General features: G+C 37.2%; 48 protein-coding genes (1 of these 48 running past the window's edge). 24 read left to right on the forward strand and 24 right to left on the reverse strand.

Translation table 11 applies throughout. The features are described from left to right. Positions 1-46: 46 nt before the first annotated feature. The 5 genes from CH354_RS16090 to CH354_RS16110 all read right to left on the reverse strand — a co-directional run bounded on the left by CH354_RS16090 (position 47) and on the right by CH354_RS16110 (position 5224). Complete coding sequence (locus tag CH354_RS16090; protein WP_100728280.1) at positions 47-1468, reverse strand: TPM domain-containing protein; 1422 nt, start codon at positions 1466-1468, stop codon at positions 47-49. Positions 1469-1810: 342 nt separating this feature from the next. Beyond that, a complete protein-coding gene (locus CH354_RS16095) occupies positions 1811-2614 on the reverse strand; it encodes a carboxypeptidase regulatory-like domain-containing protein (protein ID WP_100727410.1) in 804 nt (267 codons plus the stop codon). A gap of 28 nt (positions 2615-2642) precedes the next feature. Then, the gene (locus CH354_RS16100) at positions 2643-3470 is read right to left on the reverse strand and encodes a hypothetical protein (protein ID WP_100727391.1); all 828 of its coding nucleotides are present in this window, start codon (positions 3468-3470) and stop codon (positions 2643-2645) included. Positions 3471-3561: 91 nt separating this feature from the next. Then, entirely contained in the window at positions 3562-4386 is an 825-nt protein-coding gene (locus CH354_RS16105; protein WP_100727390.1) for an Ig-like domain-containing domain, read from the reverse strand. Positions 4387-4402: 16 nt separating this feature from the next. Beyond that, positions 4403-5224: an LA_0442/LA_0875 N-terminal domain-containing protein gene (locus CH354_RS16110; RefSeq protein WP_100727389.1), complete on the reverse strand. Its 822-nt coding sequence runs from the start codon at positions 5222-5224 to the stop codon at positions 4403-4405. A gap of 230 nt (positions 5225-5454) precedes the next feature. Here CH354_RS16110 and eat point away from each other — a divergent pair, with 230 nt between their 5' ends. After that, complete coding sequence (gene eat, locus CH354_RS16115; RefSeq protein WP_100727388.1) at positions 5455-6762, forward strand: ethanolamine permease; 1308 nt, start codon at positions 5455-5457, stop codon at positions 6760-6762. On the opposite strand, the gene CH354_RS16120 is transcribed toward eat, so the two are convergent. Genes CH354_RS16120 through CH354_RS16135 form a run of 4 tightly spaced genes read right to left on the reverse strand, consistent with a single transcriptional unit; the run spans position 6755 to position 12317 of the window. Next, entirely contained in the window at positions 6755-8830 is a 2076-nt protein-coding gene (locus CH354_RS16120; RefSeq protein ID WP_100727387.1) for an adenylate/guanylate cyclase domain-containing protein, read from the reverse strand. The two genes, eat and CH354_RS16120, sit on opposite strands and share 8 nt — an antisense overlap. Then, the gene (locus CH354_RS16125) at positions 8831-10381 is read right to left on the reverse strand and encodes an FMN-binding glutamate synthase family protein (RefSeq protein ID WP_207762704.1); all 1551 of its coding nucleotides are present in this window, start codon (positions 10379-10381) and stop codon (positions 8831-8833) included. Between the two features lie 41 nt (positions 10382-10422). Next, a complete protein-coding gene (locus CH354_RS16130) occupies positions 10423-10821 on the reverse strand; it encodes a response regulator (RefSeq protein ID WP_100727385.1) in 399 nt (132 codons plus the stop codon). Further along, complete coding sequence (locus CH354_RS16135; RefSeq protein ID WP_100727384.1) at positions 10818-12317, reverse strand: sensor histidine kinase; 1500 nt, start codon at positions 12315-12317, stop codon at positions 10818-10820. The genes CH354_RS16130 and CH354_RS16135 overlap by 4 nt, the downstream gene beginning before the upstream one ends. 155 nt (positions 12318-12472) lie before the next feature. On the opposite strand from CH354_RS16135, the gene CH354_RS16140 reads away from it, so the two are divergent. Next, complete coding sequence (locus tag CH354_RS16140; RefSeq protein ID WP_100727383.1) at positions 12473-12826, forward strand: single-stranded DNA-binding protein; 354 nt, start codon at positions 12473-12475, stop codon at positions 12824-12826. Between the two features lie 46 nt (positions 12827-12872). On the opposite strand, the gene CH354_RS16145 is transcribed toward CH354_RS16140, so the two are convergent. Both CH354_RS16145 and CH354_RS16150 read right to left on the reverse strand, forming a co-directional pair. Beyond that, positions 12873-13934, reverse strand: a complete 1062-nt coding sequence (locus tag CH354_RS16145) for a hypothetical protein (RefSeq protein WP_100727382.1) — start codon at positions 13932-13934, stop codon at positions 12873-12875. A gap of 52 nt (positions 13935-13986) precedes the next feature. Then, on the reverse strand, positions 13987-14493 hold the full coding sequence (locus tag CH354_RS16150) for a DUF3332 family protein (RefSeq protein ID WP_100727381.1): 507 nt from the start codon (positions 14491-14493) through the stop codon (positions 13987-13989). Between the two features lie 129 nt (positions 14494-14622). Between CH354_RS16150 and CH354_RS16155 the strand changes: the two genes are divergently transcribed. The 8 genes from CH354_RS16155 to CH354_RS16190 all read left to right on the forward strand — a co-directional run bounded on the left by CH354_RS16155 (position 14623) and on the right by CH354_RS16190 (position 21851). Beyond that, complete coding sequence (locus tag CH354_RS16155; RefSeq protein ID WP_100766540.1) at positions 14623-16089, forward strand: MBOAT family O-acyltransferase; 1467 nt, start codon at positions 14623-14625, stop codon at positions 16087-16089. Between the two features lie 32 nt (positions 16090-16121). Further along, complete coding sequence (locus CH354_RS16160; protein ID WP_100717566.1) at positions 16122-16484, forward strand: PilZ domain-containing protein; 363 nt, start codon at positions 16122-16124, stop codon at positions 16482-16484. Then, positions 16481-17173 (forward strand): Rossmann-fold NAD(P)-binding domain-containing protein, encoded by a 693-nt coding sequence (locus CH354_RS16165; RefSeq protein ID WP_100727379.1) that lies wholly within the window; start codon positions 16481-16483, stop codon positions 17171-17173. The genes CH354_RS16160 and CH354_RS16165 overlap by 4 nt, the downstream gene beginning before the upstream one ends. Then, positions 17170-17922 carry a lysophospholipid acyltransferase family protein gene (locus CH354_RS16170; RefSeq protein WP_100727378.1) on the forward strand — a complete coding sequence of 251 codons (753 nt, stop codon included), beginning with the start codon at positions 17170-17172 and terminating at the stop codon, positions 17920-17922. Before CH354_RS16165 ends, CH354_RS16170 begins: the two co-directional genes overlap by 4 nt. A 10-nt stretch (positions 17923-17932) precedes the next feature. Next, a complete protein-coding gene (gene metK, locus CH354_RS16175; protein WP_100717569.1) occupies positions 17933-19099 on the forward strand; it encodes a methionine adenosyltransferase in 1167 nt (388 codons plus the stop codon). Positions 19100-19101: 2 nt separating this feature from the next. After that, complete coding sequence (locus tag CH354_RS16180; protein WP_100727377.1) at positions 19102-20067, forward strand: transketolase family protein; 966 nt, start codon at positions 19102-19104, stop codon at positions 20065-20067. Between the two features lie 16 nt (positions 20068-20083). Then, entirely contained in the window at positions 20084-20410 is a 327-nt protein-coding gene (locus tag CH354_RS16185; RefSeq protein ID WP_100727376.1) for an ATP-dependent Clp protease adaptor ClpS, read from the forward strand. Positions 20411-20507: 97 nt separating this feature from the next. Further along, entirely contained in the window at positions 20508-21851 is a 1344-nt protein-coding gene (locus CH354_RS16190) for a hypothetical protein (RefSeq protein ID WP_125172410.1), read from the forward strand. 69 nt (positions 21852-21920) lie between these two features. On the opposite strand, the gene CH354_RS16195 is transcribed toward CH354_RS16190, so the two are convergent. After that, positions 21921-22799, reverse strand: a complete 879-nt coding sequence (locus tag CH354_RS16195) for a glycogen-binding domain-containing protein (protein ID WP_100727374.1) — start codon at positions 22797-22799, stop codon at positions 21921-21923. 155 nt (positions 22800-22954) lie between these two features. On the opposite strand from CH354_RS16195, the gene CH354_RS16205 reads away from it, so the two are divergent. Next, entirely contained in the window at positions 22955-26626 is a 3672-nt protein-coding gene (locus CH354_RS16205; RefSeq protein ID WP_100766541.1) for a tetratricopeptide repeat protein, read from the forward strand. Positions 26627-26633: 7 nt separating this feature from the next. On the opposite strand, the gene CH354_RS16210 is transcribed toward CH354_RS16205, so the two are convergent. Then, complete coding sequence (locus tag CH354_RS16210) at positions 26634-27443, reverse strand: WecB/TagA/CpsF family glycosyltransferase (protein ID WP_100727372.1); 810 nt, start codon at positions 27441-27443, stop codon at positions 26634-26636. Positions 27444-27569: 126 nt separating this feature from the next. Here CH354_RS16210 and CH354_RS16215 point away from each other — a divergent pair, with 126 nt between their 5' ends. Genes CH354_RS16215 through mtnC form a run of 3 tightly spaced genes read left to right on the forward strand, consistent with a single transcriptional unit; the run spans position 27570 to position 30732 of the window. Beyond that, positions 27570-28595: a hypothetical protein gene (locus CH354_RS16215; protein WP_100717575.1), complete on the forward strand. Its 1026-nt coding sequence runs from the start codon at positions 27570-27572 to the stop codon at positions 28593-28595. Beyond that, positions 28592-29950, forward strand: coding sequence for an MFS transporter (locus CH354_RS16220; protein ID WP_100717576.1), 1359 nt, complete (start codon positions 28592-28594; stop codon positions 29948-29950). Before CH354_RS16215 ends, CH354_RS16220 begins: the two co-directional genes overlap by 4 nt. 38 nt (positions 29951-29988) lie before the next feature. Next, on the forward strand, positions 29989-30732 hold the full coding sequence (gene mtnC / locus CH354_RS16225) for an acireductone synthase (protein WP_100766542.1): 744 nt from the start codon (positions 29989-29991) through the stop codon (positions 30730-30732). Here the strand turns inward: mtnC and CH354_RS16230 are convergent. Both CH354_RS16230 and CH354_RS16235 read right to left on the reverse strand, forming a co-directional pair. Continuing rightward, positions 30729-30959 (reverse strand): prokaryotic cytochrome C oxidase subunit IV, encoded by a 231-nt coding sequence (locus CH354_RS16230; protein WP_100727370.1) that lies wholly within the window; start codon positions 30957-30959, stop codon positions 30729-30731. The two genes, mtnC and CH354_RS16230, sit on opposite strands and share 4 nt — an antisense overlap. Before the next feature lie 13 nt (positions 30960-30972). Further along, on the reverse strand, positions 30973-31545 hold the full coding sequence (locus CH354_RS16235; RefSeq protein WP_100727369.1) for a cytochrome c oxidase subunit 3: 573 nt from the start codon (positions 31543-31545) through the stop codon (positions 30973-30975). 291 nt (positions 31546-31836) lie between these two features. Between CH354_RS16235 and CH354_RS16240 the strand changes: the two genes are divergently transcribed. The 4 genes from CH354_RS16240 to CH354_RS16255 are packed head-to-tail and all read left to right on the forward strand — an operon-like array spanning position 31837 to position 36513. Beyond that, positions 31837-32541 (forward strand): c-type cytochrome, encoded by a 705-nt coding sequence (locus tag CH354_RS16240; protein WP_100727368.1) that lies wholly within the window; start codon positions 31837-31839, stop codon positions 32539-32541. 9 nt (positions 32542-32550) lie between these two features. Further along, positions 32551-33900, forward strand: a complete 1350-nt coding sequence (locus CH354_RS16245; RefSeq protein WP_100727367.1) for a cbb3-type cytochrome c oxidase subunit I — start codon at positions 32551-32553, stop codon at positions 33898-33900. A gap of 3 nt (positions 33901-33903) precedes the next feature. After that, positions 33904-34686 (forward strand): CbbQ/NirQ/NorQ/GpvN family protein, encoded by a 783-nt coding sequence (locus tag CH354_RS16250; RefSeq protein WP_100717581.1) that lies wholly within the window; start codon positions 33904-33906, stop codon positions 34684-34686. Between the two features lie 9 nt (positions 34687-34695). Then, positions 34696-36513, forward strand: a complete 1818-nt coding sequence (locus CH354_RS16255; protein ID WP_100727366.1) for a nitric oxide reductase activation protein NorD — start codon at positions 34696-34698, stop codon at positions 36511-36513. 37 nt (positions 36514-36550) lie between these two features. Here CH354_RS16255 and CH354_RS16260 read toward each other — a convergent pair whose 3' ends face one another. Genes CH354_RS16260 through CH354_RS16285 form a run of 6 tightly spaced genes read right to left on the reverse strand, consistent with a single transcriptional unit; the run spans position 36551 to position 44559 of the window. Then, positions 36551-37777 carry an NnrS family protein gene (locus CH354_RS16260; RefSeq protein ID WP_100727365.1) on the reverse strand — a complete coding sequence of 409 codons (1227 nt, stop codon included), beginning with the start codon at positions 37775-37777 and terminating at the stop codon, positions 36551-36553. 50 nt (positions 37778-37827) lie between these two features. Further along, complete coding sequence (locus CH354_RS16265; protein ID WP_100717584.1) at positions 37828-38454, reverse strand: Crp/Fnr family transcriptional regulator; 627 nt, start codon at positions 38452-38454, stop codon at positions 37828-37830. Between the two features lie 13 nt (positions 38455-38467). Next, positions 38468-40471 carry a 7TM diverse intracellular signaling domain-containing protein gene (locus tag CH354_RS16270; protein WP_100728276.1) on the reverse strand — a complete coding sequence of 668 codons (2004 nt, stop codon included), beginning with the start codon at positions 40469-40471 and terminating at the stop codon, positions 38468-38470. Next, positions 40468-42453, reverse strand: coding sequence for a sensor histidine kinase (locus tag CH354_RS16275; protein WP_100727364.1), 1986 nt, complete (start codon positions 42451-42453; stop codon positions 40468-40470). The genes CH354_RS16270 and CH354_RS16275 overlap by 4 nt, the downstream gene beginning before the upstream one ends. Then, positions 42450-43373, reverse strand: a complete 924-nt coding sequence (gene fliH / locus CH354_RS16280; RefSeq protein WP_002973208.1) for a flagellar assembly protein FliH — start codon at positions 43371-43373, stop codon at positions 42450-42452. The genes CH354_RS16275 and fliH overlap by 4 nt, the downstream gene beginning before the upstream one ends. Positions 43374-43377: 4 nt before the next feature. After that, positions 43378-44559, reverse strand: coding sequence for a FliG C-terminal domain-containing protein (locus CH354_RS16285; RefSeq protein WP_100727363.1), 1182 nt, complete (start codon positions 44557-44559; stop codon positions 43378-43380). A gap of 113 nt (positions 44560-44672) precedes the next feature. On the opposite strand from CH354_RS16285, the gene CH354_RS16290 reads away from it, so the two are divergent. The 5 genes from CH354_RS16290 to gatB all read left to right on the forward strand — a co-directional run bounded on the left by CH354_RS16290 (position 44673) and on the right by gatB (position 53311). Then, a complete protein-coding gene (locus tag CH354_RS16290; RefSeq protein WP_100727362.1) occupies positions 44673-46787 on the forward strand; it encodes an adenylate/guanylate cyclase domain-containing protein in 2115 nt (704 codons plus the stop codon). Further along, entirely contained in the window at positions 46775-48925 is a 2151-nt protein-coding gene (locus CH354_RS16295) for an adenylate/guanylate cyclase domain-containing protein (RefSeq protein WP_238759978.1), read from the forward strand. The genes CH354_RS16290 and CH354_RS16295 overlap by 13 nt, the downstream gene beginning before the upstream one ends. Positions 48926-49010: 85 nt before the next feature. Next, positions 49011-50486 (forward strand): aldehyde dehydrogenase family protein, encoded by a 1476-nt coding sequence (locus CH354_RS16300; RefSeq protein ID WP_100717589.1) that lies wholly within the window; start codon positions 49011-49013, stop codon positions 50484-50486. A gap of 199 nt (positions 50487-50685) precedes the next feature. Then, positions 50686-51789 carry a bacteriohemerythrin gene (locus tag CH354_RS16305; protein ID WP_100717590.1) on the forward strand — a complete coding sequence of 368 codons (1104 nt, stop codon included), beginning with the start codon at positions 50686-50688 and terminating at the stop codon, positions 51787-51789. A gap of 58 nt (positions 51790-51847) precedes the next feature. After that, complete coding sequence (gene gatB / locus CH354_RS16310; protein WP_100717591.1) at positions 51848-53311, forward strand: Asp-tRNA(Asn)/Glu-tRNA(Gln) amidotransferase subunit GatB; 1464 nt, start codon at positions 51848-51850, stop codon at positions 53309-53311. 7 nt (positions 53312-53318) lie between these two features. Here the strand turns inward: gatB and CH354_RS16315 are convergent, their stop codons facing one another. The 3 genes from CH354_RS16315 to cobT are packed head-to-tail and all read right to left on the reverse strand — an operon-like array spanning position 53319 to position 55789. Beyond that, positions 53319-53912 (reverse strand): histidine phosphatase family protein, encoded by a 594-nt coding sequence (locus CH354_RS16315; RefSeq protein WP_100727361.1) that lies wholly within the window; start codon positions 53910-53912, stop codon positions 53319-53321. After that, complete coding sequence (locus CH354_RS16320; protein WP_100727408.1) at positions 53897-54724, reverse strand: adenosylcobinamide-GDP ribazoletransferase; 828 nt, start codon at positions 54722-54724, stop codon at positions 53897-53899. The genes CH354_RS16315 and CH354_RS16320 overlap by 16 nt, the downstream gene beginning before the upstream one ends. 6 nt (positions 54725-54730) lie before the next feature. Then, the gene (cobT, locus tag CH354_RS16325) at positions 54731-55789 is read right to left on the reverse strand and encodes a nicotinate-nucleotide--dimethylbenzimidazole phosphoribosyltransferase (protein WP_100727360.1); all 1059 of its coding nucleotides are present in this window, start codon (positions 55787-55789) and stop codon (positions 54731-54733) included. Between the two features lie 163 nt (positions 55790-55952). Here cobT and dnaE point away from each other — a divergent pair, with 163 nt between their 5' ends. After that, a protein-coding gene (dnaE, locus tag CH354_RS16330; protein ID WP_100727407.1) for a DNA polymerase III subunit alpha crosses the window boundary here: on the forward strand, positions 55953-57671 show its 5' end (the start). Its footprint extends 1779 nt past the window's final position; only the first 1719 of its 3498 coding nucleotides appear in the window; the start codon lies at positions 55953-55955; its stop codon lies off the right edge, out of view.

The raw sequence follows: 57671 nt of genomic DNA on the forward strand, positions 1-57671 counted from the left end.
GATTCGATTCCTCTCAGAATCATGCGAGTGTGTGGTTCTATTCCTGCTACAGTTTCGATTTTCCTTCTCTGCCTCCACCCCCTCCACCACCGGAGCCAGAACTACTCTTTTGTTTTTTGGGAATGGTTTCATATTCAATTTCATGGTGTTTGCAATGGGCACAATTTCGTCGGACTTCCACTTTCCCCGAACTACTGTAAGTTGCTTCTGATAAGACACGGCTGGATTTACAAACGAAGGTTTCAAATTTACATTCTGGACAAACTTTGATTTTAGGAAACGAAGTGCCTTTGTAAATGTATTCTGGATCGATGTTACGAAATTTTAAGATGGAGTGATTGTGACAAGATTGGCAAATCCAAACATCATAGTCAACAGAGTTGACAACTTCTTCCGAGATTTGGCCATCCGACAAATGTTTGTTATCTGCTTCTTCTGAAAGTTTAGTCATGATGGATCCACATTTTTCACATTTTCTCGGAATATTTCGAATCGCTTGTAATCGCATGTTTAACTTTTTCATTCGATGGTCGCCAAGGAAGAGAAAGTAAACAATGATACTCGCGATGATGAGAAAGATAGAAACAGGAAAGAGAGCCTCTCCAAGATAAAGGGATAGGGTTGTGATGACTAAAATCAGTGGGCTAATGACAATTCCATAGTAGAGGATAAAATCTGTTTTGTGAACGATGTGGTATTTGGCAGTGGGAGATGGCAAAATCCAAACGATGAGTCGTTGTAATAGATTTAAAAAAATGAAAAGACCCAAATACCCAAGAACAAAAGTTGATTTAAAATGAAAGGATTCTTCTTTTTCAATTCTTTCTGTTTCTTCATATTTTTCATTTAAAAGTCTCGATTCTTCATCAGTGAGAAAGAAATTAGAAGTTGTATTGTATGTGTCTATCGTCTGTTCTAATATTTGTTTTTCTTCTAAGGTGAGGTCGGTAAATTTTTTTCCTTGGTAATCATATAAATTTGTGCGTGTTACTGCACTGTTATCAACGTTCTCGGTTGGATCAGAACTTCCATCAGAAGGAATGGTGCTTTCCTCTTGTTGAGAGATTAAATTTTCAACAGCGATTTCTGAGTGTTTGAGCTTTTGGATCAATGCTGCAACAGTCTCGACATGACCTTTTTGGAAGTTGTCTTCTTTAAAAGAAGGAATTGTATAAGTATCAATGATCCTTTTGACAGTCGCATCAGGGAGGTCACCTTCAAGTCCATATCCAATTTCAATTTCGACTCTCCTTTGGTCGATGACGTGTAAAATCAAAATTCCATTGTCTTTCCCTTTTTTCCCAATTTTCCAATGGTTGAAGAGTGCCACTGCAAAATCTTTTGGCACATAACTACCGATTGTTGGTAGTGTTACGACTGCAATTTCCAGCCCAGATGAACTTTCCTCTGCGTTGATCATACTGTCGATGGTAGAAGTATCTGTTAGGACTCTGGCACTATCTTCGATCCAACTATTTCGCAATTCTTTAGGGTTCGGAACTTTGGCGACAAGTGCATCAATGGATTCTTCATTGGTATCTGAGCACTGGACTGTTAGTATGAGAAACAGTGAGACCACAACCAAGGAGACCTTGTTCAGAAAGTTTTGTGAGTGTCTAATCCTAGTCGGATTGGTTTTGGAAAGGAATGGATAGTTGGTATCTGTTGAAGTCAAAAGAATCACGATCTGGAAAAACTAATTGAGATTCGTAGGTTTGTCAAGTATGAGTTAAAGGAGAAAGATGAGAAGTATTTTGAAAATGCTTCTATTGAGAAAAGACATTAGAATAAAAGCATGTGTCCACTTCCCTCACAAAGGAGAGCTACAAGGAGCATTACAAGTATAGGAAAAGCTACGGGCAGAGAGTATTTTTCCGGAAGCAGACCTGATCCCTATACCGAGGGTATAACGATTTGTTCCAATTTGAAATCCAGATGAATTCCGAATTTCCAAAATTTTTCCATTGATCACACTTGATAAACTACCATCCAAACTGATAGTAGGTGAAGTGGAGACATTGGTGTCCAAATAGGTTTGCATATTGGAAGGGACTTCAATATCTTCAGTAAATGTAATTTGGATGATCGATGGCCATGCTGTAAATGAAGATTGGTCAAATGGATTTACAGCAAATACATCGAAGTAATTTGGTTCAAAACCAATCTGATAAAATTCAAGATTATTGATTCGTGGTCCAGCTAACGTTTGATTGGAAACTGAAATGATGCCAAGTTCTGGAATGGATAGAGTGAATGTAAACAATTCTACATTGGATTGAGACACTCGAATCCTTGTATCACCAGTGGAAACTTTCATATAAAACCTCCCACCATAGTTAAGGTCTACCGAATCTAATAATCCTTCGGATGGGTTGGAACGGCTCAAAATGGTAAGTGTGCCATTCGAAACGGCAATACCGTTTGAATCTATAATTTGACCTGTGATTTGGATGGATTGGGGGGAGAGAGCTGCAACAATTCCAAGGATTGTTATTGGGTTTGGTTCGGAAGAATCTTCAGGGTTCACAACTGTTTGTACAATTGGATTTAAGATACAAGAGAGTGATATACTAATAAAAAAGAGAATCGTTAATCGTTTAGAAAGGAATTTCATATGGTTACTTCGTTCTTCCAGATAAAATTTAGAAACTACAAGGAATTGAAGGTTCATAACAAAATTGAACCTTTCGTGGAGTTAACGATATACCTGTTGATGATTGAATTGCATCCGTCACTTGAAAGTTATAACGTGTATTCATTGTAAATCCTTCTGCACCAACAAAAGACATTTTGTTGTCTACGATGCCAAGTGCTTGGTACCCAACTGAGGGAGACGGTGAAATCTGTATCGCATTTTGGATAAAGGTAAGGTTGTTTGATTCAACATTTGCTGGTGCCATATTGAATATTAGCACAATGGATCCTAAGGTGGAATAATAATTTTGTTTATCTAAACTGACTTCATTCATTTCACCATCGATAAAATATAATCCAATTAATTCAAAAAAATCTGTTGGAGATGTTGCACTGATCAATTTTAAATTTGAGATTTCAATGCCTAATGATGTATTACTCACTTCTGCGGTGATCGTATTTGGCGATGAAACATTCAGAGTGAGTGTAAAGTAAGGTACCTCATTTTGCACTACATTCAGAACGATTCTACCCGCAAAGTAAGGTATGTAAAAACGTCCCCCCGAATCTGTTGTATACATTGGAATATTTGCTTTCGATTGAAGTGATGGATTGGAAGGATTGAGTGATAGTCCAGCAACAGCTACACCAAATTCATTTCGGATTTGCCCTGTGATCAAACCAGTTTGGCCATTCATACCTAAAAGTCCAAGGAACGCATTGTTATCTTTGGTTTCAGGAGGTGCAAGTATGGAATTTACAATAGGATTGAAGTAACAATTGCTAAAAGTGAAAAATGAAAGGTAAATTAGAATGGTTTGAATTGGTATCTTCATTTTCCATTTCCTAGCTCAATCTATTGATAAATGATATTATGAAAAACATGGTATGTCAATAAATTATACTATTATATTGTAATGAGGAGCTTTACGGAGGAGTTAATAAAGTAAATTTTACAGATCGAGGAGTTAATGGAACATTTGTAGCAGAATAAAAGCCAGGCCCAATTTGAACTGTATATTCGGTGCTATAAACAGAAACGTTGGTCATTAGAATAATCGTATTTGGTGGTGATAAACTTGGACTCATGATGCTCATACCAGCTGGAGAAACAAATATATTATTAGCTACTAAACTAGATAAAGTTGACAAATCCCATTCCGGTACTGAATCTGAAAATGTAAGTGTTAGATTAGGATTCAATCCGAAATACGATTCGTTGTTTGCGGGACTTGTGCTAACCAAATCGAAGGACACTGGTTTATTTCCAGGATTGTACATAAATAAACTTTCAATTTCATAATTAACTGGATCGACAGTTTTTAATTGGATCATAGGTCCACTGACATTGATTGTGAATGTCACAAGATCTTCTCCTAATTCTGTAACACGAATTTTTGTATCACCTTGTCCTATGCTTAAATAAAACCGACCAGACTTATCTGTGGTTCCTGAACTGTCTATTCCGAATACATTACCGTCAGATGACACCACGGTATATTCTTTATTTACTTGTGCGACTCCAGAACCGTTCCGAATAATTCCTGTGACATAAATGGAGGAAGATAATCCACTTAAACCTAGTAAGAAACCACTCTTATTTTCTTCATCTATATTCGGATTCAAAAGATCATACACAAAAGGATTCAAATAACAATTTTGAAACAAAAGAATCGGTATCACAAAGATATAGAATCTTTTTCTGAGATTACGAAAAGAGAAATTGGGTAATTGTATCGAACTAAGATTCATTTAATACTTCACTCCACTATTTTTTCTTTTTCAAAGCTTCTAAATCTTTTTCAAGTAATTCGAGTTCGTATTTTTCTTCCGCTTCTTTTAACTCTTGTTCGGTTTTAATTTGTTCAACAGCTTCTTCTTTGATTCGATTGATTTCCGAATCCGAAACCATACGATATCCATTCCCCTCACAAACATCTACGATAATTGTTTTTCTTGTGATCGTAATTGCAAATCCACCAAATAGAGTGATCGCAAGGTCTTTCCAAGTTGATGTTTGGCGGATACGAACAGGTCTACTATCTTTGGGCAAAAGAACATTCCAATCAGGTTCTGAGAATCTTAAACCACCAAACAACCAAAAATACTCTGGGTATTCTTGGAACGTTTGGCATTTGGCTGATTCGGGTGCAAGAGTGATCATATTCCCATCGGCCACAGAAGTAAGAACAAATGAATCTCGCAAACTATGTGTGACTTTTGTTCCTTCATTTGTTTTTGATCGATTTAATGCTTCTTGTTCTGCGAGAGCTTCACGTCTTTTACGGATTTCTTCTTGTTTGGCTGCGATTGCTTTTTCTTTTTCTTGTTTTCGTTTCTCTTCCTCTTCTTTCCTGATTTTTTCTTCTTCTGCTTCTGCTAAGTCTTTATAGAGAATTTTTAAAACTGATTTTTTGGAAATCACCATATGTTTTCCATCTTGTGTATCAATTTCAACGTTTTCAACGTTTTGATTGGTAATGATACCTTTCACAGACTTTCCTTGTTTCAAAAGAATTGTTTGAACGGCATGAAGAGGTAAAAAAAGAAAGAAAAAGAGGATAAGGAATGTTAGATTGCAGTTTCGCATTTGAAAATACCGATAAATCTAGGATTTCTCCTATAAATACTAGTCTCTTTCTCAATTGCAATTAAGAAATTTAAAGATTTTTGGAAATAACGTGTCAATTTTGCAACAAATGACTCCATCGAACCAGTGTTCTATTGAGTCATTCTTTGTGTAAAAAAATAGGAAGACATAAATCATACAGAGAACATACCAATGTGGAATTAACTACAATTTCAAACGAGAGAGTAAAAATGAACGAAACTCCAAAATTACACAAAGCCCTCCATTCTGTGCATTTATGGGGAATGGCAGTTGGACTTGTCATTTCAGGAGATTACTTTGGTTGGAATTTTGGATGGTCAAATGCAAACTTTTGGGAGTTTGGAATTTCCATAGTATGGATTGCCATTTTTTATGTAATGTTTGCACTATGTTTTACAGAACTTGCAGCTAGTATTCCGCAAGCAGGTGGTCCTTCTGCCTATGCCAAACGTGCATTAGGTGACACTTTTGGATTTTTTACTGGTTATCTCGTACTTGTGGAATTTTTATTTGCACCGCCAGCGATTGCTTCTGCATTAGGTGGATACATTCACTTTTTATTCCCGATCATTCCTGCTTTTGCTGCGGGAATTGGTATGTTTTTGTTATTATTACTCATGAATTTAACCGGGATCAAACAAACTGCTCGCTTTGAGTTATTTGTAACTCTCGTCGCTGTGATTGGACTTTTATTGTATTTAGGATTACTTGTCCCACATCTCTCTTTGGATCAAATTCCAAATTGGAAGAATGAGACAAATATTTCTTTTTCTGCGGTATTCACTTCCATTCCTTTTGCGATTTGGTTTTTTTTAGCTGTGGAAGGAGTTGCATTAGCAGCGGAAGAAGTAAAAAATCCTGCGAAAGACATACCAAAAGGTTATATTGCTGGTATCATCACCTTACTTTGTTTAGCAGGTATGATTTATGGATTCACAGCTTCGGTAACAAATACAAAGGACATTGCTAATATTGAATATCCTTTGTCCTATGTATTAAACTCATTATATGGATCCGAATCAATTTGGCCCATTTTGTTTACTTTTATTGGATTATTCGGACTTGTAGCTTCTCTTTTTGGGATTATTTTGGGCAATTCAAGGTTGTTATATGCTATGAGTAAGGAAGGTTACCTTCCAAGTTATTTATCTCAATTGACCAAAGGATCGGTTGTCCCTCAAAATGCTGTTATATCTGGTGGAGTTCTTGGAATTTTCTGTATGTTGTTTTTGAATACGGCAGAACTTATCACCATATCTGCATTAGGTGCCTGCGGGATGTATTTACTCTGTTTAGTGTCTTACCTTATGTTGCGAAAAAGAGAACCCAATTTAGATCGACCTTATAAGGCTCCTTTGTATCCAATTTTGCCTTTCATCGCGATGGGATTTGGTATTTTTGCGTTTGGATCTGTATTTTATGCAGAGCCAAAGTTAACGATTGGTGTTTTTTTTGTTGGGATCGTATTGGGTATTGGCTATCGATTGAACCAATTCCGAAACAAATCAATTAACTAGTGCCAGACTCGAGTTTGGATTTTTCGAGAGCATCTTTACAACGTTCTAAAAAAAGACGCGATACTGAATCATCAGGATTTTTATCTAATAGGGAAGCAAAACCTTCTTTTGCTTCTTCAAAATCTTCCCTACGATATGCATCGAGGGCAAGAGTGTAATCGTCTTTACAAGCAATCAAACGTTTCGATTTTTCTGGCTCATAACCATCTAACACCTCAACAACAAAAACTGATTCTGTTTTACCTTTGATATTTACTCGATCCAATAATCGGTAGTGAAACCCTAAATTGTCAGACGCTTCGATAAATGTTTCCGCACTGATGACGATCCTAGAAGAGAATAGTTTTGTGATCCCTTCAATTCTAGATGCTAAATTCACTGCATCCGAAATTACGGTTCCTTCCATTCGTTTGTGTTCACCTAAAATTCCGAGGGTTAAATTTCCTGTATGGATTCCTATCCCAACTTCAATGGGAATATAACCACAATTGGCTCGATGGCTATTGTAAATTCGAATTGCCTCTTGCATTTCAACAGCAGCCTTTACCGCATCACTGATGTTGTACGGGAATAATGCCATCACCGCATCACCAATGAATTTATCAATAAACCCATTATTATGACGGATGATTGGTCCAACACGTTGGAGATAACTATTTAGAAAATCAAAGTTTTCTTTTGGAGTGAGTGTTTCAGAAAATTCAGTAAAGGATCGAATGTCAGCAAATAATACAGTCATCCGTTTTTGGACTTGGTCCCCCAAGTCAACTTGTCGGATGTCATTTTTCCCTAAATGGTATAAAAATTCAGTGGGTACAAAACGACTAAAGGAAGAACTGAATTGTTTTTGTTCCTCAGCAAACTCTAAGGTTTTGACAATGTTTTGTCTAACGATTCTCCCAAAAGTAAATACTTGCAAAAAGACAAAGATCACAACTGTGGAAGGTCCAATGTAAGTAGTATGAATTACCGCTTGTGCATGCAAAACATCGTTACTTGCTCCTATCAAAATGAGCCCAATTCCGAATAACAATGGTTTTGCTTCCATTCGGCTTTTTTGGTAAGCTCGGAATAAATAAAACAGTATAAAAAGACCATTCAATACAAATGCAATTGGGTATATGGACGCAGTTTCTGTGAAATATACTGGAGGCAGAATGAGCCCCAAGGTTAAAATCGCAGAGAGAATATAAAAAACATTCCCAACTTTTTTAGAAAAGTCATATGGGAAAATGGTATAAAAATAATGATAGAGTAGTGGTGCAGACCAGAACCAAGATAAATACTCCAATCGAAGTAGTGCCCAGTAAGGCATATCGAAAAATTCGAGAACAATTCGTTCGCCTGTTGAGATGGTTCTAAGTAAAACAGCAAGAGAAAAGAGAAAAATTCCTAAGGTTTGGCTTCCATCTCTGTTGTAAAAATACATAACTAAAAAGAAAATTCCAACAAAGGCAAATATTGAGGACAGAATTGTTTCATTTATCTTATGTTTGGTGAGACGATTCTCTGCTTTAGTGTATGTTGACAATACAATGTCATTCCAAACTCCACCCTTTCTGTGAACATAATTGGCTACATATAAATCAATGGTGAGATTTTTGTTTTGTGGTAAAACAACAATGGTGGACCTAACCATCGGAAGGAACTGATTCGTGTTACTTGCTGGTATCCCCGATCCTCCGTAGTACTTTCCATTGACATAAATTGCATAAGAGGTGTCCTGTTCATGCACTGTAAGTGCCATTGTCTCTTGTAAGTCTTCTGGTAACTCGAGCTGGATACGAAATGTTGCATGACCAAATCCAGAAAGTTTACCATAGTCCATTTGGTATCCATTCCAGTGTTTGGGCAAACTTAGTATACGATCCAAATTTGATTCTTTGATGTTTTCTGGAGAGGTATTCCAAAAAAATTTCCATTCCCCAGTTAGAGCCACAAAAGGTTCCAATGGAAACGAATGATTCTTTAAACTGATAAACCCATTTTTTGCTTCTTTGTTTACATTCCTTTCTTCTGACAAACAACTAACTAGGAGTAAAAGAGATATCAAAATGAGTTTTTTCATCTAAGCTTGTCGTTTTGGAAAAACTGTATAATCCTGCAATTTTGTAAATTTCACTTCATCTCGTTTGTATCCGAGTAATCCTTCCAAGGTTTGGTAACGATTCATTCCCATACTGATTTCAATGTCTTGGCCTGTAAATTGACCTGGGTGTTCGTATCCACAAGAATGAGCCAAACTTAAAAGTTCTTTGCGAATCCCTTGGATGTATTTGGCTGCTCGTTTGCCTTTGATTTCTGGATCGACTCCACGTTGTAACCACCAGTTTTGTGTGGCAACACCAGCAGGGCAATGGTCTGTATGGCATTTTTGAGCTTGGATACAACCAATTGATAACATAGCTTCCCTTGCGATATTGATGAGATCACAACCCATGGCAATGGCGACAACTGCTCGGTCAGGAAAACCCAATTTTCCCGAACCTATCCATACAACTCGGTCAGACAAACCTTCTTTTTGGAATAAAGTGTACACTCTTTGGAATCCAATTTTAAAGGGTAAAGACACATGGTCTGCATATGTTAGTGGGGCAGCACCAGTTCCCCCTTCACCACCATCGATCGTGATAAAATCTGGACCTTGTGAGGTACGTTTCATTTCTTCTGCTAATTCTTCCCAGAACTCAATTTCGCCAACTGCACTTTTGATCCCAACAGGCAAACCGGTTCCATTTGCAATTTTTTCGATAAAAGAAACGAGTTCCTTAACATTTGTGAATTCACTATGAGAGTTAGGTGATATACAATCTTTTCCTTCTGGAACATGCCGAATTGACGCAATCTCTGCGTTTACTTTTTTAGCGGGTAGAATACCACCTTTACCTGGTTTGGCGCCTTGTGATAATTTGATCTCGATCATTTTTACGCAGGCATTTTTTCCGACTTTTTCTTTTAAAACATCTAAGTTAAATTTTCCAGTATTGTCTCTTGCACCAAAATATCCAGTTCCAATTTGCCAAACAATATCAGCACCTTCCATATGGTAATGGCTGAGTCCCCCCTCACCAGTGTTATGGTAGGCACCCGAATCTCTCGCTCCACGGTTGAGTGCTAAGACTGCATTTTTTCCGAGGGAACCAAATGACATTGCTGAAATATTGACAATGGAATAAGGCCTGTATGGAAATTTTCGATTTGGTCCAATGATCTTAAGGCATGGAATACAACTCGGATCACTGTTGTGAACATATGCTTTTGATTCGGGATAAGGAAAGGCTTTGTGTTTGATAATGGGGTAACCAGGTTCATATTGGATCTCTGTAGTTCCAAATCCAAAATTATTATTTTGGCCTTTGGCAGTTGCGTAAATCCAACTCCTTTCCGTGCGGTCAAAAGGCCTTTCTTCTTTGTCATTGGCGACCCAGTACTGTCTGAGTTCGGGACCAATCATTTCTAGAAAGTATCGTAACCTACCAACGATGGGAAAATTCCTTTGAATGGTGTGCTTTTTTTGTGTGATGTCTCGGAGGAAAACGAGTGCAAAAAATAAAAACAGTCCGACCCATGTGGCAGAGATTGGGTTTGTTTCGATCCAATTCAAAATTGTGTTCATCATTTTTGCATCCATATCTACCTTCGAACTAAGTTATTGACAAGCTAAGATTGTAGATGAGTCAAAGAATCCAAAAGTTTTTCTTTGGTAAATGGTTTAAAAATATAACCAGAGACATAAGGAATTTTTGCCGCCCTTTCAGTATCCGCTTCGTCAACCGAAGAACTAACCAAATAAATTTGGATTTGTTTTGGGAATTTGGAAAGCAAAGGTTCCATGGCTTCTAAAAATTGCCAACCATCCATAAAAGGCATGTTGATATCCAAAAAGATGATATCAGGAAGTGTTGATGTGTTTTCCGTTTCTGATTGGAAAAAACTTAGCGCATTCTCCGCATCCGAAAATACCAAAACCTCACCAGAAATGCCAGCATTGGAAATGATCTTCTTCGTTGTGAATTGGTAAATTTTGTCATCATCGATGATACAAATTCTGGGTGTCATACGTTGGCACTCCCATTCGGAAAATGAAGTAAAAACGTGGCACCTTCCCCAGGTTTCGATTTGACTTCGACTCGTCCGCCCAATGATTCCATCGTATATTTCATTAAAAATAAACCGAGACCTTTCCCACTCATCTGACGATGAAAAGTCTTCTTAAGCTGAAAAATTTGATCCCCGTACCGCGATAAATCAACCCCTAATCCATTATCTGAGAAGGAAATTGTCGTTTCGGATCCTATCGAAAAGGATTCTACTTGGATTCGTAGTTCCCGAGACGGATCTGCAAATTGAAGGGAATTGCTAGTGAGTTGTAAAAATAAGGTTTCTAGGTATTCTTTGGAAACAAAAACCAATTCTTTTTCTGTCACATTCAGATCGATGTGGACGTTTTTTTTCTGAAATTCCCCTTCCATTAGTTTTTGCACTTTTTGAAAGGTAAGAAGGATGGAAATCCATTCAGGTTGGTAATTTTCCAAACTTTGGATTTTTAAGGTTGTGATGAGTTCGGAAAGTACGGTTTCCAAATTTTCAGTCACTTCTTCCAAATGATTTTGTATTTCCTTTCGTTCTCCTTCTACCTCAGTAATCTTTAATAAATCTAATAAACTTCTGAGATTACTGACAGGTGCTCGTAAGTGATGGGAGATAATTTGGTTATAAGATTGGAGTTGTTTGTTTTGGATGATCAGAGAATTTTTAGTGGCTTTTAAATGTTCATTGTTTTCTAAAAGTAAGGTTTCTGTTTTTTTACGTTCATCAATGTCGATAATTTGTGCTAAATAATAAATTGCTTTTCCTGAATCATCGCGTAACACGGTGACAGTGATGTATGCCCATACCAAATGCCCTTGTTTATGAACATATTGTTTCTCGATGGAATAATGATCGATCATTCCTTTTTGGACAGAATCTCTATAGCGTAAATTTTCTTCGAGTTCTCCTAAAGAACTAATTTCAGAAAAATGTTTCCCTAACAGTTCAAAGGTTTCATATCCTAAAAATCTCGCAAACGCTTCATTGACATCATCGATGTAACCATGTGTGCTCGTAAGTACAAGTCCAATAGGCGAATCACGGAATAAGGTTTTGAACTTTCGTTCGGACAGTGCTAAGTTTGCATCGGATTCAATTTTTTCTGAGATATCGCGAGAAGATGTGTGTAGATAATTTTTCCCCGTACTTGCATGAGTGGTCAATCGGTTGTCTGATTGTAACCAAATATAAGTTCCATTTTTATGTAAGAAGCGGAAAGTGGGGTGGATGTTTTCATCACCTCGTAAAAGAGGTTGGTGTGATCTTTCAAAAATTAACCTCCTGTCATCTGGATGAAAAAAATCATAAGGATTTTTTCCAATCAGTTCCTCTGGTTCGTAACCGATGATGGATTTAGAATTGGGGCTCACATAAACATAAGTTCCGTCAGTTTCGTGTAAACATACCAATTCTCGGCTAATCGAGGTTAATAATTGCAATATTTCGGAATCGGGAAGTGCCACACTCTAATTCAATAAGAGAAGAATCCCGTTGTCTATCCCAAATCATTTTTTTTTAGAATGAATTAAATCCCTTTCAATCAGATTTTTTTGTACCATCACTCAAGTTTTTCACCTAAAGGAGTTGTGGTTAATAAAACTGTTATAGGGATACTCAAATGAAAAATCTATCGTACATCATTTTGGATGGGAACTTAACTTCTGATCCAGAAGAGAAAACAATTGCTGGAGGTAAGTCACTGGCACAATTCACAGTGGCAGTCAATCACTCTCAAAACAACCCAGATGGAAAGGAAAAGGATGATGTTTCTTTTTTTGAAGTGGAAGCTTGGGAAAAGTTGGGTGAAAACTGTGTGGAGTACTTAAAAAAAGGAAGTAAAGTGACTGTGATGGGCAATTTAAAACAAAACAGATGGAAAACTCCTGATGGAGAAAGTAAATCAAAAGTGAAAGTCACAGCTTCCACAGTTCGATTCGATAGTATGAGGAAACGAGAAGAAAAAGTAGCATAACTGGAACACGGGTGTTTGTGACTCCAATCACCCGTGTTTTCGAATGTTATGGAGTTGTGATGGTTCTCTTTTTATGTTTTGAATGAGTTGGAGAATCAAAGATAGAATGGTTATCATCTTTTTCCGATTGTGAATTTTCTTTTGATTCATCGGTTCGTTTGTCTTCTTCAATCATGGTTTGTTTTCCCAATTTACCAACGGAAAGAATGCGAAAATAACGCGGTGAAGAAACTAAATTCCATTCTCTAAAGAAAAATTTTGTAAACGTATGTTTGGGTCCATACGTTCCATTGGAGGAATCAATTTTTGATTTAATATTCGTCTTAAATTCAATCTGTTCTTCTGTAGATAAATTTGGGAATTGAGCAATTTCGCCATTGACATAACGATTTCTCAAAATATCCAATTCGCGTCGATTTCGTGAAGTCACATCATCGAAAAATTTTTGTTTGGCGCCAAAACAATTTCCACCATACGATTCACAATTTGGTTCCAAATATGGTAGAACATACGTTAATTCTAAATAAATACTGATGTATTCACCTGGAGAAGGAACTTTTCCTTCAAAAATTTCGAGAACCTGAGGGACAGTGTCACGATCAGAATATTGCCTTTCGATGGCTTCTCTGGAGATCCTAGTTTCAGGAGTTGTGCTATTCACCTTTACCGGTTTTTTGGATTCTCCAACGATTACTTTATTTCGCATCACTTCTGTTTTTGTTTCCAAAATTTCATAGGCTTGGAAGTTAACAGGTTGTTTTGCGATGATTTCTCCTTTTTGGTTTAAGACGACGATATGATGGTCGATGATGGTGCCAGCGATGATTTCTTCAATGATGCTGATTCCCGCATCTTCAAAAAATAAATCTAATTGGATAAAGGGAATTTTGTTTTCTGAATATTCAACACTCACTCCTGGTTCTTGGGTGAGGGGTTTTTTGGAATTTGATTCCTGGCCTGGATTTGCCTCTTGTTTGGTAATCATTTTGATGCGATTCAAATTGATTTGTTCGGATTGAGTGGGGAAGGTTGGAATCATCACCTGTTGTGGTGTTTGGCACCCCCAAACAAATTGCAAAAGGAATACGAAAAAAGGAATTCGTTTCATATAGTAAAGTATCGGCAATGGATTGCCCCTAAAATTAGGGGCAATGGCGGTCTTAGATGTGTTTTGCACTCATTGGAGGAAGGATTGGTCCACTCACTTGTTGGATTTCTACATACTTTCCATTGATCAGTCTGTATGCTTTTTCTGGTTTGTCTTTTAAAAAGTAAACCGACTCAACACCTTTTGCAGTGGGAGCATCCATTCTTAAAACTTTACCCCATTCTGTGTAAGTAAGAGTGATGGTTTGTCCATTTTCAGTGTATTCTTTTACTAATTTTCCATCAAAGTCATACTCAGCAGCTGCGATTGGATTATGGTCAGTCCAGAATTCAATTAGGTTGAAAACGATGATGTCCAAGAAACTTCCAATTCCATATGCAATGTATAATGGAAAAATCATTAACAAGGAACGAAAGAAACTTGCTAATTTTCCCGATCCAATTTGAATCCCAGCATTAAAAGAATATACTGCCTTGATTGCGCCAAATTTTCCAAAACAATTGGAAAGTAGGCCAAAGGACAATAAACCGACAAGCGCTGTTTTAAATACTTTTTTCATTTTCTACCTCTATAGTTCTTAGCTGAAAACTAGTGACCAATCATAAGTGAAATGGGAATGTTCGGCAAGTCGAAATGATTGACACTGGCATTTTTTCGATGATTCTGGTCTGAATAGAAGGCGAACCCATTGATCTTTTCTGATTTTGAATACTTTGTCTTCTTCCTTTTTGTCTTTTTTACCGTTTGGTATTTGTTCCCAGCACTCTTTTCGAACCAATCTAAAGAAACTCGCATCTTACATATATTCTTACTCATTAGTAGTTATTTTTTCTACATGTCTTGGGATTATCGTTTTGGTGCACTGATATTATTATCCACCGCCATTGACTTTTATGTGGGTCTCAAACTTGCAAATGAAACAAGAGAAAAAATCAGATATTATTTATTACTCTTTAGTTTGATCACAAATTTAGTTTTTATCCTAGGTTTTTTTAAATACTATAACTTCGTTGTGACTTCGATGAACTCCGTCACAGGTGTATTGTTAGGTGAAGAGTTTTTGCCGGTTTTAAAAATCATTTTGCCAGCAGGCATTTCCTTTTTTACATTCCAATCCTTATCGTATACGATTGATGTGTACCGCAAAGAAATTCCCGCGGAAACTGATTTTATTCGGTTTGCCTTATTTGTGAGTTTTTTCCCACAACTTGTTGCAGGTCCCATTGTCACGGCAAGGACATTTATGCCTCAGTTGTATAGTCCTAAAAAATTAGAAGACATTGAATTTCGAGTTGCCATTCGTTTTTTTATGTTAGGTTATTTCAAAAAAGCTGTTTTGTCAGATATGGTTGCACCCACTATCGATGCCATATACGCAAATCCAGCAGGTCATCATGCTTATGCTTTGCTGATAGCGGCAGCTCTTGGTGGAATCCAAGTCTATTTGGATTTTAGTGGGTATTCGGATATGGCAATCGGAAGTGCCATGTTACTCGGATATAAATTGCCTACCAATTTTAATTTACCATTTATCGCCACATCGGTATCTGGCTTTTGGCGTAGGTGGCATATGACACTTAATTCTTGGTTACGAGATTATATTTATATCCCTATGGGTGGAAGCCGTGTAACTTCTGTACGTCGTAAGTTTAATTTATGGTTTACCATGTTTGTGAGTGGCGTTTGGCATGGTGCCCAATGGACATTTGTGTTCTGGGGATCTCTTAATGGATTTTTTTATGTTTTGGAAGAGATTTGGAAAGAGTGGTTTCCAGACAAAAAAGATTCAACTTCTGGCCAATCTTCGTTACTCGTTCAAATTCCTGTTTGGCTGTTTCAAAATGTACTCAATAATTCCATTTTCTTTTTAGGTGCGGTTTTTTTCCGCTCGCTTACTTGGGAAAATGCATGGATCCACTTAAAAGGGATTTTCCTTTTCCAAGATGGAAATTTACGTCCCTATATGTGGAAGGATTTCCTTTGGATCATTGGTTTTCTGACGATTGGACATGCCATCGGTTATTTTCTCTTTGAAAAGGGGAAAGGGAAAAAAATCCCAGCCAGTTTTGAATTTGCGATGTATCCTATTCTGTTTCTTGTCTTAAATTTAGCTACACCCGAAAACTCGGTTCCGTTCATTTACTTTCAGTTCTAATTTGCTTTTTTCGTTTCCAATTCTAGGATTCCATGTATTTTGTTGCTATGGAAAGTGAGCGAAGGCTTCCCAGAATTTCCCCAGGTGATTTTTCCGAATTTGAAGTCCATTTGGATCTCGAAGGGATCACCTTATTTGGAAAATTAGGAAACATATCCGAGGAAGGACTCTGTTTTTTGGGAGAAGATGATTTACTCAGTGATGAAATTGAATCATCGGTACTCGGGAGTATTGTTTGGTCAAAAGGCACAAAACGGTTGTTTTTTGAGGGGACCATCATGTGGACCCAAACTTCCAAAATCAAAAACGTCATTTATCATATCGCTGGAATTCAATTTTTAGAAAAAATCAATTTAACTGACTCGATGCTCGCAAGAAGTTTGGAGATAAAATGAAAATATTGTTACTTGGTGGTACAGGTCTTGTCGGTAAACAAGTGTTACTTTCACTTCTATTTTACCCACAGATCAAAAAAGTGATCGTATGGGCTCGTCATTTTGAAAACTCATCCAAACCAAATCTTCCCATTGAAGTGATCAAAGTCACTTGGGAAGATTTCCAGTCAGGTAAAGTGAGTGTACCTGATGGTATTGATGCCGTGTTTTGTTGTTTAGGTACAACCATCGGCAAAGCTGGGAGTCAGGAGAAATTTAGAGAAATTGATTATGACTATCCACTCCTTGCCGCAAAACAAGCGAAGGAAAAAAATGTCCCAGGCTTTTATGTCATTACAGCAATGGGTTCCGATGCAAATTCTTCCATTTTTTACAACCGAGTAAAAGGAGAATTGGAAAAGGAATTAATGGCACTTTCGTTTCCTTTTTTAGGAATCTTTAGGCCATCCCTTCTCATTGGAGAACGAGAAGAACTTCGGATTGGGGAAAAAGTTGGTGAGGTGCTTGGTCACATCATTCCATTTGGATTATTTGGTTTGAAAAAATACAAACCCATCCAAGCAGAATATGTTGCTAAATCGATGATATATTCCCTGTTACATGACAAACCAACAAATCCATCCAAACCGATGGTAAAAATTTATGAAAACGATAATCTGTGGGAGATCGGTAAGGACCATTCTTTTTGATTCCAGATAATAAACAAAAACCATATTCCAAAACCAAATACATTATCTTAAGTTTTGTAGTTCACTTCATCGTAAGAGTTTGGTATCTTTTTGTGCGAAACCAAAAGTTGATCATCCCTCAGGAATCAACAAATGTGATCGAACAAGGAAAGGATTACATCATTGCGGTGTTTCATGAAACAACACTATCGTTGTACAGACATGCAACGCAGTACTTAAAACGAAAGAAAAAAGCGGATATGGTGGCACTTGTGTCCCAATCAAAAGATGGTGAAATCATCCACCAAACATTTGCTCGGTCGGGACTTCGTTCCGTGCGGGGTTCTTCTACTAGGGGTGGAACCGGTGCATTCCGTAATATCTTAAAGGAAATGAAACAAGGCGCAGTTCCCATTTTCACCGTGGACGGACCCAAAGGCCCAAGAAGGGAAGTAAAACCAGGTGTGATCGTGACTGCTTCTCTCACTGGATTTCCGATTTTGTACCTTCATTCTTGTTATGACCGTGCTTATGTATTTCGGAGTTGGGACCGTCATTTTTTCCCAAAATTTGGGGCCAGGCTCTTCATCCAATATGGAAAACCTTTCTTTGTTCCGAAGGGTCTCACAGAAAACCAAATCGATGAATACGCTAAAAAATTGCAGATCGAAATGCAGGCGAACGCGGAGTCGCTGGATTCTTACGTGCGTGGACTCTTTCCTGACAATTCTATTGACGTACCACCTAAAAACGAAACTTTAACCAAGTAAGGTAAAAAATATGTCCTCTCTTAAAAACTATATCTTCACTTCCGAGTCCGTATCTGAAGGACACCCGGACAAAGTCTGTGACCAAATTTCTGATGCCATTCTCGATGCGTATTTAGCCCAAGATCCAAAGTCCCGCGTAGCTTGTGAAACCCTAGTCACGACAAATCTTGTCGTCATCGCTGGTGAAATCACTAGTAAGGGAAAAGTAGACACACAAGAAATCGCACGAGATGTGATTCGCAAAATTGGATACAACGACATCAATATGTACTTCGATGCTGACTTTGCAGTGGTTGCTTCACACGTCCATGCACAATCTCCAGACATTGCCCAAGGGGTAAACGAAGGAGAAGGTCTTCATACAGAACAAGGTGCTGGTGACCAAGGATTGATGTTTGGATTTGCAATTGCAGAAACTCCAGAGTTAATGCCTGCTCCTCTTTATTACTCACACAAACTCCTCGAACACCTATCAGAACTTCGCCATACAAACAAAATTGAATGGTTACGACCTGATGCAAAATCACAAGTTACCATCCAATACGAAGATGGAAAACCAAAACGTGTTGATACCGTTGTTATTTCCACACAACACAAACCTGGTGTGACTCATAAACAAATCGAAGAAGCGGTTATCGAAGAGTGTATCAAAAAAATGATTCCAAAAGAATTGTTAACTAACACTCGTTATTTTATTAACCCAACAGGAAAATTTGAGATTGGTGGTCCACATGGTGATACTGGTCTAACAGGACGTAAAATCATTGTTGATACTTATGGTGGAATGGGTCGCCACGGTGGTGGTGCATTCTCTGGAAAAGATCCATCAAAAGTAGACAGATCTGCTGCTTATATGGGTCGTTACATCGCGAAAAACGTTGTTGCTGCTGGCCTTGCTCACAAATGTGAAGTACAATTGGCTTATGCAATTGGTGTTGCACAACCAGTGTCTGTTCTTGTTGATACATTTGGAACAGGAACGATTTCCGATGAAGAAATTGCAAAACGAGTGCTTGCAAATTTCAAACTCACTCCAAAAGGAATTGTAGAAGGTTTGGATCTCCTTGGAAAAGGAAGAAAATACCAAGAAACTGCTGCTTACGGCCATTTTGGTAGAACTGGTAGCACATTCACTTGGGAAAAAACTGATAAAGCAGAAGCGTTAAAAAAAGGATAATCATGGGAGCACCTAGCCAATCAACAGCGGACAAAAAAGCAACAAGAGATGCATACGGCGAAGCCTTAGTTGAGTTAGGTGCATCAAGACAAGATGTGGTAGTTTTAGATGCGGACCTTTCTGGTTCCACAAAAACTGCTGACTTCAAAAAGAAGTTTCCTGAAAGATTTTTTAACGTAGGTGTCGCAGAACAAAATTTAGTTGGTCATGCGGCAGGTCTTGCACTTTCAGGGTTTGTTCCCTTTGCATCAAGTTTTGCTATGTTTTTATCAGGACGTGCCTGGGAAGTTGTAAGGAACAGTGTCGTTTATCCAAAGTTAAACGTAAAACTAGTAGCTTCTCACGGTGGTATCACAGTTGGAGAAGATGGTGCTTCTCACCAATGTATTGAAGACTTTGCCATTATGCGTGTCATTCCAGAAATGACTGTCATTTGTCCATCTGACTTCAATGAAACCAAACAAGTGATTCATGCCATTGCCGATTACAAAGGCCCTGTGTATGTCCGAGTGGGAAGACCTGCGATTCCTGTCATCGAACGAGAAAACTACAAATTCCAAATTGGAAAAGCAGAAGTGATGTCAGAAGGAAAAGACGTTTGTATCATTGCCAATGGTGTGATGGTGAACGAAGCCATGAAGGCAGTGACTCTTTTAAAAGAAAAGGGAATCAGTGCTACACTTCTCAATATGGCAACAATCAAACCTTTGGATAAAGAGACCATCATCGCCAAAGCAAAAGAATGTGGTGCTGTTGTGACTTGTGAAGAACACAATGTCATTGGTGGCCTTGGTTCTGCTGTATCTGAACTTTTATCTGAAGAGTATCCTGTTCCAGTCATCAAAGTTGGAATGAAAGATACATTCGGAAAATCTGGAACTTGGAGTGGACTTCTCGATTATTTTGGCCTTCGTGCTAAAGATGTAGTTTCCCACGCGGAACTTGCTATTTCCAAAAAGAAAAAATAGGGGATAGGCTTCGGTCATGACCGGTTCCGGAGCATCCCAACCTTCTATCTTAGAAGAAACCGAAATCAAACCAACGAGAAATGACGGCCCCTGGAAGGTCGTTTTGTGGGATGATGACCACCATACCTATGAGTACGTCATCGAGATGCTCATGGATGTTTGCCAAATGACTTGGGAAAAAGCCTTCCAACATGCAGTGGAGGTGGATACCCGTAAAAAAACCATTGTCTTTTCTGGGGAATTAGAACACGCTGAGTTTGTCCATGAAAGGATCTTGGAATACGGTCCTGACCCTCGTATGAGTTCCTCAAAAGGATCCATGACCGCAACTTTAGAACAATAAGATTTTTAAATATTTATTTGATTTAACCTTAGATTTCAATTAAAAAGTGTAATAAAACGAAATGAAATTTTCAAAATTAAAGAACCAAATATACGGAATGTTAGTTGAATCATTTCATAATTTCAAGAGAGATTTTCTTGAATTAGATGAAAAACTATATTCAAAAAACTACATTTTGTTTTTAGCGAATTTTTTTATTTCATTCGCCCTTTTATTTTTAAGAAAACCAGATTCATTACTCAATGCACAATTATGGGCTGAAGACGGTGTATTGTTTTTACACGATGAGTGGCATGTTGGATTTCCAGATACTATATTCATTCTTTATGCAGGATACGTACATTTTGTACCAAGACTAGTGGCATTTATTTCAAATTTTTTTCCGTTTGAAGTGATTCCATTTATTTTTAATTTTTCAGCTATATTCTTATCTGCTATTTCTGTTTCTATATTTTCTCTTACCAATTTCCGCTATATCTTGAAGAGCGATATTTTAAGAACTCTCGTTGTTGTTTTAATCTGCTTAATGCCAATAGGCCCTGAATCAATCAATAATATTACAAATGTACATTTCTATCTTTCATTGGGCGTTTTTCTGATTGCATTAATTGGAGGAAGCTTAAGCAGATGGGCATATTTTTTATTTTTTTTATTTGTACTTTTAGGAATTTTGTCCGCTCCCTTAGCAGTTTTTTGTGCACCACTTTTTTTAATTCGACCGATTCTGTGTAGGTCCGAAAAATTGCGATGGCTTTATGTTTTGCTTTTTGTAATTAGTGTCGTTTATGGCTTCACTGTATTTCAAATTGGATCTAAAGAATCCGTACCTTCGATTGACTGGTTGTTTCTTGCGAATCCATTTAACATTGAAAAATTAATTCGTGTTACCATATCTGGCTTTCTAATCAATGACGACTACTTTGCTTTCCTTAAATACTTCAAATTTCTGTGGCTCTTTGAACTGTTTTTGCTATTTCAATTTATAAATAAATTTAGAATCCAGGGAATTCAAACATCAATTTTACTTATTTATTTTTTGCTTACTATGTTTATTCCGATTTTACTTAGAGGAGGTTTGACTTTAACCGAAGAGCAGTTAGGTTATGCAGTACTACTTAATAGTGCAAAAGATAATTTGTATTTTGGAAATGTACTTAATTTAATAGTATCGAGATACGGAGTAGTTCCTTATTTTTTGTTTTGTATTTTTTTCTTTGTTGTTGTATTTGAAAGTAAAAATAATAAATCAAACTATTTCTTCCCGTTAGCTATTACGATTCTTTTTGTTTTTATCATTAGAAATTCCATTTTTATAAAGCCATTCGAAGATTTAAATTGGAAAAGTTATGGAGAATTAGTAAAAAATAAACAGGATGTGGTAATTCCTATCAATCCACCTTGGTTTCCAAAACTACATATGAAAAAGGAAGATTGGAGGTAATTTTTATATTCAATGTATAACCACATGAAAATTGATCGACTCAAACCAGAGTCAGATGATTCAAAATCTTCACATCTTACGTTCTAAAGCATAGTTGCGCTCAGGAACCAAAAGAGATGAGACCGATTCATTTGTATCGATTTTTATATTCGTAGTTGGATTGTAAGTATCTAACATTGTCTCACCATCAACGATGAATTGGTAGTGATACTCACCAGGGAGTAATTTTTTCTCTAAGGTAAAAACCCCTTTACGATCTTTTTTCAAAAAATCATGTTCAGGGTTCCAATCATTAAAATTTCCCACTACACGGACCACTTCTGCATTCGGTAAATAAATTTGAAATTTGACTGTCCGAAGGTCTCGTTCTTCGTTTGCGGAATCTTCCAATACCATCGTTTTGGTTTGGCGATCTGTGTCTTTAGAATCCAAAACAAATCGTGAATAATAAGAACCTGACCCATCTTCCACCTTATCAAAGTTTTCTGGATCATAGGTGAGTAGGCCATTCACTCGAAATTTATATTCGTAAACAGGATCTTCTTCGTAACTATCTTTGATTTGGTTAGGTTCGATGACTGTGTAATAAATTCCATATTGGTTCCGTTTCATTTCAGCGCATTCCCAATTGTTAAAACTACCGCAGATTTCCACAGATTCATCTCTAAGGCCATTATAGGTGAAAAGAATCCCTCGGTGGAGAAGGTTCCCACTCGAAACATAGGATTCGACATCAAGATAACGAATGTAACGTGGTGCGATGTTTTTCTTCAGACTTTCCAATTGCCAAAGGTAATAAACCGTGTCTTGGTCTTCGGTTTCATCAGACATTTCGAGTTCTCCAGAAGAAAAACTGCCAATCCAATCCATACCATCGTCGGCAAAAATTCCAATACCTGTCAAAAAGAGTAAAATGAGGGCAATTCGGATGAATTTGGATTTCAACATAGTGCAGATGTCTTTTGTGTCCTTTGTCTTTATTTTCGGCAGGATTGAAAAAAGAGCGTGAAAGGTTTTTTCATTCGAGAATCATCTGACATAATAAAAAAAATATTCTGTCATTTTAAGAAGGGGCCGATAATTCATTAGGAATAGACCTTCGCATGGCTGAGCCGATAGACAAATTGAGTCCGGAAGAAATCACACAAATCGAGACGATGTTTTCGGCTCTCAATAAGAACCCTATGTCCTCGGAAGAGCTCAACCCGATGGCGAAGGTCTTACGTGAGAAACTAGGCTATACCAATCCCTTTTCTGGCAATGAAGAGCCAGAACCTACTGACGATGAGCCAAATGATGATCTACCAGATGATTTTGGTGGCGATGAGACGGCCACAGGTGACAGCTCCGATCCTTTTTCTGGCCTCGATGATGATGATGATTTTGGTCCCCCAAAACTTTCCAGTTCCCAACCGGAAGAAGACGATGGGATTGATTTAGATGAATTATTAGGCGAAGATAGCCCAAAACCCAAAGAGACAACACCTCCTTCTAATACTGATTTTGATGATTTAGGAATGGATTCTCCCACAGATGATTTGTCTGGGAATGAAGATCCATTTTCTACCCCTGCTGGTGACGAAGCCGATCCATTTGCAAACCTTGGATCTCCCAGTGACTCTGAGGCAGGTGCCGATGATCCTTTTGCCAATTTAGATGCGATTGATGAAGCACCCATTGAAGAAACAAAGGCGCCGGAAATTGGTGATGATCCCTTTGCCAATTTAGGTAGTGATGACGATTCAATTCCAAAAACAACCGACGAAGACTTGTTTGCTGGGTTTGATTCAGGTTCGGAAGAACCACAAGGTACAAGTGATGATTTTGACTTTGGATCTGGTGGCGAAACTCCTTCGGGTGATGATCCATTTGCTGATATGGGGTCTACCCCATCCGATGCAGACGCGGGTGCTGGTTTTGGGGATGACCCTTTTGGAAGTTTAGATTCTCCTTCTTCTGATGTTACTACGGGTGATGATCCCTTTGGTGATCTTTCCACACCTACATCCTCAAGCGAACCTTCGTTTGGTGATGATCCATTTGCCGATATGGGATCTACTCCACCTGCTTCCGATACAGGAGCAGGTTTTGAAGATGATCCTTTTGGAAGTATGGAAACCCCATCCACTTCCGCAAGAGAATCAGAACCTGCGGATATAGGTGGTGGATTTGATGATCCATTTGGTGACTTGGGTGTGGGGATGGAACCACCAAGTCTTGATGATGATTTAGCTGCTCCTTCCTTTGATGACTTAGCACCTTCCATTGATGATATGCCTGTTTCTGCCATGGACGATTTTGGTGGAAATGATGAGGGTCCAGGTGGATTTGAAGAAGACCTCATGTCTCTTGGCAAAGAGGAAGAACCGGAAGAATCCCTTGAAGCCAATTTAACGGATGAAGAACTTGCGGTCATCCAATCTGAGTTACTTCGTTATCCTCCAAAATTAAGACGAACCATTATTGATGCGATTGTCAACCAACGCATTCCTGTTCGGAACCAAAAAGAAATCATTGAGCTCATCAAAGCCCAACAAAAACCAGAAGACATTGCTAGTTTCTTAAGTGGACTTCTTGGCGAACGAGTCGAACTCAGTGATTCAAGTGGAAAATTTGCGGCAGATGGAGTTCCCATCATCGCAAGTAAGGATGCTTACACAAAAGAAGGTGCTGCTCGAAAACGTGAGTTAATTAGAAGGACAATTTTATCTTCTGCAGCAGCAATCTTTTTGGTATTTGGAATCGTTACTTTATGGAAATACGTAATTGTTCCTTACCGTGCAAAAGCGCAGTATGCTCTTGGACTTGAAAAAATAGAAGAATACAGTTATGAAACTGATGCCCTAGAAAAGAAAAAATTACTAGCTGATGCTGAGAATTATTTTATCAAAGGGGAAGAGATTTTCCCACATAACTTAGAGTTTTTGAACAAATATTGTACTGCTTATACCAAAGCAGGTTTGTACGAACGAGCGTTTGAAAAATGTTTTGGAAAGGTAGAACCAGATTTTGGTTATGAACCAGAAGACAAAGAACACAAACGTGCTTGGGAAAATCGTAAAGAAGTTCCAAACATCAGTTTTGCGAAAAAAACGGAATGGAATGACGCAGGTGTTGAAACAGCTGGTAGAAGACCACTCCCCGAACTGGCATTTTATTTAACTTCACAAGATAAAGTTCCAAGAAAGGTATTAAAAGCAGGTGCCTACATCGCATCTCGCCTCAAATACAATGTTCATGATATAGATACATATATTGCACTCGGAACATTTCACTCCTTTCACAGAAAAGACTTCATTGAAGTTCCACCAGGAAGTAATCGCAAAAAATATAAAAATGATCACCTTGCGATTGAATACTTCAAACGAGTGTTTACTGATGGGGGAGATCCTGATAATGTTGATGCCATTGCTGGTATAGCAAAAATTTTCTATAACAAACAAGAGTTTGGAACAGCTGTTAAATACTATAACGATATTATTGAAAAGTATCCAAAAAATCCAATTGGACACGGTGGGATTTTATCAACCTATATTGAAATGTGGAAACGTGATAAAAATCCACAATATGTTTTAAACCACCATAGGCAAGTTCGTAATGCTCTAAACATTGAAGATGAACTTTCACTTTTTGTTTTGGCAAAACTTGCTTCCTTTTATATTGATTTGGATTCTGAAGAAGTCCGTATCAAATACAACATCAATCCAGAAGACCAAGTCACGGGTATGGAGATTGATGACAACGTAGAATATCTGCTAAACATTGCTTATGGCAAAGATGGTGGTTCAAAATTTGCGGAAGGGTACTACCAGAGAGCACGTTTTTACTTCAAAAAAGAAGAAGCGGCTCGTGCTTTAAAACAATTAGAATTAGCATCAACTTATGATATTAGACATTATTTAGCAGTTTTACTGATGGCTGAGTATTATATCCAAACAGAAGATTACGATGAAGCTGTAAAACTTTTAAAAGAAGCTGATGATCGATACCAAAACTATCGTGATCGTTTGGGAGAAAGGGACGAAGATGAAACCTTACTCGAAGGTAGTCCAGGAAGGATTTCGTTTAACTTAGGTAAAATTCAATTTTTGGAAGCAGCTGGGATAAACGTAACAGACAATATACGAGAATTCCCTGGCAAAAAAATCTATCCAGAACGAAGTATTGGAACACTTTCCTATGAAGAAAAGGAAAGACGAAATGGCCTTTTTATAGCACGTGAATCTTTTCTCGCAGCACTTGACCGTGATATTTCCAAAGATCCAAAGATTGTGAGAGAATGTTATTATTATTTGGGTTGGATTGATTATAACCATGGTGACTTTGCACAAAGTTTAGATTTTTGGGCAGAACTTCCGGAAGAAGATATATACAATAACCCGACCTTACTCTTTGGAAAGGGAAATGCATTTTATTATACAAGACAATACAATGCAGCACTTGGCAACTATCTGAAGTTAAAGGATGATTTTGAACTGAAAGAACAAAGCCTTGGTCGAATTGACACTGAAAACTCTGATCATAGAGAAGTGTATGAGACTTTAACAGCTCTTTACAATAATATTGGTGCAGTGTATGAGAAAAAACAAGATACCATCAATGCACTCAAATACTATTGGAAAGCTATGGAAACAGCACGTAAAATAGGTTCCGTTAGTGAAATTGCCAACTCGAATAAGGATTTGGTTTTTGCTAGAGCCAAATTGGATAGAGAACCACTGTTAGAAGACTGGTTAGCTCCTACATTAGATCGATTGGCTCAGATAAAAAAATAAACTTATATTATTTGCGAAAACGTTCGCGAATTCCGAGTAATAGAAAGTAAAACGTTTCCCACATACGTCGGATTCGGTATGGTCTTGCAATGATGCGCCACAACCAAATCAAACCTCTTTCTTTGAACCATTCAGGGGCTTTTTTATCAGCACCAGATAACATATCTAAGGCGCCACCTACACCAATTACAACCGCTTTTCCGAAATAACCTGTATTGTTTTCGATCCAAATTTCTTGTTCAGGGAAGTCCATGGCAAGGAATATGATATCAGGTCCTGTTTTTCGAATTGCTTCTTTCACTCGCATTTCGCGTTGGCGATCTAAATGACCTGCATGCCTTCCCACAATACGAACTTTCGGAAAGTGCCTTGTGAGATTAAAATAAATACGTTCTACGATTTCGTCTTTTGCGCCAAAGATAAAAGCTGTGAACTCTTTGAGTTCTGCCAGTCGGATTAGGTCCATCATCACAGCAATCGGTGTGACTCTTTCTTTTAATCGGCCTTTTGTCATCCAACCAATTCCCGCACCTTCCACTAATATGGTACCTGCTTTTTCAGCAATTCGGTGGAGCGATTTTTTAGGACGCATCCTCATGAGTTTGATTGGATCTAAGAATAAAACATGGTGCATGCCTTCTTTTTTTTCAAGCACGCGGAAAAGTTTCGCAATCGCTTCATCTGTTGTGACATTGTCTATTGGAATACCTAAAACATTCAACGTTTCTAACTTGGAAACATCGATATTTTGGTATTCTAGTAGTATATCTCTCTCGTCTTTTGAGGAATTGTGAACGATTTCGCTCAATTGCTTCATGTAGCCAGGTTTTCCTTTCCTATCTAAAGCATTATGTCCAGTACCCTCTCTTGTCGCCTCTAAATTTTTAAAAACTTTCGTTTTTTCACTTGGATTGGAACCGAGAGAACGAGAAAAAGTATCAAAATGTTTCGAAGCAATCGTATTCTCTATTTGGTCCTCTTTCTTCTCTCAAGCGCAAGTTATGCGGAAAAAATTTCCATCTTTGGAACCATTCAAAACGGTACCACACGAGGATTGGGAAAGGCTGATTCCATTCGGATGATGGCTTTACAAGGTGCAATGGTTCCACTTGGAGAAATTGGCCCACAGTCTGGAAAATTTCGATTCCCCGAAATGGATTTACCTGAAGGTGCACCTATCCTTTTACAAGTCCAGTACCAAGGTGCAAATTATAATAAAATGATTCCGCCAACTACTAAGTTTCGTACTTCTCCTCAAGAAATAACCGTGTATGATTCAGGGGCGGATCGAAAACAAGTGGCAATAAAAAGCTTAATGCAGGTTATGCGAGAAAAAAAAGGCCTACGAATTTTTAAATTATTCCTCATCGATAATGTCAGTAATCCACCAAAGTCATATGATCCGAAGTCAGGTGCGTTGGAATACTCGGTTGCGAAAGGAGCAACGGAGATTATGGCACAACTACAACAACCAGGTAGTAAAATGGCCATTCCACTTGGAGTGCCAGATGGTCCAAATGGAGGTCGAATTTTGGACCGAGCTATATTACCTGGAAGTTCCGAACTACAAGTTTCTTATTTGATTCCAAATTCTGAAGATTCATTCAGCGAACGAATGTTAATTGAATCTGAAAACGGTAAATATCCTATTTTTGTGAAACCACAGGATATGGTAGTGGAAACAGGTGAAAAAACACCTGTGGTGAAATTAGACAAGGATGTTCCAAAAGGGCTAAGTGCTTATGTATTAAATGCACTCGAATTTGGAACAATCGTTGAATTTCGTTTTGTTGGGGGAAAGGCACTTCCTACAATGTCAAATTCTCCAAACCCAGAAATTTGGAATGGATCTATCCTTACAAGTTGGGATTTATCTGCTTTTGCAATCGTTGGATTTTTAGGACTCTTATTTACACTGTCTTTTATTTTTGTCTATCGCAAACAATCAGAAAGGAAAAACAATTTATGAACCAAAAAAAATCAAAACAAGAAACCACCTATCTTCGGTTTTTTGGTCTTGCAGAACTTGTGAACCATGGCCCAAGAGGGATTTTAGCCTTCTGGATGATTTTAGGAATGGCCTTCTTTCTGTTTGGCGATCAAAACCTAATCGCTCCCAATATGAAAAACATTGGAGCCTCTTTAGGGATCACAGATCCAAATGAAGTGGATTGGAAATTTGGTGGGATCATTCCTGTTTTGTTTTTTATCTTGGGTGGACTCGTGTCATTGTCTATGGGGTATCTTTCCCAAGCATTTTCACGAAAAAATTTGTTAATCGCAACAGTTTTGTTAGGTGAAATTCCTTGTTTTTTGACTGCTTACGCTGAAAATTATGACCAATTTTTGATTCTGAGAACCTTATGTGGATTTGGACTTGGTGGAATATTTCCATTACTTTTTAGTTTGATTGGAGATTATTTTTCTAGCCAATCACGTGCCATTGCCACTGGGTATGTATCATTAGCAATGGGTCTTGGTGTGGGAGTGGGTCAGTTGTTAGGTGGAATTTTGGGAGGAGCGGATCCTATTAATGGATGGAGGACCTCTTTTATTTACATGTCTGCACCTTCCTTTTTCTTCGTGGCTGTATATTTATTTTTTTGTAAAGAGCCCAAACGTGGTGGAGCAGAAGAAGTGGTTGCCGATGAACTTTCTCATAAAATCACTCTCAAAGACTTTAAATTACTATTCGAAAACAAAACTAACCTCGGTGCTTTTTTACAAGGACTTCCTGGTTGTATCCCATGGGGTGTATTTTTTGTTTATTTAGCAGATTATTATGAACACACATACCATCTAACAAAAGAAGTTTCCGCTGGTATGATTACATTTGCTGCAATAGGAATTTTTATTGGAACATTTTTTGGTGGAGTACTTGGGCAATTTTTATACAATATCAAAAAAACATACCAACCATTATTATGTATGGGAACAACATTCTTTGGAGTATTCCCTGCTATCCTTTTGCTCTATTCGTTTGATATTGTGCCGCACATGGGTCTTTTTATCGCATTGAATATTTTTACAGGGATTATGATTTCAGTTACTGGTCCAAATGTCAGAGCAGTTTTACTCAATGTAAATGAACCAAAATCGAGAAGTGCTATCTTTTCAATATACAACCTAACAGATGATTTAGGGAAAGGTCTTGGACCTGTGATGTCCGCTGTGATTCTTGGTCTCACACCTGATAGGGGACTTGCTCTTTCCATCTCAATTTTATTTTGGATTCCATGTGCTTTAGCTTGGTTTTTGGTTTTATTCAATTATGAAAAAGATGAAAAGACAATGCATTTGTTAATGAAACAGAATGTTTCCTAATTTGAAAGTGATTCACAAATTGATTACAAACAGATACAATGCAAATCAAACATAACTTACTTGATATCGAAGGGACAACGGCACCAATTGTCTTTGTCCATGAGATCCTTTTTCCATACGCGAAAAAACGAATTCATTCCTTTTTAAAAAACTATCAGTTTTCAGAAGAAAAATGGAAAGAAATTCTCGCAGAATATCAGAAAGATGTATCTGCGAACGATCCATTGTTCAGACAGAAACTTTCTATGAATCCATCTCCTTCACAAAATTTTCCAAATGAAACAACAAAGGATATTTCAAAAGATCTCGTTTCTTTATATTTTGAATATCTCATTGAGAAAGATCGTAAATTTGGTCCTTTAAAAGAGATACAAGGAAAAATTTGGAAAGAAGGGTATGAGTCTGGAGAAATCAAAAGTACAGTCTATGAAGATGTTCCGAACTTTCTAAAACAATCCATCCAAAATGGAAAACAAAACCATGTGTATTCGTCGGGATCAGTGGAAGCACAAGTTTTAATTTACCAGTACTCTGTGTTAGGTGATTTGCGTAAGTATTTTGTTTCTTATTTTGATACAGCTGTGGGTGGTAAACGTGAAAAAGAAAGTTATCTAAATATCGCAAATTCACTCTCGGCACTTCCCAGTGAAATCTGTTTTTTTACTGACATTGTGGAGGAAGCGGATGCAGCAAGTTCAGCAGGCATGGAAGTGGTCATTTTGAATCGACCGGGAAATTTGCCTCAAAAACCACATTCGTTTCCCATTTGGAATCATTTTTAAGTCATATACCAGATCCCAAACGAATACACAAAAATCAAAGTTGAGAAAATCAATTTCCAAAAAAAATGAGCACGCATTAAATTCATAAACACATAGGATATAAAAAGGAATTTGAGTGCACTAAGGAGTACCAAATTCGAATTACCAGGAACAAAGGATCCCTTTCCGTAAAACGATAGATATACGATTGTGAGTAAAATTAGATAAGTAAATATAATTCGTAACATAAAACCTTCTTCTTTATCGGATCAAATACAATGCTGGGTAAAGGATAAGCCAGATCAAATCACACATATGCCAAAAAATTCCTCCCGCTTCCAAATTCACAAACGTTATAGTTTTTCGGTTGAGAAGAACAATGGATAAGATGATGATTCCCACGGCTACATGTAAGTAATGAAAACCTGTGAGTAACCAATAATAACTAAAAAATACACTTGTATCTAAGGTATAACCTAAAGTCCATTTGTCGTAAAACTCGAGACTTTTGAGGAACAAAAAAGCAATTCCGAAGAGAATTGCACCTAACATACAATAGAGAAATTGTTTCTCTTTCTTGTTTTCTTTTTCATAAACACCTATTGCTAATAAAAATCCACTTGTTAACAGGAAAATCGTATTCCAGAAAGCAAATTCTCTGTGCAGAAGTTTTTGCATGGATTGGAAACCATCTGGATTTTGAGTTTTGTCATACACTAAGGAACCAATCCCCATACAAAAGGTGATAACTTCCACAAACACGATGAGCCAAATGAGAATTCCACCAGGTGGATACCAAATTGAATCATTTTCCTCGAGAGTTGTTTCGTTCATGAAACCTCCAAGGTCCTAATTGAAATTTAAAATAATCGAATATTCAACTAAAATCACATATTTTGAAGATCGTTAAGGTTCCCAAATTGCGGGAAAACGTTCAAAATGTACGATTATGTCTTACTTTGCCCTATGTAAATCATTAAAATGATTCTAATTCTTGTTCAAATTTGATTCGAACCGGTATTCTTATGCATGTTAAAACAAGATTTTGAATTAGAACTTGATTAGAATCAAGGCAATTTGTACAATCTGCACTTACATTTGTAAAATGGAAAAAAGGAGGTAAGGATGCTTTCAAAATCGCAAGCAAGGGCATTCTTTCTGGGTGGAACTTTTTTGTTCGGTGCTATCTTTGTGTTCCTCACAATTGATACCTTGCGACAAAACGATACCCGTACCAATGCGCAAAACTTAACAGAAGATGTGCTAAAAGGGAAAGAGATTTGGGAAAAAAACAATTGTATGGGTTGCCATACCTTACTTGGAGAAGGAGCATATTATGCACCTGATTTGACGAAAGTCGTCGAAAGGAGAGGTGTTAGTTGGATCGATGTTTTTTTGGATGATCCACAAGCAATGTTCCCTGGTGAACGTAAGATGGTGAAATACAATTTTACCAAAGAAGAAAAGGGGCAAGTCATCGCATTCCTAGATTGGGTTGGGAAAATTGATGCCAATGGTTGGCCACCAAAACCAAATATACCAATTGGTTCCATAACTACTGCCGCACCTCCACAATCAACTGCTAATGTTGTAAAAGTTTCTCAACCAGAAAAGTTTTCTCAATTATGTGTCGCCTGTCACGCAGTAGGTAGTAAGGGAGGAAATGTAGGACCTGCACTTGATCATGTAGGATCTAAGTTTGATGTCGATTATCTCAACCGATGGTTGATTGATCCACAAGTAATCAAACCGGGAACTAATATGCCAAAGTTGCCGTTAAGTGATACAGAAAGAAAGGATATAGTTACTTACCTTTCTGCATTAAAATAAGGAGAAACAATGAGATTCCAATCACAAAAGGTAGCATATTGGTTCTTTGCAACTTGTATGTTACTCTTATCTTTACAAATCGTTTATGGTTTTATCATGGGTTTTGCTCGTATTGGGTTTGATGGATTACATGATTACATTCCATTTAACACAGCTCGTGCGACACATACCAATTTATTAGTTGTTTGGTTATTAACTGGATTTATGGGTGCTGCTTATTACATCATCCCTGAAGAATCTGATCGTGAATTGTATAGTGTCAAACTCGCATACATCCAACTTATTTCTTGGGTAGTGGTGGGTGTAATTGCCATTATTGGATTCCACTTTAATTGGTGGGAAGGTAGAAAGTTTTTAGAGATTCCAAGGCCACTTGATTATCTTGTCGTCGTTAACGTTCTCACCTTTTTATTCAATATTGCCATGACCATTTGGGAAGCTAAAAAAAGAAGTACAACACAACTTGTATTATTCTTTGGTCTGTTATGTGCTGCCTTGCTTTATCTCCCAGGTATGATTTATTTTGATAACCAAACATTGGATTCTTACTTTAGATGGTGGGTTGTTCACCTTTGGGTAGAAGGAGTTTGGGAACTCATCATGGGTGGTATCTTAGCATTTTTACTCATCAAACTTACGGGTGTTGACAGAGAAGTCATTGAAAAATGGTTGTATGTGGTTGTTGGCCTCACATTCCTTTCTGGAATTTTGGGTACTGGACACCACTACTATTGGATTGGAACACCTAAGTATTGGCTTATGGTCGGTGGAATTTTTTCTGCCTTAGAACCACTTGCTTTCCTCGGAATGGCGATTTGGGCTCTCAATATGTATCGCAAAAAAGGAAAAGACCATCCAAACAAAATTGCTCTCTATTGGACACTTGGAAGTGCGATGATGTCTTTCATTGGTGCAGGTTTTCTTGGATTTGCTCATACTTGGCCATCGGTTAACCAATGGACACATGGAACACTCATCACAGCAATGCACGGTCACCTTGCATTTTGGGGAGCTTACGCCATGTTAGTGTTAGCTGTCATTTCCTATGCAATGCCAAACATGACAGGTCGTAAACTATTCACTGGTATGTCTGGGTATCTTGCATTTTGGGCATCCAATATTGGAATGGTAGGGATGACAGGAGCCTTGGCAGTCGCAGGGATCACTCAGGTGTATCTGGAACGTAAATTAGGTATGGACTTTCTTGTCGTACAAAAAGAAATCGTGTTCCATTTTATCGGAATGTTACTTGCAGCTACATTATTTACGATTGGGATCACATATTTCATAGTTGATTTCATTCGACACGGTCTTCCTTCCAATGAAGCGGTTGGTAAAAATGTAGGTGATATAGATTAACATATGTTAACAACAAAAATTCCCTATTACGAACCAACTGGTAAGGAAGTGGAAATTTTTCAAATGGCGGCGGAGAATTCTCTGCCGCTATTGTTAAAAGGTCCTACTGGTTCTGGAAAATCTCGATTTCTGGAATTTATGGCACACCAAATGGGCCGTAAACTCATTACGATTTTATGCAATGATGAAACATCCGCAGTGGATTTGGTAGGTCGATTTATCGTCAAAGGGGCAGACACAGTTTGGATGGACGGTCCCCTTACCACAGGTGTCAAAGAAGGTGCGATCGTGTATTTGGATGAAATTGCAGAAGCAAGACCAGATACTCTTGTGACCATTCATTCTTTAACAGACCACAGGCGGACTTTATTCATTGAGAGAAAAAATGAAGAAATTATCGCACATCCAAATTTTTTACTCGTAGCATCCTATAACCCTGGTTACCAAAAGGGGTTTAAAGAACTAAAACCTTCCACCAAACAACGTTTCTTAAGTATGGATTTTCCATATCCAAAACCATCTGTGGAAGAAAAAATCATTATTGGAGAAACAGGAATTTCTGATACCATTGCTAAAAAATTAGTACAATTTGCAAATTTGGTTAGAAAAAAACCAGAGTTGGGACTTGCAGAAACAGTATCGACACGTTTGCTTGTTTCCTGTGCCAAACTGATTGGGAAAGGTCTCCCTTCTCGCCTTGCAGGTCGCACGGCTATCATTCTGCCTCTAACAGATGATGAAGATACAGTGACTGCCTTACAAGATAGTTTTGATTTAATTTTTTAGGAATTCATTTTGGAATGGGATCAGTTTGTATTCTACCAAGGTCATAAACTTTGGAAAAAACTTAAAACAAAATTTACGCCTCCAAGCCCTTATTACCCATATCGTATGGAGACTGAGGAAATCAAAATCGTTCGTTATCTACAAACTTTACGAAAGGAAACCACCTCCATTGTGTATGGTGGTGAAACTATTTCTCTAGGGCAAAATTTTTTAAAATTTCCAGAAACAATCTATTGGTATCTTTCTGAAAAAGAAACAAAAATACATGTTAAGATTTTACTTGCCTATTTGACTTATCTGTTTGATCGAAAATTTATTTCTGCAATTTCCACTAATACTGATCTGGAAGGATCTGATTCAAAGAAGGAAATCTTTCAAAGAGCAAAAGATGGGAATCCAATGCAAAAAGGTTTGGAAGAGGATTCTTTTTATCAATCCTTCCGATTGTTTCTAAAACGATACCCTGGAGCTTATTCCGATTGGAAAGAAATTAGAAAGGAAAGATTGTATCTGCGGAAAAAAGACCCAAAACAATACCAAACCATCGTTTGCAGTTTCTATCATGCCAAAACATCACTATCCAATTCGAAAATGAACTTTCCCTTAGGGAAAGATTTTGTATCAGACAAACAGAAACAAAAAGTAGAATCGAAGGAATCCAAACAAAAGTTAGATCCGAGTGAAGCTGAACTATTGGAAGTAGATGAGAAAAAAATAGAAGAGTATACGCTTGGTCATAATTTTGAAAAAATTGAAACTGTAGAAGAGTTTGACGGCCAATGGAGAGACATTGATGGCGAAGAAGATATGGTAGAAGAGGAGGCACTCGAGGAACTTAATCTTAAACATATCATCCGCACTGAAGATCCTGTTCATACCACAAGGACAAGTGAATCTGGTGCAGGAACTTTATTAGAAATTTTGGAAGACACGAGTAAGGAAAAACCCTTTTTATATCCAGAATGGGATTACAAACAAAGAAAATACAAGGCTAATTACTGTTCTGTGGTTGAGGAATTTCCAAAAACATTAGATTCTTCCTATACAATTCGAATTTTAGAAAAACAACACAGCACCTTATTGTTATTAAAGAAAAAAATGACTGCATTACTCAACCAAACCCGAATTAAAAAACGTTTGGTTGCAGGTGCTGACATAGATTTAGATGCGCTTGTTGATCGATATGCAGATTTAAAAGCTAAAAAGAGCCCATCTGAAGCAATCTATATGAATCCAATTCGGGATGTATCAGATATAGCATTGTATTTTTTAATGGATTTAAGTTTGTCTACCGATTCTTGGATTCAAGAAAAAAGAATTTTAGATGTGGAAAGAGAAAGTTTATTACTGTTTTCCGAATGTTTAGAAGAATTGAAAATTCCATTTGGTATTGCCGGTTTTTACTCTCGGACCAGGAATCACAATCAATTCATTCATTTAAAACAAATGAACGAATCTTGGACGTTAGTCAGAGATCGACTAGGTCCACTGTCTCCCATAGGGTATACTAGAGTGGGTCCATCTCTTCGTCATACAAATTCACTCTTAAAAGATTCTGGATACAAACAAAAATGGATCATCTTAATTACTGATGCTAGACCAAATGATTATGATCAGTATGAAGGTAAATATGGGATTGAAGATGTGAATAAAGCGGTCGGTGAATGTTTGTTAAATGGTGTGCAAGTGTATACTTTGGCCATAGGAACTGAAGAAAAACCAACGATCCCTGCGATGATGCGAAATGCGAGTTATCAAATGTTATTCCATCCAGAAAGGCTCCTCGATTCCTTACAGGAATTTTTTAGAAGAGCCATTAAGAGTTAAGTGTATAATAGAATTAGAATTCAATTTAATCTTTCTTTTATGAAGGTTTACCATCAGGTCTTGGTGAATAAAGAATGATTGTATACTGTACAACAAAGAAAATAAAACATAGAATCCAGCCAATTCCTGACAAGTAATATGCATATTTGTGTTGGTTGAACAGTGGCAAAAACACTCGAATTACCACGCTTACATTTAATAGAATATAAGCAAAAACAGTAAGAGGGGACGCAACGATGCTTCTACCAGTATGTCCCAAACTCACTCTTGTGATCATACCATAAATAAACACGGAAAGACCACCAACTGTTAGACTATGAATGGCTGATGAAATTGGAAATAGATTCAACTCTGCTAAACTATAAAGTAAAAATCCAAAACATACCCAAAAGTAACCCAAGTACAAAATCCAAAGAATAGGTTTTTGGTAGGATTTCCATGGTTTCCATGAAATGTAACGAATTGTATTCGAGGCAAATAAAGAAAACCCAACAATAAAAGCAAAAATTCCGAATATTGTAACACCTGTTCCTTGTAAGAAGGAGAAGGGCGTTAAAATGTAAACCTCGATATATGATTGTTTGAGCTTTGATAGATAAAAGATAAAGGGAAGATAAATAAGAAATGATTCTAATTTTGGCATTCGTTTAAAAGAATACCCTTGGATTACGACACCTGAAAAAAATGGAACTACTCGTCCGCCTATGATGAGTATTAGAAACAAAACAACAAAGATACTTAGGTGGATAAAAAGCAGTGTTTTCTCAGGGTCTAAAATGGAATAAGCAGAAAGTGCACTCATAATATGGAAAATAGTAAAAAGTGCATAATGGTATAAGATGGGTCGATTGTGTTTTTGTGTTGGGACAATCAACTTTGGAACAAGTAAATAGATGACCATGATATCCGAACAGATATCAAAACCAAACGAAAGATAACTTAAAAAACCAAACGAATAGAATGAAAATCTTCCAAGTAACCAAAAGGACAATAAGTAGAACAAGTTTTTACCTTTTAGAATGGTTGAATTTGTCCAATTTTGAACAGCAGTGAACAAAAATCCCAATACGATGGCCTTGGTAAAACCGAATACCATTTCGTAGGAATGCCAATGAATGGCATTGATGTGAATTGGATTTTTAAGAATATTCGAAAGTATGAATAACCAAATTGAAATGACTAAGATTCCGAAAACTGAGCCAAACCAAAAAAAAGGGCGAAACGCTGTGTTCCAGAAACTGTTTTGAAAAAAAGATTGTTTCATGCGTTAATACTAACTGAAGGGAGTATCATTTCATTGATACAAATCAAGTACTAAGCTAAAATTTTTAGGAGTCCTTCCTTGTCTAAAATTGTAATCTCACCTTTCTGTGTATCAACAAGACCCTGGTCTTTTAGTTGTTTTAATATCCTTGAGAAAGTTTCAGGTCTTAAATAAAGTAGGGATGCCATTTGTGTTTGTTTTAAGGCGAGTGAGTCAGGTGTACCATAAAATAGAAAATGTGCAACTCTTTGCATTGCATCCATGGTAAGACCACGATTGATTGCCAAGTTTAATGTTTCGATTTTATTCATCAGTGAGTGCATTAGGATGTGATTAAGTTCTATATTAGAATTTAGTCGATTTTGAACTTCTGAAAGTGGCATTCTTAAGATTGTACTTTTTTTAGTAAACCTTGCAGAAGCTGGATAAGGAATCCCTTGGATAACAGCCCATTCGGCTACAATGCATATTGGTCTGAAAAAAGTTAGGGTTACTTCATTCATATTCCCATCATATTTAAAAACCTGTAAGTCACCATTGATAAGGAGGTCCATATGAGTGACTTCGTCACCTGCATGGAATAAAAATTCATCTTTATCATAAGTGAGTTCCATACATCCAACAAAGGCTTTCATTAATGATTCAGGACTAGATTTCGTAATGTATTTAATAATCATTGAAACAAAGTTTTTACTTCTTCTTTTTGAAGTTTGGAAGTTTGATTTCCGTTTCCTTTAAGAATTTCCAAATTCTTTTTAAGGTAACTCTCCAATCCTCTTTTTCTGATTTTTTAGCGGTTTGGTTTAATACCCCAACTGCAGTTGAATCTTTGATTGGTTGTAATTCAGAAACGGGAACAATGGCGGAGATTCCCAAATCAATTTTTAGATATTTTTTCTTGATGATCTTGAAGTCGATCTTTGCACCTAATAAGCGTACAATTTCCAAAATAATCGCCCATTTTACTTTAATCGGAGTAAGCTGGTTATAATTTTCTGACAATTCATTGAATAATTTTTGTGCCACCTTGGAATTACTATGGAACAATAAAAATCTAAAATGTACATTCCCTTTTAAGTCTTGGGTGATGATTAAATCATTGTGATTAAATTCTTTGAAAGGAGGGAAGTCCACTAGTCTCACTACAACAGAATTGATTAAGTCCAAGCTATTAAGAATTTCAGTTTCTGGATTTACTTTAATTGAATATGTAATGTCATCTTCCGGAATTACATCGTTGATAAAGGATACAAAATTGACCTGTTCTTTAAATGGAACTTCTTTTAGTACTTCCAATCTGGAGAGTTCAATGATATCGTCCATGACATTGTCAATGGAGGATTGAACTTCAATTACTTCTTTTACCAAATTTTTATCTTTTGTTTTTTGAGCTGATTCTCTGTATTCTGAAAGTTTATCTTTCATTAATTTTAATGGACCTGAGATCATTGCGTCCATATAAAAGAAAATCTTTTCTCTGAGTGAATCCGCTTCTTTTAATCTGTCATATCGATTTTGGAGTTTTCGTTTCATCATCAAAAACTGAAATCGTAGAGCAAGAGTCATTAAAATTAAATACACTAAAAAACTAGTTTCAAGAGAAGATGGTGAGTTTAAATATCCTCTTTCGATTAGAATTTCTTTTAGGATTGAATAGAGTAGGTAAACAAGAGCCAATAAATGGATTGTTGATCCTCTCTTTTGTTCTCGGAATTTTAGTATCGTTACATAAATTGCGTAACCGATTACCGCAAGCAAATGGATATCCCAATATCCAATGAAGTTATACCAAAACACTGGATTTTGTACGATGAGAAATACGAGGATAAAGAAAAATTGAAAGAAGAGATAAATTCTTTGGTATTTAAATGGTTTTAATTCGAAAAAATCTTGGATGAATTTTATGAATCCATATGGCAATATAAGCAAAAATGAATATTCTAAGAATTTTAAAATTGCAAAATGATTAAAAATTAAAAATCTAACTTCGTTTTTGCATAATTCATATCCAGAGAAAATAAGGGCCAATACGCTAAAACTTAAGTATTCTTTGTTCTCTCTAAGGTTAAAAAAGTTAATGAAGAAAAATAAGGCAATGAATAGATAAAATCCTACGAATATCAGTTCGACAAGTGAATCATATAAATTTCCGTTTATTGCTTCCTCGTAAGTTACAATTCTGATTGGTCCTGTTATGATTCCTGCAGAAGTAGAAAGAGATGAGTCAATTTTAATGATTAACACATTCTCACCCTCGAGTAATAAATCATGTGGAATAGGGTAGATTCTTGGCCTTCCAAACGAATATTCTTCCGGATTTTTTCCAAAAGCCGAATTGTTTTTACCGATAAGCACACCGTTGACAAAAACCTCATCCGACTGGTACACTTTCCCTAATTGTAGGGCTAATGACTTTTGGTGTTGTTCTGTGGTAATTTCAAAACTTTTCCGAATCCATATTGAACCTCTATAGGTTTTGTTTAAATTCCTGAAATTGTTAGGAACAGTTGTAATGTCCAAGTTATTTGGATTAAATTCTGGATTTAATAAATCCGCACTATCATTAAAGTAAATTCCCCAATCCTCACCATCTAACTTTAATACAACTGTTGATTCATCGGTTGTACGTGAACAATTGAATGAAATGAAACAAAAACAAATTAGAATTAGGCGGCGAAATGGTAGGGATATCATTTTTTTGGTTTTTCTGGGATACGAATTGTGAACTTTGCTCCCATTCCTTCGCTTGATTTTAAACTAACAGTCCCAGATAAAAAGTTGGTTGAAGCCTCAACTAAAGTTAAGCCAATTCCTGCGCCAGGGATTTCATTCTTTTTGTCACGATAACCTCGGACAAATTTTTGAAAAATAGTTTCCATTTCTATTTGGCTAAGGCCCATGCCTTCATCCATCACAACCAATTGATGAAATCCATCTCGATTAAAAAATTCAATGTGAATGTCTGTTTTTGGATCAGTGTATTGGTATGCATTCTCTACCAAATTTCTTAAAATACAGAACAAGAGTTCCTTTGGAAAATAAATTTCCAAATCATTTGGCTTTATATCAATGTAGGTATTTTTTCGATGTTGGCCTAAATGATTTTCCACACTAGCAACACAGTTTTTTACCAACTCCAATACGGAGAAACTTTCATAAAATGGGATATAAGTTCGTTCTTCCAGTTTCCTTAGTAAAATTGCTTCCTCGACCATATAACTCATATAAGATATATGATCCTCTGCTTGTTTAACTGGATCTCCAATATGTTTTGTGTTAGTAATTTTTGATTTTTTCTTTGCGGCTTTTTTAGCTGATGGTTTGACCACATCTTTTACGAGAGACTTACTTTGATTGGTAGTAATATTTTCAATCGCGGACTTGATTTTTTCCATTCCCGATTTAAATTCAGAAGATAAGTTGATGAGAAATCCAGTTTTGACCCTTTCCATTTGGATGAGTTCTTTTTCTTGTTCAATAAAATTTTCCAATCCAATGACTATATCGTTTGATAATTGGATGGATATCATCACAAGAAAAATTAAGAAACCTAGGTATAAAGTACCAGGCATGGAAATGATGATTTCTAAAGCTGATAAACTATCGATTAAGATTGTAGGCAATAAACAAGCGATCCCAATCAAGATAAATTTTACTTTTTTAATATTTGTTTTACCATTTTTGACAAATAGGTAAATCACAAGCCCCATTGCAATTGGTAATGCATAATTAAAGAGAGCTATCACCAGAATCCATGTTTTAGGATTTCTGAAAAATAGTGTGATGACAAAAAGTACAGATAAAAACACTTCATACACTAGTAAAACAATATTACGTTTCAATTTTAGATATTGGTGCATGAAGTTAATGAAAAATGCAGGTAAACAAATAAGTACTAAAAGTTCTGCAACATACGACCAAGTGAAACTTTCAAATAGAATGTCTCTGTGTTGTGTGCGGATGAGAACATAAATTCCCATAAAAATTGAAAATAGTGCAAAAAAGAAATTTTCCCCAGCTCTACCGCGAACAATGGAACCTACGAGAAAGTAAATTCCCATAAAAATAAAAACATAACCACAAACCATCGCAAAGAGTTCTTTTGAGAATACTGCTTCACGTAACAAACGTTCCTTGGCAATAGTCGGGGCTTCCTTTAATCCATTTAGGTTTGTGGCAGCATAAATCCGAATGGCCATCACATTTAATCCTGGTTTAAGTAAATGTGTAGGAAGTGAATAAATTCTGATTTTTTGAAAATCAACTTCTAATCTAGGTAATACGGTTCCTGTTTTATCAATTAAAGTTCCATTCAAATAAAACTCATCAATGTCACGAATTCTACCCAATTGGATGGCAATTGGTTCTACTGGTGTTGTGTAATTGTCAGGTAAATAAAAAGAACAACGATACCAATGGTAGCCTGTGAGATTTTCTGTTTTTGAAATTCCATAATCAGGAACGGATCGTTTCACCCAAAAACTTTCTTCAACTGACTCATCACGCCAATCTAAATTGTCTCCCTTCCTGAATAACCAATCAGTTTTTAAAACCACTGGTTTTTCAAAGGATGTGATCATGGTTCCACATGGTTCTGCCACCAAACTTACTAAAGTTGGTGACAAAAACAGTAAGAACCCGAGGAAAAATTGGGAAAAACGGGTTTTCGAAATCATATTGGTTCTACGTTTCGAATTGCCTCTTCAATTTCTTTGAGCTGAGTGGAAATCCTTGCGTCGATTGCTCCCACATCTGTTTCGATGATTACTCCACCACGGTCAACTCGAGAGTCTTCGTAGATGTTTACTTTTCTGAGTGATTCCATCAGTTTGATGAGTTCGTCTTTGTGAGCTGTTGTTAGTTCTAAGTCAGCGAAGTTAACACGAATGTCGATACGGTCGCGATCTTTAATTCGTTTCATTGCTTCACGAATGTTATTGAGTACAATTTCTTTACGTTCAATGATTTCGTCTTTGATTACTTTTCTTGCGATGACAAGAATCATTTCCACCATTTGTTTTTCAGAAGCAGCAATCATCTCTTCACGAATGTCGATTGCTTTACCAATGATAGTTCCCAATCGGTCGATGAGTCGTCTAACTTCCCCTTGGCCTTTTTTGAAACCAACTTCACGACCAGCATCATACCCTTTTTGGTATGCTTCGTGTTCAATCTCAGCCTGTTTCATCTCAGCTTCTTTGATCATACGTTCGACTTCCATCTTCGCACGATCTAAGATTTGTTCTGCTTTCGCTCGGCCTGAATCTTCTTCTAATTTGATTTTTTCTTTTGAGTCCTGAACCATTTGGAAGGCTTTGGTTCTGCCTTCTTCTTCAATGGCCTTTGCTTGTTTTTTAGCATCTTCTAATAATTGGCGGACTTGTTCTTCTGTTTCTTGGCGATACCTTTGGAGTTCCGCTTCGATTTCTTCAATCGATGGACCTTGGTATTGTTCGATGATATTCCCTTCTTGGTCTATCTCGAAGTCCTCTTGTTCGTCGGTCTTATGAAATTTTTTGTACTTATCAGGAAGTTGGATTTCAACTTCTTCTTGTAAGTCGGCAATTTGAATGGGTTTAAAAACTAGTTTTGCCATATCCTTACTTCAATCTCCAAAGTTTCACTTTGCCTTCATCCATTGCTTCCCGCAAACGATCTAAGACCCCTTTTTGGGCTTCTTCGATCTCCGCAAGAGAAACAGGACCTAACGAATCCCATTCGATTTTAATCTCTTTCACAAGCCAAGATTCCAAATTGGAATACACTTGGTCACGAAATTCAGTCTCAACACCTTTCAATGCACAGGCAATGACAAGGGGATGGATCTCAGAAAAAAAACGAGTGAGACTTGTCCTTCCTAAATGAAGGAGGTCTTCCAAACGAAAGTAGTGTTCTACTATAGTTTCGGCATATTCTGGGCTTTTTTTCTGAATTCGTTCAATTAAATTTTGAGATGGCAAAAAAGGAAGCCTTGTGAGAATTTCCCCCGCGGTTTTGGCTTTGCGGCTCCGGATTTTCGAAACCGGCATTTTTTTCTCAATGAGTTCCATTTTGAATCGGAGAAACCGATCGAGTTGGTCACGTTCCCTGTCCGAGTGGTAGTCAATTTCGGCAAGTGCCAAAATGATCTCTTCTCTATGGGATTCAGGGTATTCTGCCAGGACTTCGGAGGCTGATTCTGGGTCCGAAAAACTGAGGACCCTTGCGACCACTTCTGGAGATTCTTCCCGTGTGAGGTTTTGGAGCATTTCAACGGAAAATTTTGGCAACTCAAGCCAGAGTGGGCCTGATCGTTTGTTCTCTTCTTCTTTTAGAATCTCTTCCAATAACGAATACAGTTCGTTAGTTTCAGGATGGCCATTTGTAGGAGAACTGTTTGGGTAGGAATCAAACGAATGGGCCATTGGAGACCTATTCTCGGGCACATAAGCAGATTTTCCCCCTGGCGCGTTTGGTTTTGACAGCTTTGGATTCTGGTATCCAAGGTGAGGCAAATCTGTCTCATTTTGTTTCGTAATGGTAGGTTTCGGTTTCGTGATTCCTGGGGATTGTTTGTTTCCATGAAGCCCATTCGAATGGATTCCTTTTTTTTGAAGGAATTGGGTGAACGAGAGTAAGATGTCCTTTTCTTGGCCTTTTGTCGGAGAGGGATTGGTTTCTACTTTCAACAAGAGAGACTCTATCTCGGTGTCAGTCAGATGGGCGAACACTTCATCCGGTAAGTATTGGCCTAAAATTTGGTATGCCAGTGCGGCTTTGTTGGGACCGGAAGAATGTGCCATTTAGGTGACATAATAGCTTACTGAGTGCTTCGTACAAACCAAAAAATATTATTTTTTTCATTTTGAAAACTTCCTTTCCAAATAAGGGTCAGAAATGTCTCTGAAGGATAGGGATGACCCTTTTCAATCGCATCACTCTTTGCCTCGTTTTCCTCACAGTGGCATGCCAACTTGTGACTCCCTCTAAGGAAGTTACGTCTGGAACACTCGACCTTCGTTCCTTCCCATGGAAAACTGGAAAGGCTATCAAACTACAAGGGGAATGGAAATTTTACCCTCATACATTGGGAGAAATGGCACCTGACGCCAGTTATTCTCTTCTCCCGGTTCCATCCCTTTGGAATGATGTTCCCTTACGTTCGAATATGATTGATGGGAAAGGGTATGGAACTTACATTCTTGATATTCTTCTCCCTGATGAATCTCAAATATATTCCTTGTATCTCCCTGAGGTGAGAACGAGTTTTCGTATAACAGCAGGTAATCGGGTTTTGCTCTCTGGATATCCAGGTGAAGACAAAAAGACAACGATTCCTTCTGCACAAGGACAAAGTTTTACCTTTGTCACGAAGGACCACATACAAATCAAAATAGAAGTGAGTAATTTCCATCACAAGGAAGGTGGATTACCTAATGCACCTATTTTTGGAACTGCTGAAACCGTACAAAACTATATTTTAGCTGAGAGTACAATGGACATTGCACTGACTGGTGCCTTGTTTATGTTTGGATTGTATCATTTTATTTTGTTTTTCTATCGTAATAAACAAAGAGAGGCATTTTATTTTGGATTCTTTTGTTTGGTGTTTGCCTTTCGATTACCATTTGTAGGAAGTAAAACCATTTATGCGATGTTTCCAAATATACCTTGGGAACTTGTAATTTACGTAGAGTATGCATCCGTATTTGTTTTGGGAATTTTGTTTTTATGGTTTGTGGATGGACTATTCCCACGGTTCATTGAAACAAAACTCATTCGTTATTTCAGTGCCTTCGTACAATTTATTTTAGTATATGGACTCATCATCAAACCAGAGTTTTATACAGAATTTGAAGTAGTATTCCAAGTATTAGGAATTGTATATGCAGTTTTTCTGGGAATTCGTTTGTACCAAATGGTGGCAAAAGGATTACCTGATTCTCATATTTTCTTTTTGGGATATCTGATTTTATTTTTTGGATTTGTATATGACGTATTCCTCGCCTACACAGGTGAAGGTGAATCATCTTTATCACAAATTGCTGTATTTTTATTTTTTGGAGTTCAGTCTACAATTGTGACACTTCGTACGGCTAGAACGGTTCGCAAAAAAATTCTCTTGAAAGAAGAATTTGAATCCATTAACGAACAATTTATTTTAACCAATCGGTTTTACGCAAAATTTATCCCACGAGATTTTTTGACTCACTTAGGAAAAGAAAGTATTGAAGAAGTGAAGTTAGGTGACAGTAGCGAACGGGAGATGACAGTTTTGTTCGCTGATATTTGGGAATATTGGGATATCATTTATTCCATTCCACTAGAAAACCGCATTTTATTTACAAATTCTTATTTGGGAAGAATTGGACCTTGTGTACGTAAAAACAATGGATTCATCGATAAATACATTGGAAGTGCTGTAATGGCACTTTTTGATGGTGGGATTCAAAATTCGATCAAAGCTGCAGAAGATATCCAATGGGAATTGGAAAAATACAATGAGAGAAGAAGGGGCTTTGGTTATTTACCATTACATGCAGGGATTGGAATTCATTCAGGGGATACGATGCTTGGGATTTTGGGAGAAGAAGAAAGGCTCGAGTCAACTGTCATTTCTGATACTGTAAATTTGGCGAGTCGTATCCAAGGTTTAACTAAAAAGTACAATGCGAGGATCCTTGTAAGTTTAACCTCACTGATGTTACATGAGGATTTAGATACAATTCCCTATCGAATTTTAGATTTTGTTCGTGTAAAAGGCAAACAAGAAACAGTTATGATTGCCGAAGTATTGATCCCAGGAATTGATTCTATCTCGGATCAAAAAATAGCTTATAGGGAACAATTTGAAGCCGCAATTTTTGATTATGAACGTGCTGATTTTAATTCTGCTTTAAATGGATTTAGAGAAGTCCATGCAAATAACCCAGAAGACATCGCAGCACAGATTTATATCGAAAGGTGTGAATACTACCAAACAGCAGGTGTTGGGGAAGACTGGGACGGAGTATCAGCATGGGAAAAATAAGACCAGTCCAAATGTTTTTTCCTTTCTATGGATTACTTTTTTTAGTTTTATTACAATTTTCGTGTAATTATAGTAATGCGAAAGAAGCAAAACTAGGATATTTAGAAATCCCTGATGAGTACGTGGAATCTCATAAAAAAATATCACTCAATGGTGAGTGGGAGTTTTATTGGAATGAATTGTATGGAGATTCCTTATTTCAAAAAATTGAATCAAATCAGAAAACATATGTAAAAGTTCCTTCTTCTTGGAATTCTGTCCGTCCAGAAGGGGAAGGTGGAGATGGATACGCTAGCTTTCGTTTGATGGTAAAAGTACCTGATCCTAACATTCGTTACTATTTGAGAGTACAACCTGCTACCAGTGCGTATGAGTTGTACATCAATCGGCAAAAAATTGCTGGTTCAGGTGTTGTTGGTATGGATGAAATTTCGGCAAAACCAAAATACCAAATCCAATATGTATCCTTCCAACCGGAATCCTATGAACAAGAAATCATCTATGTAGTCAGTAATTTCCACCACGCGCGTGGAGGTTACCGCAAACCAATTGAAATTGGAACAAAAGAAGTCATCCAGAATGAATCATTAATTTATTCTGCAGGTGAAGTTTTTGTTTTTGGTGCAATGCTAACGATGGCATTATACCAACTAACAGTATTTTTCTTTCGTAGAGAAGAGAAAAGTTCTTTATTTTTTGCCCTTTTTTGTTTATTCACTGGTTTACGGTTGGTTGTGTTAGATAATTTTTACATTGTGTATGCATTTCCAGATTTTTCTTGGAAATGGATGCAAGTATTGGATTATACATCTGCACCACTGCTTGTTTGTTTTTTCTTAAGTTATCTTCGTAGTTTGTTTCCGGGTAAATCAGAAGTTCCAAATTGGATGTTAAAGTTTTGTTGGAGTTTTAGTATAGCCTATGTTTTGTTCGTTTTACTTACGGATCCAAAATTATTTACTACAACCAATATTGTTTCCCAAGTTTTTATTTTATTTTTTAGTATTTGTTCTTTTTATGTAATCCTTAGAATTTATCGCCAAAGAAAACGTGACAGTAGTTTGGTGTTTTATGGATCACTGATTTTAATGTTGGGATCCACTCATGATTTGATGGCAGGAAATTATTGGTTCCAAGCACAACCTCTTATGCCGTTTTCACTTTTTGTTTTCTTTTTGTTTCAGAGTATTCTACTTGCTCGAAGAAATGCACGTTTTTATTCCTCGATGGATACTCTTACGAATGAATTGATTGATGTAAATAATCGTCTCGAATCATCAAACGAAGTGTATGCGAAATTTGTTCCTTTACGTTTGATTCAACTTTTTTCTAAAAAAATGGATTCTAAAGTAAAACGAGGAGATTTCATCGTAAAACAAATGTCAGTTCTTTCTTCCGATATCCGAGATTTTACCGCAATTTCGGAAACACTGAGTCCTGAAGAAACGTTTTTGTTTTTGAATGATTACCTAAGACAAGTTGGACCCATCATCCGTTCTCATAATGGATTTATCGAAAAATATGTGGGAGATGCCATCTTTGCACTTTTTGAAAAAGAGCCGGAAGATGCATTGTCTGCCGCGATCCAAATGCACAAAACGATTGCGAAATGGAATGCAGAGACTCATGACCACCGAGTTGGTGAAATCCAAATCGGTGTTGGTATTCACTTTGGTGAACTTATGTTAGGGATTGTTGGAGAAGAACAAAGAATTGAATCAGCGGTTCTGTCTGACTCAATGGGAGTTGCCAACTCATTAGAATCGATGACGAAAAAGTATGGAGCAAAAATCATTTTAAGTTTGGATGCTCTTTTGGAACTAAAGGAACCTGATTCTTACCCACATAGATTATTGGATTTTATTAAAATTCCAGCCAAACAAAAGTTAATTGGAATTGCGCAGGTGTTAGTAGATGGAGTCGAAGAAACATTTCATTTAAAAATTCAGACAAAAGAACAATTTGAAGAAAGTGTAAATCTATTTTGGGATGGCGATTTTAAAGGAGCGGAATCAGGTTTTACTTCTGTATTAAAACAAGATCCTTCAGACAAAGCGGCCTCCCTTTATTTAGAACGAGCAAAACAATACATCCAAAATGGGCCCCCACCAGGGTTTGGGAAGGGTTTTTTGGCATAAAAAAGACATAGAATCGCCCTCATTTCTGAAAAAGTTCTTGAATTTCCTCTCTAACTGAACGAGAGTCAGTAATACGGAGATTCCCATGACCCAAGCCACTCTTTCCACGGCCAATGTAAGCAACACTGCCGTCATCCAAACCAAAAGTTTTACTCCCAAAGACATAGACCGTATTTTTAATGCACAAAAGAAAAAGTCGCTCGAACTTCGATTGACGAACTTTAAAACTCGAATCCTTAAACTTAAAAAATTAAAGTCAGCTGTCTTAAAGTACCAAACTGAAATTCAAAAAGCACTTCATGCTGACTTTAGAAAATCTGCTGGTGAAGTAGACATTACAGAAATTTTACCAACAATTGCCGAAATCAATGATGCCATTCGCCACGTAAAACATTGGATGCGTCCGAAAAATGTGATGACTCCTCCAACTCTTCTTGGAGCAACAAGTCGGATTGTTTACGAACCAAAAGGAGTTTGTCTCATCATTGCTCCTTGGAATTATCCATTCCACCTAGCGATTGCTCCACTTGCGGCTGCCATTGCTGCAGGAAACACAGTCATGCTAAAACCATCTGAGTTTACTCCTAACACAGCCAATGTGATTAATTTGATGTTAGGTGAAGTATTCTCTGAAGAGGAAGTGGCGGTTTTTGAAGGTGATGTAAGTGTTGCAACTGCATTACTTGAAATACCATTTGATCATATCTTTTTCACTGGATCTACTCCTGTTGGAAAAATCGTTATGGCTGCGGCTGCTAAAAACTTAACTAGCGTTACATTGGAATTAGGTGGTAAATCACCTTCCATTATCGCAGAAGATGCTGACATGAAGGTTGCTGCTGAGCGAATTATGTGGGGTAAGTTTCTCAATGCAGGCCAAACCTGTGTAGCACCTGATTATTTACTCATTCCTGAATCGAAGATTGATGAATTTGTAAAACATGCAAAGGAAACAACTGAAAGTTTCTTTAAATCCAAACCCGAAAATTTTACAGCAAGTACTGATTTTTGCCGTATTGTGAATGCAAAAAACTTCTCAAGAGTTTCTTCCTATATCGATGATGCAGTCAAAAAAGGTGCAAAAATTGCTTACGGTGGAGAAGTTAGAAGTTCTGACAATTTTATCGCACCGACAATTCTCACAAATGTTGCGTTAGATGCAAAGATAATGGAAGATGAAATTTTTGGACCACTTCTTCCTATTGTCACTTATAAAACATTAGATGATGCAATTCACGTAATCAATGAAAGACCAAAACCTTTGGCATTGTATATTTTTACCAAGAAAAGAAGTACTTCGAAGTATGTTCTTCGTAGAACAAGTTCAGGTGGAGCAGTGATCAATGATGTAATTTTACACTTGGTAAATCCAAATTTACCATTTGGTGGGGTAAACCATTCAGGTCACGGAAGTTACCATGGAATTTTTGGATTCAAAACGTTTTCACATGAAAGGTCGGTCTTACAAACACCAAAAGCCTCTATTGCAAAATTGATGTACCCACCTTACTCTGGTTTTGTGCGACTTATGGTGAAACTCACTACAAAGTTTTTTGTATAAAACAAAATCTTAATACAACACTCCCGAGTTTCACTCGGGGGTTACTTTTTCCATTCCAAAAACACAAACTCACCTCAGAAAAACGAATTCAATCCTTTCATTTTCGAATTTTTGTTTCATTCTAAAGTCATGATAAATATCAACTTAGGATTTTCCTCAATTTCCGTGACAACATTTGGCGCCGTAATTTTGTGGAATCATGCAAAAGGATTCTTCCGCACATTTTGATTCTCTACGTATCACTTGGTTGAGTGAACCCTTTCATCTTGGAATTCCCATCATCGACTTACAACATGTGTGGCTTGTACATATCATTTTAGAGTTAGAAGAAGAAATTGTAGAGGCCGAAAAAACAAATTCAGATATCGATGTACATTCTTCTTTTCGAAAGGCTTTGGATTATGTGGCAGAACATTTTGCTTTGGAAGAAGATATTTTGGAACATTTCAATTATCCAAATTTCAAAGAACATGTACTCGGGCATAGAAAATTTGTTGAGCGACTAACAGAAAAATACTATGAAGCCAAAAATAGCCAGATGGCTGCACTTGGAATTTTGCAAATCCTGAAAAAATGGTTGTTCCAACATATTTTACATGATGATACCGATTATGCAGAATTTTTTAAGGCATCTAATTTTGATTTAAAATCTTATTGTATCCAGTTGTTAAAGTCCGGAAAGTATCCGGTTTCAAAAGAACAACTGTTGATTTACCAAAATATTGTTCAAATCGATACTACAAACATTTCTTTACATGAACAGACCATTGATACGATCCAAGAAATTCGGAATATTTGGAAAACATACAATCTATCAACTGGTATTCCCATCATTGATTTGCAACATATTTGGTTACTCAAGATGATAGTGGAACTAGATCATTCCTTGAAGTTAGGTGATGGTTCAAGTGAAACTTTTCATAAAGTGATCGCTGAAGCAATTGAGTATACTAAAGATCATTTTGGCGTAGAAGATAAAATTATGCGTTACTTCCGGTATACGGATGTTGTGCAACACATGAACCAACACAAACGTTTTATTGAATTTATCAAAATGAGAAATGATGAATATAAATTGGGAAATCCCCGAGTGGGTTTACATTTGGTGCAAGATCTTAGGAATTGGTTACTCTCACACATCGCGCTAGAAGATAAAAAAATTGGTCTGGCATTTGAATCGAGGGTGAGAGAACTTTCCGAGTTTACCAAAAAACTCCACCAAAGTGGGGAAATTGGGATCTCAAGAGAACAAAAAAATCTATATAAATTGGTCTTACAATCGGTCCCAGACCCCTTGGATTAAAATCTGACGGAATTTGAATTGCCAGGTTCATTTTCCGTGAAAATCCTGTTACCAAACCATGGAATACGAAGTCATCATCGGTCTGGAAGTTCACGTCCAGCTCAATACCAATTCAAAAATTTTCTCCACTGCCACTAACGAATTTGGTGGTAGTCCAAATACTCATATTTCTCCATTATGTGTTGCACTTCCAGGCACCTTGCCTGTGTTAAATGAAGTTGTACTTGAAAAAGCAGTGAGAGCAGGTGTGGCACTCGGTTGCGAAATTACACAATTCACTAAATTTGATCGTAAAAATTATTTTTATCCTGACCTTCCTAAAGGGTACCAAATTTCGCAATTTGATAAACCTTATGCAACAAAAGGTGGAATTCACATTCAGTTGAAAGGGGAATCGGAAGAAAAGTTCCTTCCACTCACTCGGATCCATATGGAAGAAGATGCAGGAAAACTTATCCACTCACATGATCCATCTATCAATCGATCATATGTGGATTATAACCGTGCAGGAACTCCACTCATCGAGATTGTATCCGAACCAGACCTTCGTTCCTCTGATGAAGCATATGCATACTTAAACGAATTAAAAACCATCCTTCGTTATATCCAAGTTTCGGATTGTAACATGGAAGAAGGTTCGCTTCGTTGTGATGCAAACGTATCCATTCGCCCAAAAGGGGAAAAAGGATTTCGGACACGAGTCGAAATCAAAAACCTCAACTCGTTTAAGGCAGTAAAACAAGCGATCGATTACGAAGTGGAATGGCAAAAGGACGTTTATTCTAGAGGTGAGTCGTTCAAACAAATGACAAAACTTTGGGATGCAACACTTCTCAAAACAATTCCCATGCGTTCCAAAGAAATGAGCCATGATTACCGTTATTTTCCTGAACCAGATTTACCAACGATTCAAATTTCAGATTCGTTTATAGAAGACATTCGAAAAACACTTCCTGAGCTTCCGAGACAAAAAAAAGAACGTTATAAAACTGTGCTCGGTCTTCCTGAATATGATGCGGAAGTCTTAACAAGTGAAAGGGAAATTGCAGAGTACTTCGAAGAGGCACTTGTGATTTCTGGAGATGCTAAAAAAACATCCAACTGGGTAAAAGATGAAATCTTAGGGATCGTTAATAAAGAAAATATTTCCATCCAAGAATTTGCAATTGATCCAGTCAGAATTGGGAAATTAGTAAAACTTATCAATTCAGGTGAGATCACAGGAAAAATTGCCAAAACCATTTTTGAAGACATGTTAACTTCGAAAGACCAACCAGAAGCCATTGTTGAGAAAAAAGGACTTAAGGTTGTTCGGGATGATAAAGCTTTAGAAGAAATTGTCATTCGTGTAATTGAATCCCAACCAGAATCAGTCGAGGGTTGGAAAAATGGAAAGGATCGTGTGTTAGGTGCAATTGTGGGTGGAGTGATGAAAGAAACAAAAGGCAAGGCTGACCCAAAACTTGTTAACGAACTCATCCTTGCCAAATTAGGCCCGTTAGGTGAAAAAAAGAAGGTGTAAACCCTTCTTAAATTTCAATTTTATGAACTGAACCAAAATCCACTGGGGACTTAAATGCTTCCTCATGTGGAATTCCATTGATCCTGCAGAGCATGGCTCTAATGGGTCCCGAATGGCATACAACAATCATAGAGTTTAGTATTTGATTGTTTTTTTCCTCCCATTTTTGTTTCAAAATCCCATTTGGTTTCCAATCCTCTAAAAACATATCCACTCGTTGGATTAGGTCGGTGAATGCTTCCCCATTTGGTGTGCGTGCATTCACAAAGTCTTTCATCCAAGGAATGGTTTCTTTTCTAGGAATTTCTTCCCATAGTTTTCCGTCCCAATCACCAAAGTTCATTTCTAACAAACGTTCATCGGTATGTATCTCAAGATCCAATGGGTTTTGATTTGGATTGTATTTTGAGAGTAAGGCATTTGCTAATTTGACTGCACGTGGCGCCGGGCTTGCAATAAAATGGTCAAAGTTAGGTGGTAGATAAGAGAAGGTTGAGTCAGCAGTATCTTCCACAGGGTATTTGAGGGGAAAATCAGTACGACCATAACAAGTTCCCTTGGGAGCAATGGTTTCTGGATGGCGAATTAGATAAAGGTCCATATAAATACTCCTGATATCCAAATACAAGTTTCCACAACTTGTTGAACAGCGCCAAGACAATCCCCAGTAAATCCTTGGATCCAACGTTTCATCAATCGAAGCATATAAATGTAACTAGGAATGATACAAACAAGGCTTAAGAAAAAATTAGGATGTCGGTAAGAAAGAGATAGATACGGTAAAACTCCCCATAGACTTGCAAAAAGGATTTGAGGCCAAGTAATTTCTTTTGCCATCGGTTTTGCATAACCTTCTTCTTTCGCATAGGGCAAAAGTTTCATTACAAAAACTGATAAAAATCGACTGAGTGTGTGTGCACTAACAAAATACAACCAAATGCTCGTGAAATGAATGTCACTAGTTAGATTCGAAATGATTGGAAGGTTTTTTCTTTGAAAAAAGGAAAAGGTTTCGTAGGCACCGAGTACTTTGAGTAAAACGAGAATACAAATTCCAACAGCACCAAAACTGCCAACACGGCTGTCTTTCATAATGCGTAATATATCTTCTCTTTTCCATCCTCCGCCAATTCCATCACAAAAATCAGAAAATCCATCTTCGTGAAAGGCACCTGTTAGGATCAGTAAAAAACCAAGAGAGATCGTAAATGCGATTGTTGGTCCAAACAAAAATTGGAACAAAAGAAAAACGAAAAATTGTATAGTACCAAGTAGTAAACCAACACTAGGTGAATATTTTATCGAATTATGTAACCATTCTTCTTTGAATCCAATCCAACGTGGAGATGGAATTCTTGTCAGGAAGGCCAAACAAATAAAAAACAATCGAATTTCTAGAACAATGGATCGGATCATACTTTATACTTTCTTATCAGCTTCACTTACCCCTGCATCAGCAAAGGAAGCCATTTCATTTAAAAATTTAATGCTGAGTTCGACAAGTGGGTAAGCGGCCAAAGCACCACTTCCTTCTCCTAAGCGTAAATTCAGTTTTAACAGTGGGTTTATTTGGTAATGGTTCAAAACAATGATGTGGCCTTCTTCATCCGAAACATGTGAAAAAATTGCATAGTCTTTTACATTTTGATCTAGGTGGTAAGCTAGTAGATACGCAGCAGTAGTGATAAAACCATCCACAAGAAAAAGTTTTTGCTCCGATGCGACAGCTAACATTGCTCCAACCATCATTCCGATTTCAAATCCCCCAAATTCAGAAAGAATTTCGATTGGATCACTTAGTTTTCCTGTTCTTTGGAAAGCACGCTCTAAAATTTGAAGTTTGGAAAGTTTTCCTTCTGGATTTAAACCTGTTCCTTTCCCAACTAGTTTTGAAAGTGGAATTCCTGTTAAATGAGATAAAATCATGGAAGCGGAAGAGGTGTTCCCAATTCCCATCTCACCAAATAAAAATACATTTGATTCTTTGTATTTATTTTCCAAAATTAAATTGAATCCATTCTGTATACATTGATGAGATTCTTCTTTTGACATCGCTTGTGTTTTTAAAAAATTGGATGTGCCTTTGCGTATTTTTTTGATCAGAAGATTTTTTGTGGAATCATCCCAATCATGATCCACTCCAACATCGACAACTTCTACTTCCATCCCATTGTGTTTTGCAAAAACATTGGCACACGCTCCACCATTTAAAAAATTAAATACCATTTGCCATGTGACATCTTTTGGATAAAGGGAAACCGGTTCTTCCGTAATCCCATGGTCCCCTGCAAACAAAATCAACTTCGGGTTTTTAAGTGTTGGAGATGTGGTGTTTTGGATCTCTGCAATTTGTAATGCAATGGTTTCGAGTGTTCCGAGTGAACCTATCGGTTTCGTTTTGGTATCAATTTTTTGTTGGATTTTGTCTCGTAAAACATGGGTTATTGGGTTAATTTTTGGTAGGGAAAATGGGGACATAGACAAAACCAGTTTGTGTAATGCCCTGACACCTTCCATCGTTTTTGGGCTTGGATGGAATTGGCAGGTTTGGGATTTGGTTATTTGGGCCAAAAAAAATCGGAAATTCTTCCCTTGGGGCGCTTTACGTACGGGGGCATCGGCTTTACTATGTCACCAAGCCATGGAAGATTTTGCCCACCTGCATCTGCACACTACCTATTCCATGTTGGATGGTGCCATTCGGATTAGTGATTTGATGAAACGAGTGAAAGAACTTGGGATGAGTTCTGTCGCCATCACTGACCACGGCAACATGTATGGTGCAATCGAATTTTACAAAGAGGCAGTGAAACACGAAGTCAAACCCATCATCGGTTGTGAATTTTATGTGACTCCTTCAAGAAGTGCAGAAACTGAGTTAGATGAAATTGCTGATGGTGGAGCTTATCACATCATCTTATTATGCAAAAATGAAATTGGTTACCATAACATCATCAAACTTGCGAGTCGTTCGTTTACAGAAGGATTTTATCGAAAACCACGTATTGATTATGATTTATTAGAACGACATAGTGAAGGCCTAGTTTGTTTGACAGCATGCCTTGCAGGTGAAGTGAACAGAAAAATCCTGGAAGGCAAAGAAGACAAGGCGTATGCGTTAGCTGGTCGATTACATGAGATCTTTCGTAAAGAAGATTTTTATATGGAAATCCAAGACCACGGAATTCCAGAACAAAAGATTGTTGCTGAAGCTGTTATTGGTTTTTCCAAACGAACTGGTATCCCACTCGTTCTTACTAATGATTCTCACTTTTTAACAAAAGATGATAGGGAAGCACAGGACATTTTATTACGCATTGGAATGCGTAAAAACATCGATGATGAAATGCGCTTTGGGTTTAACGAAAATTTTTATGTAAAATCTCCTTCAGAGATGAAGGCACTTTTTCCAAACCATTTGGATGCATTTTATAATACACTTGCCATTCGTGATAAGTGTTCTTTGAATTTCCAATTTGGGAACCCTTTACTACCACCATTTGAAGTGCCACAAGGGTATGATACAGACAGTTATTTAGAAAAATTGGTTTGGGAAGGGATTCAAGAAAAGTATAAAGAGATCACACCCGTTGTGAAAGAAAGAACTGAATATGAAATGCAAACCATTCGAAACATGCATTTTGCCGGATACTTTCTCATCGTTCAAGACTATATTAATTTTGCAAGGCGAACGGGAATCCCAGTAGGACCAGGTCGTGGTTCGGCGGCAGGTTCCATTATCGCATATGCACTTGGAATTACCAATGTAGATCCAATTCGATACAATTTACTGTTTGAGCGATTTTTAAACCCAGATCGTAAAGATATGCCAGATATTGATACTGACTTTTGTGTAGAACGTCGCGAAGAAGTGATCAATTACATCAAACATAAGTATGGTGAAAACCGCGTTGGCCAAATCATCACTTTTGGATCCCTTGCTGCAAAAGCGGCAATTAAAGATGTGGCTCGAGTTTTTAATGTACCATTTTCAGAAGTGAATGAGATGAGTAAGTTATTTCCTAAAAAATTAGGAATTACCATCCAGGAAGCAGTTGAAACTTCAAAAGACTTACGTGATGTCGCAGAAAAATCCGACCTAAATAAAAAAGTATTTTCCATTGCTCAAAAATTAGAAGGTAACTATCGTCAGGTGGGAAGACACGCAGCAGGTGTAGTAATTGCACCAACTGCATTAGAAGAAATTGTCCCATTGTCAACTGTTAGTGAACCTGGACGTGATGGGCGTTCGATTGTTACACAGTACGACAAAAATATGTCGGAACAAGTGGGACTCATCAAAATGGATATTTTAGGTTTAAAAAACTTAACTACCATCCATCATGCTACACAATTGATT

This window comes from Leptospira levettii (assembly GCF_002812085.1).
In the GTDB taxonomy this organism is placed as follows: domain Bacteria; phylum Spirochaetota; class Leptospiria; order Leptospirales; family Leptospiraceae; genus Leptospira_A; species Leptospira_A levettii.

Excerpts from the sequence above, each read along its gene's own strand:
- CH354_RS16095 (WP_100727410.1), bottom strand. The coding sequence starts at position 2,614 with ATGAAATTCCTTTCTAAACGATTAACGATTCTCTTTTTTATTAGTATA.
- CH354_RS16100 (WP_100727391.1), bottom strand. The coding sequence starts at position 3,470 with ATGAAGATACCAATTCAAACCATTCTAATTTACCTTTCATTTTTCACT.
- CH354_RS16105 (WP_100727390.1), bottom strand. The coding sequence starts at position 4,386 with ATGAATCTTAGTTCGATACAATTACCCAATTTCTCTTTTCGTAATCTC.
- CH354_RS16110 (WP_100727389.1), bottom strand. The coding sequence starts at position 5,224 with ATGCGAAACTGCAATCTAACATTCCTTATCCTCTTTTTCTTTCTTTTT.
- eat (WP_100727388.1), top strand. The coding sequence starts at position 5,455 with ATGAACGAAACTCCAAAATTACACAAAGCCCTCCATTCTGTGCATTTA.
- CH354_RS16120 (WP_100727387.1), bottom strand. The coding sequence starts at position 8,830 with ATGAAAAAACTCATTTTGATATCTCTTTTACTCCTAGTTAGTTGTTTG.
- CH354_RS16125 (WP_207762704.1), bottom strand. The coding sequence starts at position 10,381 with ATGATGAACACAATTTTGAATTGGATCGAAACAAACCCAATCTCTGCC.
- CH354_RS16130 (WP_100727385.1), bottom strand. The coding sequence starts at position 10,821 with ATGACACCCAGAATTTGTATCATCGATGATGACAAAATTTACCAATTC.
- CH354_RS16140 (WP_100727383.1), top strand. The coding sequence starts at position 12,473 with ATGAAAAATCTATCGTACATCATTTTGGATGGGAACTTAACTTCTGAT.
- CH354_RS16145 (WP_100727382.1), bottom strand. The coding sequence starts at position 13,934 with ATGAAACGAATTCCTTTTTTCGTATTCCTTTTGCAATTTGTTTGGGGG.
- CH354_RS16150 (WP_100727381.1), bottom strand. The coding sequence starts at position 14,493 with ATGAAAAAAGTATTTAAAACAGCGCTTGTCGGTTTATTGTCCTTTGGC.
- CH354_RS16160 (WP_100717566.1), top strand. The coding sequence starts at position 16,122 with ATGTATTTTGTTGCTATGGAAAGTGAGCGAAGGCTTCCCAGAATTTCC.
- CH354_RS16165 (WP_100727379.1), top strand. The coding sequence starts at position 16,481 with ATGAAAATATTGTTACTTGGTGGTACAGGTCTTGTCGGTAAACAAGTG.
- metK (WP_100717569.1), top strand. The coding sequence starts at position 17,933 with ATGTCCTCTCTTAAAAACTATATCTTCACTTCCGAGTCCGTATCTGAA.
- CH354_RS16180 (WP_100727377.1), top strand. The coding sequence starts at position 19,102 with ATGGGAGCACCTAGCCAATCAACAGCGGACAAAAAAGCAACAAGAGAT.
- CH354_RS16185 (WP_100727376.1), top strand. The coding sequence starts at position 20,084 with ATGACCGGTTCCGGAGCATCCCAACCTTCTATCTTAGAAGAAACCGAA.
- CH354_RS16190 (WP_125172410.1), top strand. The coding sequence starts at position 20,508 with ATGTTAGTTGAATCATTTCATAATTTCAAGAGAGATTTTCTTGAATTA.
- CH354_RS16195 (WP_100727374.1), bottom strand. The coding sequence starts at position 22,799 with ATGTTGAAATCCAAATTCATCCGAATTGCCCTCATTTTACTCTTTTTG.
- CH354_RS16205 (WP_100766541.1), top strand. The coding sequence starts at position 22,955 with ATGGCTGAGCCGATAGACAAATTGAGTCCGGAAGAAATCACACAAATC.
- CH354_RS16210 (WP_100727372.1), bottom strand. The coding sequence starts at position 27,443 with ATGAAGCAATTGAGCGAAATCGTTCACAATTCCTCAAAAGACGAGAGA.
- CH354_RS16215 (WP_100717575.1), top strand. The coding sequence starts at position 27,570 with ATGTTTCGAAGCAATCGTATTCTCTATTTGGTCCTCTTTCTTCTCTCA.
- CH354_RS16220 (WP_100717576.1), top strand. The coding sequence starts at position 28,592 with ATGAACCAAAAAAAATCAAAACAAGAAACCACCTATCTTCGGTTTTTT.
- mtnC (WP_100766542.1), top strand. The coding sequence starts at position 29,989 with ATGCAAATCAAACATAACTTACTTGATATCGAAGGGACAACGGCACCA.
- CH354_RS16230 (WP_100727370.1), bottom strand. The coding sequence starts at position 30,959 with ATGTTACGAATTATATTTACTTATCTAATTTTACTCACAATCGTATAT.
- CH354_RS16235 (WP_100727369.1), bottom strand. The coding sequence starts at position 31,545 with ATGAACGAAACAACTCTCGAGGAAAATGATTCAATTTGGTATCCACCT.
- CH354_RS16240 (WP_100727368.1), top strand. The coding sequence starts at position 31,837 with ATGCTTTCAAAATCGCAAGCAAGGGCATTCTTTCTGGGTGGAACTTTT.
- CH354_RS16245 (WP_100727367.1), top strand. The coding sequence starts at position 32,551 with ATGAGATTCCAATCACAAAAGGTAGCATATTGGTTCTTTGCAACTTGT.
- CH354_RS16250 (WP_100717581.1), top strand. The coding sequence starts at position 33,904 with ATGTTAACAACAAAAATTCCCTATTACGAACCAACTGGTAAGGAAGTG.
- CH354_RS16260 (WP_100727365.1), bottom strand. The coding sequence starts at position 37,777 with ATGAAACAATCTTTTTTTCAAAACAGTTTCTGGAACACAGCGTTTCGC.
- CH354_RS16265 (WP_100717584.1), bottom strand. The coding sequence starts at position 38,454 with ATGATTATTAAATACATTACGAAATCTAGTCCTGAATCATTAATGAAA.
- CH354_RS16270 (WP_100728276.1), bottom strand. The coding sequence starts at position 40,471 with ATGATATCCCTACCATTTCGCCGCCTAATTCTAATTTGTTTTTGTTTC.
- CH354_RS16275 (WP_100727364.1), bottom strand. The coding sequence starts at position 42,453 with ATGATTTCGAAAACCCGTTTTTCCCAATTTTTCCTCGGGTTCTTACTG.
- fliH (WP_002973208.1), bottom strand. The coding sequence starts at position 43,373 with ATGGCAAAACTAGTTTTTAAACCCATTCAAATTGCCGACTTACAAGAA.
- CH354_RS16285 (WP_100727363.1), bottom strand. The coding sequence starts at position 44,559 with ATGGCACATTCTTCCGGTCCCAACAAAGCCGCACTGGCATACCAAATT.
- CH354_RS16290 (WP_100727362.1), top strand. The coding sequence starts at position 44,673 with ATGACCCTTTTCAATCGCATCACTCTTTGCCTCGTTTTCCTCACAGTG.
- CH354_RS16295 (WP_238759978.1), top strand. The coding sequence starts at position 46,775 with ATGGGAAAAATAAGACCAGTCCAAATGTTTTTTCCTTTCTATGGATTA.
- CH354_RS16300 (WP_100717589.1), top strand. The coding sequence starts at position 49,011 with ATGACCCAAGCCACTCTTTCCACGGCCAATGTAAGCAACACTGCCGTC.
- CH354_RS16305 (WP_100717590.1), top strand. The coding sequence starts at position 50,686 with ATGCAAAAGGATTCTTCCGCACATTTTGATTCTCTACGTATCACTTGG.
- gatB (WP_100717591.1), top strand. The coding sequence starts at position 51,848 with ATGGAATACGAAGTCATCATCGGTCTGGAAGTTCACGTCCAGCTCAAT.
- CH354_RS16315 (WP_100727361.1), bottom strand. The coding sequence starts at position 53,912 with ATGGACCTTTATCTAATTCGCCATCCAGAAACCATTGCTCCCAAGGGA.
- cobT (WP_100727360.1), bottom strand. The coding sequence starts at position 55,789 with ATGTCCCCATTTTCCCTACCAAAAATTAACCCAATAACCCATGTTTTA.